The organism is Mesorhizobium sp. B2-3-15, assembly GCF_006442875.1.
Taxonomy (GTDB): Bacteria; Pseudomonadota; Alphaproteobacteria; order Rhizobiales; family Rhizobiaceae; genus Mesorhizobium; species Mesorhizobium australicum.
In genome coordinates, this window is the sequence record NZ_VFVO01000001.1 from 392,308 (window position 1) to 449,978 (window position 57,671).

Annotated in this window: 50 protein-coding genes (2 of these 50 only partly in view); 26 read left to right on the top strand and 24 right to left on the bottom strand. The window is 64.4% G+C overall.

The genetic code is table 11. The features are described from left to right. The 4 genes from FJ954_RS01970 to FJ954_RS01990 form a co-directional block, all read left to right on the top strand. A protein-coding gene (locus FJ954_RS01970; protein ID WP_140660235.1) for an acyl-CoA dehydrogenase crosses the window boundary here: on the top strand, positions 1–764 show its 3' portion. It extends 400 nt beyond the left edge of the window; the window shows 764 of its 1,164 coding nt (coding positions 401–1,164); the start codon falls outside the window, past its left edge; its stop codon occupies positions 762–764. A 3-nt stretch (positions 765–767) separates the two neighbouring features. Next, positions 768–2,846 carry an acetate--CoA ligase family protein gene (locus tag FJ954_RS01975; RefSeq protein WP_140660236.1) on the top strand — a complete coding sequence of 693 codons (2,079 nt, stop codon included), beginning with the start codon at positions 768–770 and terminating at the stop codon, positions 2,844–2,846. Next, on the top strand, positions 2,839–3,621 hold the full coding sequence (locus FJ954_RS01980; protein ID WP_015314607.1) for a carnitinyl-CoA dehydratase: 783 nt from the start codon (positions 2,839–2,841) through the stop codon (positions 3,619–3,621). The genes FJ954_RS01975 and FJ954_RS01980 overlap by 8 nt, the downstream gene beginning before the upstream one ends. Before the next feature lie 213 nt (positions 3,622–3,834). Further along, the gene (locus tag FJ954_RS01990; protein WP_140660238.1) at positions 3,835–4,776 is read left to right on the top strand and encodes an alpha/beta hydrolase; all 942 of its coding nucleotides are present in this window, start codon (positions 3,835–3,837) and stop codon (positions 4,774–4,776) included. 17 nt (positions 4,777–4,793) lie between these two features. Here FJ954_RS01990 and FJ954_RS01995 read toward each other — a convergent pair whose 3' ends face one another. Then, the gene (locus FJ954_RS01995; protein WP_181166528.1) at positions 4,794–5,495 is read right to left on the bottom strand and encodes a GntR family transcriptional regulator; all 702 of its coding nucleotides are present in this window, start codon (positions 5,493–5,495) and stop codon (positions 4,794–4,796) included. A 216-nt stretch (positions 5,496–5,711) separates the two neighbouring features. Here FJ954_RS01995 and FJ954_RS02000 point away from each other — a divergent pair, with 216 nt between their 5' ends. From FJ954_RS02000 to FJ954_RS02050, 10 genes are all read left to right on the top strand, one after another. Beyond that, positions 5,712–6,752 carry an ABC transporter substrate-binding protein gene (locus FJ954_RS02000; RefSeq protein ID WP_140660240.1) on the top strand — a complete coding sequence of 347 codons (1,041 nt, stop codon included), beginning with the start codon at positions 5,712–5,714 and terminating at the stop codon, positions 6,750–6,752. 73 nt (positions 6,753–6,825) lie between these two features. Then, positions 6,826–7,911 carry an ABC transporter ATP-binding protein gene (locus FJ954_RS02005; RefSeq protein WP_140660241.1) on the top strand — a complete coding sequence of 362 codons (1,086 nt, stop codon included), beginning with the start codon at positions 6,826–6,828 and terminating at the stop codon, positions 7,909–7,911. Beyond that, entirely contained in the window at positions 7,908–8,834 is a 927-nt protein-coding gene (locus FJ954_RS02010; RefSeq protein ID WP_140660242.1) for an ABC transporter permease, read from the top strand. Before FJ954_RS02005 ends, FJ954_RS02010 begins: the two co-directional genes overlap by 4 nt. After that, positions 8,831–9,631, top strand: a complete 801-nt coding sequence (locus FJ954_RS02015) for an ABC transporter permease (RefSeq protein WP_140660243.1) — start codon at positions 8,831–8,833, stop codon at positions 9,629–9,631. Before FJ954_RS02010 ends, FJ954_RS02015 begins: the two co-directional genes overlap by 4 nt. 65 nt (positions 9,632–9,696) lie before the next feature. Then, positions 9,697–11,283 carry a gamma-glutamyltransferase gene (gene ggt, locus FJ954_RS02020; protein ID WP_140660244.1) on the top strand — a complete coding sequence of 529 codons (1,587 nt, stop codon included), beginning with the start codon at positions 9,697–9,699 and terminating at the stop codon, positions 11,281–11,283. A gap of 247 nt (positions 11,284–11,530) precedes the next feature. Beyond that, entirely contained in the window at positions 11,531–13,051 is a 1,521-nt protein-coding gene (locus tag FJ954_RS02030) for an acyl--CoA ligase (RefSeq protein WP_181177740.1), read from the top strand. A gap of 2 nt (positions 13,052–13,053) precedes the next feature. After that, a complete protein-coding gene (locus FJ954_RS02035; protein WP_140660246.1) occupies positions 13,054–14,034 on the top strand; it encodes a 2-dehydropantoate 2-reductase in 981 nt (326 codons plus the stop codon). 754 nt (positions 14,035–14,788) lie between these two features. Beyond that, on the top strand, positions 14,789–15,427 hold the full coding sequence (locus tag FJ954_RS02040; RefSeq protein WP_246681017.1) for a hypothetical protein: 639 nt from the start codon (positions 14,789–14,791) through the stop codon (positions 15,425–15,427). Next, complete coding sequence (locus FJ954_RS02045) at positions 15,424–16,122, top strand: hypothetical protein (protein WP_140660248.1); 699 nt, start codon at positions 15,424–15,426, stop codon at positions 16,120–16,122. Before FJ954_RS02040 ends, FJ954_RS02045 begins: the two co-directional genes overlap by 4 nt. Positions 16,123–16,269: 147 nt before the next feature. Beyond that, complete coding sequence (locus FJ954_RS02050) at positions 16,270–17,403, top strand: glycosyltransferase family 9 protein (protein WP_224584225.1); 1,134 nt, start codon at positions 16,270–16,272, stop codon at positions 17,401–17,403. Between the two features lie 130 nt (positions 17,404–17,533). Here FJ954_RS02050 and FJ954_RS02055 read toward each other — a convergent pair whose 3' ends face one another. The 13 genes from FJ954_RS02055 to FJ954_RS02120 form a co-directional block, all read right to left on the bottom strand. Beyond that, positions 17,534–18,526, bottom strand: a complete 993-nt coding sequence (locus tag FJ954_RS02055; protein ID WP_140660249.1) for a branched-chain amino acid ABC transporter permease — start codon at positions 18,524–18,526, stop codon at positions 17,534–17,536. Between the two features lies 1 nt (position 18,527). Continuing rightward, positions 18,528–19,415 carry a branched-chain amino acid ABC transporter permease gene (locus tag FJ954_RS02060; protein ID WP_140660250.1) on the bottom strand — a complete coding sequence of 296 codons (888 nt, stop codon included), beginning with the start codon at positions 19,413–19,415 and terminating at the stop codon, positions 18,528–18,530. 7 nt (positions 19,416–19,422) lie between these two features. Beyond that, positions 19,423–20,133, bottom strand: coding sequence for an ABC transporter ATP-binding protein (locus tag FJ954_RS02065; RefSeq protein WP_140660251.1), 711 nt, complete (start codon positions 20,131–20,133; stop codon positions 19,423–19,425). Then, complete coding sequence (locus tag FJ954_RS02070; protein ID WP_181177729.1) at positions 20,126–20,920, bottom strand: ABC transporter ATP-binding protein; 795 nt, start codon at positions 20,918–20,920, stop codon at positions 20,126–20,128. Before FJ954_RS02070 ends, FJ954_RS02065 begins: the two co-directional genes overlap by 8 nt. Further along, the gene (locus FJ954_RS02075; protein ID WP_140660252.1) at positions 20,917–22,125 is read right to left on the bottom strand and encodes an ABC transporter substrate-binding protein; all 1,209 of its coding nucleotides are present in this window, start codon (positions 22,123–22,125) and stop codon (positions 20,917–20,919) included. The genes FJ954_RS02070 and FJ954_RS02075 overlap by 4 nt, the downstream gene beginning before the upstream one ends. Before the next feature lie 197 nt (positions 22,126–22,322). Beyond that, positions 22,323–24,206, bottom strand: coding sequence for an ABC transporter ATP-binding protein (locus FJ954_RS02080; RefSeq protein ID WP_140660253.1), 1,884 nt, complete (start codon positions 24,204–24,206; stop codon positions 22,323–22,325). A gap of 202 nt (positions 24,207–24,408) precedes the next feature. Beyond that, positions 24,409–25,353, bottom strand: coding sequence for an acetamidase/formamidase family protein (locus tag FJ954_RS02090; RefSeq protein WP_140660255.1), 945 nt, complete (start codon positions 25,351–25,353; stop codon positions 24,409–24,411). Then, the gene (locus FJ954_RS02095) at positions 25,343–26,986 is read right to left on the bottom strand and encodes an ABC transporter substrate-binding protein (RefSeq protein ID WP_140660256.1); all 1,644 of its coding nucleotides are present in this window, start codon (positions 26,984–26,986) and stop codon (positions 25,343–25,345) included. The genes FJ954_RS02090 and FJ954_RS02095 overlap by 11 nt, the downstream gene beginning before the upstream one ends. Before the next feature lie 34 nt (positions 26,987–27,020). After that, on the bottom strand, positions 27,021–27,941 hold the full coding sequence (locus FJ954_RS02100) for an ABC transporter permease (RefSeq protein WP_140660257.1): 921 nt from the start codon (positions 27,939–27,941) through the stop codon (positions 27,021–27,023). After that, positions 27,938–28,843, bottom strand: coding sequence for an ABC transporter permease (locus FJ954_RS02105; RefSeq protein WP_140660258.1), 906 nt, complete (start codon positions 28,841–28,843; stop codon positions 27,938–27,940). Before FJ954_RS02105 ends, FJ954_RS02100 begins: the two co-directional genes overlap by 4 nt. After that, on the bottom strand, positions 28,821–29,468 hold the full coding sequence (locus tag FJ954_RS02110) for an ANTAR domain-containing protein (protein ID WP_140660259.1): 648 nt from the start codon (positions 29,466–29,468) through the stop codon (positions 28,821–28,823). The genes FJ954_RS02105 and FJ954_RS02110 overlap by 23 nt, the downstream gene beginning before the upstream one ends. After that, positions 29,465–30,559: a transporter substrate-binding protein gene (locus FJ954_RS02115; protein WP_140660260.1), complete on the bottom strand. Its 1,095-nt coding sequence runs from the start codon at positions 30,557–30,559 to the stop codon at positions 29,465–29,467. The genes FJ954_RS02110 and FJ954_RS02115 overlap by 4 nt, the downstream gene beginning before the upstream one ends. A gap of 195 nt (positions 30,560–30,754) precedes the next feature. Further along, positions 30,755–31,237 (bottom strand): hypothetical protein, encoded by a 483-nt coding sequence (locus FJ954_RS02120; protein WP_140660261.1) that lies wholly within the window; start codon positions 31,235–31,237, stop codon positions 30,755–30,757. Between the two features lie 464 nt (positions 31,238–31,701). On the opposite strand from FJ954_RS02120, the gene FJ954_RS02125 reads away from it, so the two are divergent. The 3 genes from FJ954_RS02125 (at position 31,702) to FJ954_RS02135 (ending at position 34,358) form a co-directional block, all read left to right on the top strand. Continuing rightward, entirely contained in the window at positions 31,702–32,556 is an 855-nt protein-coding gene (locus FJ954_RS02125) for a MetQ/NlpA family lipoprotein (RefSeq protein ID WP_015314633.1), read from the top strand. Between the two features lie 82 nt (positions 32,557–32,638). Beyond that, positions 32,639–33,721: a methionine ABC transporter ATP-binding protein gene (locus FJ954_RS02130; RefSeq protein ID WP_140660262.1), complete on the top strand. Its 1,083-nt coding sequence runs from the start codon at positions 32,639–32,641 to the stop codon at positions 33,719–33,721. After that, positions 33,702–34,358, top strand: coding sequence for a methionine ABC transporter permease (locus FJ954_RS02135; protein ID WP_140660263.1), 657 nt, complete (start codon positions 33,702–33,704; stop codon positions 34,356–34,358). The genes FJ954_RS02130 and FJ954_RS02135 overlap by 20 nt, the downstream gene beginning before the upstream one ends. Positions 34,359–34,878: 520 nt before the next feature. On the opposite strand, the gene FJ954_RS02145 is transcribed toward FJ954_RS02135, so the two are convergent. The 4 genes from FJ954_RS02145 to FJ954_RS02160 form a co-directional block, all read right to left on the bottom strand. After that, the gene (locus tag FJ954_RS02145; RefSeq protein ID WP_140660264.1) at positions 34,879–36,009 is read right to left on the bottom strand and encodes an aminomethyltransferase family protein; all 1,131 of its coding nucleotides are present in this window, start codon (positions 36,007–36,009) and stop codon (positions 34,879–34,881) included. Between the two features lie 54 nt (positions 36,010–36,063). Further along, positions 36,064–36,840: an ABC transporter substrate-binding protein gene (locus FJ954_RS02150; protein WP_140660265.1), complete on the bottom strand. Its 777-nt coding sequence runs from the start codon at positions 36,838–36,840 to the stop codon at positions 36,064–36,066. 107 nt (positions 36,841–36,947) lie between these two features. Beyond that, a complete protein-coding gene (locus FJ954_RS02155) occupies positions 36,948–38,657 on the bottom strand; it encodes a hydantoinase B/oxoprolinase family protein (RefSeq protein WP_140660266.1) in 1,710 nt (569 codons plus the stop codon). Between the two features lies 1 nt (position 38,658). Continuing rightward, the gene (locus tag FJ954_RS02160; protein ID WP_140660267.1) at positions 38,659–40,743 is read right to left on the bottom strand and encodes a hydantoinase/oxoprolinase family protein; all 2,085 of its coding nucleotides are present in this window, start codon (positions 40,741–40,743) and stop codon (positions 38,659–38,661) included. Between the two features lie 219 nt (positions 40,744–40,962). Here FJ954_RS02160 and FJ954_RS02165 point away from each other — a divergent pair, with 219 nt between their 5' ends. The 5 genes from FJ954_RS02165 (at position 40,963) to FJ954_RS02185 (ending at position 47,522) form a co-directional block, all read left to right on the top strand. Further along, complete coding sequence (locus FJ954_RS02165; protein WP_140660268.1) at positions 40,963–41,790, top strand: ferredoxin--NADP reductase; 828 nt, start codon at positions 40,963–40,965, stop codon at positions 41,788–41,790. Positions 41,791–42,001: 211 nt separating this feature from the next. Next, entirely contained in the window at positions 42,002–43,048 is a 1,047-nt protein-coding gene (deoC, locus tag FJ954_RS02170; protein ID WP_140660269.1) for a deoxyribose-phosphate aldolase, read from the top strand. 68 nt (positions 43,049–43,116) lie between these two features. After that, positions 43,117–45,489 carry an aldehyde dehydrogenase family protein gene (locus FJ954_RS02175; protein ID WP_140660270.1) on the top strand — a complete coding sequence of 791 codons (2,373 nt, stop codon included), beginning with the start codon at positions 43,117–43,119 and terminating at the stop codon, positions 45,487–45,489. Positions 45,490–45,780: 291 nt separating this feature from the next. After that, entirely contained in the window at positions 45,781–46,512 is a 732-nt protein-coding gene (locus FJ954_RS02180) for an SDR family oxidoreductase (RefSeq protein ID WP_140660271.1), read from the top strand. Between the two features lie 164 nt (positions 46,513–46,676). Next, complete coding sequence (locus FJ954_RS02185) at positions 46,677–47,522, top strand: fumarylacetoacetate hydrolase family protein (protein ID WP_140660272.1); 846 nt, start codon at positions 46,677–46,679, stop codon at positions 47,520–47,522. A gap of 158 nt (positions 47,523–47,680) precedes the next feature. Here FJ954_RS02185 and FJ954_RS02190 read toward each other — a convergent pair whose 3' ends face one another. The 6 genes from FJ954_RS02190 to FJ954_RS02215 all read right to left on the bottom strand — a co-directional run bounded on the left by FJ954_RS02190 (position 47,681) and on the right by FJ954_RS02215 (position 54,143). Beyond that, complete coding sequence (locus FJ954_RS02190; RefSeq protein ID WP_140660273.1) at positions 47,681–48,679, bottom strand: ABC transporter ATP-binding protein; 999 nt, start codon at positions 48,677–48,679, stop codon at positions 47,681–47,683. Positions 48,680–48,746: 67 nt separating this feature from the next. Continuing rightward, positions 48,747–49,808 (bottom strand): Gfo/Idh/MocA family oxidoreductase, encoded by a 1,062-nt coding sequence (locus FJ954_RS02195; protein ID WP_140660274.1) that lies wholly within the window; start codon positions 49,806–49,808, stop codon positions 48,747–48,749. Further along, entirely contained in the window at positions 49,805–50,644 is an 840-nt protein-coding gene (locus FJ954_RS02200; RefSeq protein ID WP_140660275.1) for a carbohydrate ABC transporter permease, read from the bottom strand. Before FJ954_RS02200 ends, FJ954_RS02195 begins: the two co-directional genes overlap by 4 nt. Positions 50,645–50,654: 10 nt before the next feature. Continuing rightward, positions 50,655–51,584, bottom strand: coding sequence for a sugar ABC transporter permease (locus FJ954_RS02205; RefSeq protein ID WP_015314651.1), 930 nt, complete (start codon positions 51,582–51,584; stop codon positions 50,655–50,657). Positions 51,585–51,816: 232 nt separating this feature from the next. Continuing rightward, positions 51,817–53,076: an ABC transporter substrate-binding protein gene (locus FJ954_RS02210; protein WP_015314652.1), complete on the bottom strand. Its 1,260-nt coding sequence runs from the start codon at positions 53,074–53,076 to the stop codon at positions 51,817–51,819. Between the two features lie 116 nt (positions 53,077–53,192). After that, positions 53,193–54,143 (bottom strand): N-acetylmuramic acid 6-phosphate etherase, encoded by a 951-nt coding sequence (locus FJ954_RS02215; protein ID WP_140660276.1) that lies wholly within the window; start codon positions 54,141–54,143, stop codon positions 53,193–53,195. A 200-nt stretch (positions 54,144–54,343) separates the two neighbouring features. Here FJ954_RS02215 and FJ954_RS02220 point away from each other — a divergent pair, with 200 nt between their 5' ends. The 4 genes in view from FJ954_RS02220 to nagA are tightly spaced (each overlapping or abutting the next) and all read left to right on the top strand, a layout consistent with a single transcriptional unit that may run on beyond the window. Then, complete coding sequence (locus FJ954_RS02220) at positions 54,344–55,225, top strand: N-acetylglucosamine kinase (RefSeq protein WP_140660277.1); 882 nt, start codon at positions 54,344–54,346, stop codon at positions 55,223–55,225. Then, positions 55,222–56,004: a GntR family transcriptional regulator gene (locus FJ954_RS02225; protein ID WP_140619779.1), complete on the top strand. Its 783-nt coding sequence runs from the start codon at positions 55,222–55,224 to the stop codon at positions 56,002–56,004. Before FJ954_RS02220 ends, FJ954_RS02225 begins: the two co-directional genes overlap by 4 nt. Further along, positions 56,001–57,035 (top strand): SIS domain-containing protein, encoded by a 1,035-nt coding sequence (locus tag FJ954_RS02230; RefSeq protein WP_140660278.1) that lies wholly within the window; start codon positions 56,001–56,003, stop codon positions 57,033–57,035. The genes FJ954_RS02225 and FJ954_RS02230 overlap by 4 nt, the downstream gene beginning before the upstream one ends. After that, positions 57,032–57,671: the 5' portion of an N-acetylglucosamine-6-phosphate deacetylase gene (gene nagA / locus FJ954_RS02235; RefSeq protein WP_015314657.1), read on the top strand. 533 nt of this gene lie beyond the right edge of the window; only the first 640 of its 1,173 coding nucleotides appear in the window; the start codon lies at positions 57,032–57,034; its stop codon lies off the right edge, out of view. The genes FJ954_RS02230 and nagA overlap by 4 nt, the downstream gene beginning before the upstream one ends.

The following is a 57,671-nucleotide window of genomic DNA, read 5'->3' on the forward strand; positions in this document are numbered from 1 at the left end:
TGCGCGGCATGAAGGCGACCGCCGTGCAGGATGGCGACTACTGGGTGCTGAACGGCACCAAGCATTTTATCTCCCACGCCGATCTCGCCGATTTCGCCATCGTCTTCATGGCCTCGGGCGAAGAGGATTCACCGCGCGGAAAGCGCAAGAAGATCACCGCCTTCTTCGTCGACAAGGGCACCAAGGGATTCACGGTGCGCGACGGCTATCGCAATGTCTCGCATCGCGGCTACACCAACGCCATCCTCGAATTCGACGATTGCCGCCTGCCGGCATCCCAGGTTCTGGGCGAGGTGCACAAGGGCTTCGACGTCGCCAATTCCTGGCTCGGCGCCACGCGGCTGCAGGTCGGCGCCACCTGCCTCGGCCGTGCCGAGCGAGCGCTCGGCCATGCGGTCGAATATGCCGCGCAGCGCCAGCAGTTCGGCCAGCAGATCGGCAAGTTCCAGGGCGTGTCGTTCAAGCTCGCCGACATGGCGACGGAACTGAAAGCCGCCGACCTGATGGTGTTCGAAGCGGGCTGGAAGTACGATCAGGGCACCGTCACCGACCAGGACATGGCCATGGCCAAGCTGAAGGCCACCGAAATGCTCGCCTTCGTTGCCGACGAGGCCATCCAGATCCATGGCGGCATGGGGCTGATGGATGACCTGCCGCTGGAGCGCATCTGGCGCGACGCCCGCGTCGAGCGCATCTGGGAAGGCACGTCGGAGATTCAGCGACATATTATTTCGCGGGCGCTGCTGCGCCCGTTCGGGGCTTGATCGATGCATAAACTTGAACGCCTCCTGCGCCCCAAGTCGATCGCCGTGTTCGGCGGCGTGCAGGCCGCCGCCGTCGTGGCGCAATCGATCAAGATGGGCTTTGCCGGCGAGATCTGGCCGGTGCACCCAACCAAGGACGAAGTGGCCGGACGCAAGGCCTACCGATCCGTCGCCGATCTGCCCGGCGCGCCGGACGCCGCCTTTGTCGGCGTCAACCGGCACCTCACCATCGAGGTGGTCAAGGCGCTGGCCGAACGCGGCGCCGGCGGCGCCGTCTGCTTTGCCGCCGGCTTCCTCGAGACCGAGGCCTATGACGAGGACGGCGAGCGGCTGCAGGCCGAACTGGTGGCCGCCGCCGGCCAGATGCCGATCATCGGACCGAACTGCTACGGCCTGATCAACTATGCCGACGGCGCGCTTTTGTGGCCAGACCAGCATGGCGGCATCAGGTTGGAAGAGGGCGGCAAGGGTGTCGCCATCATCACCCAGTCGTCCAACATCGCCATCAACATGACGATGCAGAAGCGCGGCCTACCGATCGCCTTCCTGATGACCGCAGGCAACCAGGCGCAGACCGGCCTGTCCGAAATGGCGCTCGGCCTGATCGAGGACGAGCGCGTCACCGCGCTTGGCCTGCACATCGAGGCGTTCGATTCGGTAGCCGGCTTCGAGCGCCTGGCGGCAAGGGCACGTGAGCTCAAGAAGCCGATCATCGCCATGAAGGTCGGTCGCTCCGAACAAGCGCGGCAGGCAACCGTCTCGCACACCGCTTCGCTTGCCGGCTCGGACGCTGCTTCCGGCGCCTTCCTGAAGCGGCTTGGCATCGCTCGCGTCGATTCCATCCCCTCCTTCATCGAGGCGCTGAAGCTGCTGCACATCACCGGCCCGCTGCCTGGCTATACCTTGTCGTCGATGAGTTGTTCGGGCGGCGAGGCATCGGTCATGGCCGACAGCGCCGAAGGCCGATGGGTCAACTTCCCGGTCCTGAACGACACCCATCGCGCCCATGTCAAATCGACGCTCGGGCCGCTGGTCGCGGTGGCCAATCCCCTGGACTATCACACCTTCATCTGGAACAACGAGCCGGCGATGACCGCCACCTTCACCGCCATGGTGTCGGGCGGCTTCGATCTCAACATGCTGGTGCTCGACTTCCCGCGTCCCGATCGCTGCTCGGTGACCGACTGGTGGGCGACGCTGCGCGCTTTCGAATCGGCGCTGAAGACCAACAAGGCGCGTGGCGCCATCGTCTCCTCGCTGCCGGAGAACCTGCCGGAGGAATACACCGCCGAGCTGATGGCGCGCGGCATGGTGCCGCTTTTCGGCATTTCCGAAGCGATGGACGCCGCCCAGGCGGCGGCCTTCATCGGCTGGGCCTGGCGCGAGCCGCAGGCGCAGCCGGTGGATACATCGGCGTCGGGCGCGGCCGGTGGCGATCATGTTACGCCCGACGAGGCGCAAGCCAAGGCGCGGCTGATCAAGGCCGGGCTTCCGGTGCCAAAAGGCGAACGAGCCGGCAATGCGGTCGAAGCGGTGATCTCGTCCATGGCGCTCGGCTTCCCCGTCGCCCTGAAGGCGCTTGGCGTCACCCACAAGTCCGAGGTGGGCGCCGTCAGGCTGAACCTCAAGGATGCCGAATCGGTCAGCACGGCGGCGCATGACCTGTTGCCGCTCGGCACCGGGCTCTATGTCGAGCGCATGGTGCGCGACGGCGTCGCCGAACTGATCGTCGGCTTCACCCGCGATCCGATGTTCGGCGCCGTGATGACGCTGGGCACTGGCGGCGTGCTGGTCGAATTGCTGCGCGACAGCGTCACGCTGATGCTGCCGGCAACGCGCGACGACATCGAGGCCGCACTGCGCGGCCTGAAACTGTTCCCGCTGCTCGAAGGCTATCGCGGTCGGCCGAAGGCCGATCTCGCGGCCGCCATCGACGCCATCGCGGGCATTGCCGGCTTCGTGCAGGAGAATGCCGGCGAGATCGAGGAACTCGACATCAATCCACTGATCGTCTGCTCCGAGGGCAAGGGTGCCTGGATCGCCGATGCGCTGCTGGTGCTGGGAGAAAACAAGAATGCCTGACGTCATTTCGACCCGCCGCGAAGGCTTGATCCTCGAGGTCACGCTCGACCGCCCCAAGGCCAATGCCATCGATCTGAAAACATCGCGGCTGATGGGCGAAACCTTCAAGGCGTTCCGCGACGATCCCGATCTGCGCGTCGCCATCGTCAAGACCGCCGGCGACAAGTTCTTCAGCGCCGGCTGGGACCTCAAGGCCGCCGCGAGCGGCGACGCGGTCGACGGCGACTATGGCGTCGGCGGTTTCGCCGGTCTGCAGGAACTGCGCGACCTGAACAAGCCGGTCATCGCCTGCGTCAACGGCATGGCGGTGGGCGGCGGCTTCGAGCTGGCGCTGTCCTGCGATCTCATCTACGCCTCCGATCATTCCTCCTTCGCGCTGCCCGAAATCCGCGCCGGCACGCTGGCCGACGCGGCGACGATCAAGCTGCCGAAGCGCATCCCCTATCATGTCGCCATGGACCTTTTGCTCACCGGCCGCTGGATGGATGTCGCCGAGGCGCATCGCTGGGGCCTGGTCAACGAGGTGCTGCCCAAGGAAAAGCTTGAGGACCGCGTCTGGGAGATCGCCCGTCTGCTCGCCAGCGGCCCGCCGCTGGTGTTCGCAGCGATCAAGGAGACCGCGCGGGTGGCGGAATCGCTCACCTTCCAGGAGGCGATGAACAAGGTGACGCGCCGGCAGTTGCCGACGGTCGATGCGCTCTACGGGTCGGAGGACAATATGGAAGGTTTCCGCGCGTTTGCGGAGAAGCGGGAGCCGGTTTGGAAGGGGAAATAATTCAGAGATGACGGCGCCTGCCACCCCCCTCTGGCCTGCCGGGCATCTCCCCCGCAAGGGGGGAGATCGGATGACGTTTCCGCCTTCGCCAATCGCCAGCGCTGCGACAAAAGCACCGCAGGCGAAGCTGCCAATCTCCCCCCTTGCGGGGGAGATGGCCGGCAGGCCAGAGGGGGGTGCCTGGGCTCGACCTTCGAAGTCGGTTGAGCCGGCATGACCGACTACAAAACCCTGATCGACGCCGAGACCTGGGCTTTCATCGAGCGGACGAATTCCTATTATCCGCCCGACACGATCGATTACACCATCGCGCAGCAGCGCGAGATCTACCATCGCATGTGCCGCGAGTTCTTTGCCGGCTACCCCGAAGGGGTGACTGCGGAGACCACCGCTATTGCCGGGCCGGCATGCGATATCCCGATCCGCATCTACCGCAACGCAAAGCCGGACCGTGCCGCCATGGTGCTCTACCTCCATGGCGGGGGCTTCATCCTCGGCGGGCTGGACAGCCATGACGACGTCTGCGCCGAGCTTTGCGGCCGCACCGGTTATGAGGTGGTCTCGGTCGACTACCGGCTGGCGCCGGAGCATCTGCATCCGGCCGCTTTCGACGATGCGATGAGCGCCATCGAATGGGCCGCCGGGACCTACGACCGCCCGGTCTTGCTGTGCGGCGACAGCGCCGGCGGCAATCTTTGCGCCGCCGTTGCGCACGCGACACGTGGCCACGCGAAAAAGCCGATCGGCCAGGTGCTGATCTATCCCGGTCTCGGCGGCGATCGCGCGCGCGGCTCCTATGTGACGCATGCCGAAGCGCCGATGCTGACGGTGCGCGACCTTGAATTCTACAAACACGTCCGTACCGGAGGCGTGGACCAGACCGGTGACATCACGCTTTATCCACTGGCCGATGCCGATTTCGCCAATCTGCCGCCGACCGTGCTGATTACCGCCCAGTGCGACCCGCTGTCATCCGATGGCGAGGCTTATCGCGACCGCATCGTCGCGGCGGGCGGGCGCGCCGCCTGGTTCGAGGAGCCCGGCCTGGTGCACGGCTATCTCAGGGCCCGGCATGCCGTTGGCCGCGCCCGCGCGAGCTTCACCCGGATCGTCGACGCGGTGGCCACGCTCGGAAAGGGCGCCTGGACCTGGTAGGATGAATGGCTGTCCGCTCAGGACGCCTTGGCCAGGAAGCTCTGATAATCCGATTTCGCCTGCAGCAGGCGCAGCACGTTCTCGCGCGAACCGCGCACATGCGCGCGGGCCAGCGCGCCGGCGCGGCTGATATCATTTGCGCAGATCGCCTCGACGATCTCGGCGTGTTCGTCGCGGGCGATCTTCCATTCATCGAGCCACAAGAGTTCGGTCCAGACATAATGCTGGCACTTGTCGAGGATGCCGCACAGCATGCCATGCAGCATGACATTGCCGCTGATCTCGGCAATGACGCGGTGGAGATCGATGCCGACCTCCAGTTCCTGGAATTTTTCGCGCGTCGTGCGATCGGGAATGGCGGCCAACCGCTCGCACTCGGCCAGCATGGCGCGCAGTCGCGCCTTGTCCTTCTCGGTCGCGGCGGCCGCCGCCAATTCCGTCGCATGGCCGTCGAGCAATTCGCGGATTGCGAAGGCCTCGCGGAACATGTTGATGTCGAACTCGGTGACGGCATAGCCCTGGCGCGGCCGGCCGGTGACCAGCCCGTCGCGCTCAAGGCGATTGAAGGCTTCGCGCACGGGGGTGCGGCTGACATTGAGTTTCGCCGCGATGTCGCTTTCGGTGACGCGCGCGCCCGGCGGAATCTGGCCGGTCACGATCATCGCCTTGAGCGCGGAATAGACCGAGTCGCGCAGCGTGTTTTTTGGTTCCTTGGCCAAGTTCCATTTCCAGTTCTCCGGCCGCTTTAGCCGGACATCGCCTCGTTTGTAGTCGCAGTCGGCGTAATTTGCCACGCCCCGCGGCGCCGTTCCCACCATCCAATCGATCGCGCCCGCCGCAGTTGACAACACCGATCTCTCGGTTACATTCTAAATTGTATACAAAATCGCATGCCAAATAAAAAAACAAATGGGAACACCGGTCGGAGAACCGAAATGAACAGGACCATCAGCTTTAGAAGTCTAGCGATAGCCGGGCTCATTGCCTCCGTGGCAGTGCCCGCCGTCGCCGCCGACACGATCACCGTCGCCTCATGGGGCGGCACCTATCAGGAGGCACAGACCAAGGCCTTCTTCAAGCCGACCGCCGATGCGCTCGGCATCACCATCAAGGAAGACACGACCAACGGCCTCGATGACGTACGCCTGCAGGTCACCGGCAATGCGGTGAAATGGGACATCACCGAACTCGGCGCCGACGAATGCGCGCGCGGCTCGAAGGAAGGGCTGTTCGAAAAGCTGGATTACGGCATCATCGACAAGAGCGGCATCAACCCCAAGCTGGTGCATGACGACTGGGTCGGCATTTCCTATACGTCCGTCGTGCTGATCTATCGGACCGATGTCTTCGGCGACAAGGGCCCGAAGACATGGGCCGACTTCTGGAACGTGGAAAAGTTTCCGGGACGGCGCGCGCTGAGCAGCAGCCAGGCGACGGAGACGCTGAGCGTCGCAGCGCTCGCCTCCGGCCTGCCGATCGACAAGGTCTATCCCGTCGACATCGACGGCGCGCTGAAATCGGTCGACAAGATCCGCGGCCATGTCGATGCCTGGTGGACCTCCGGCGCCCAGGCCATGCAACTGGTGAAGGATGGCGAAGTCGACATGGCGAGCATCTGGAACGGCCGCGCCGGCACTTTGAAGAAGGAAGGCGCGCCGGTCAGCTTCTCCTTCGACCAGGGCGTGCTCACCGCCGATTGCATGGTCATCCCCAAGGGCGCCAAGAACAAGGACGCGGCGATGAAGGCGCTGGCCATGTTCGTCAGCCCGCAACTGCAGGCCAACCTGCCGCTCTATGTCGACAATGGGCCGGTGAACGAGAAGGCCTTCGAGACCGGCAAGATCCCGCCGGAGCGGATCAAGGACATCAACTCGGCGCCCGAAAACGTCAAGAAGCAGGTGTTGCAGGATGCCGAGTTCTGGCGCGACAACCTCGTCGAGGCGACGGAAAAGTTCAATAACCTGATCCAGCAATAGCCGGAATCCTGACATTGCGGGACGGCACCAGCGCCGCCCCGCTGCTTCAGTCTCTGCCTCGGAGATAACGATCTTGTCCATTGCACCATCCGCGCTGCCGATCGGCATGCGCGCGATCGAGAAACGATTTGGCAGCGTGCCGGTGCTGCGCGACCTGAACCTCGATGTCGAGGCCGGCGAGTTCCTGACGCTGCTTGGGCCTTCGGGCTCGGGGAAGACGACGCTGCTGATGATCCTGGCCGGTTTCGTGCGAGCCAATGGCGGATCGATCAAGGTCGGCGGCGACGAGATCATCACCACGCCGCCGCACCGGCGCAATATCGGCATGGTGTTCCAGAACTATGCGCTGTTTCCGCATATGAACGTCTTCCACAACATCGCCTTTCCGCTGAAGCAGCGCGGCGTCGGTGTGACAGAGACAGCGCAGCGGGTGGAGAAGGCGCTGGAGCTGGTGAAGCTGCATGGCCTGGGCGAGCGCCGGGTGGACCAGCTTTCCGGCGGCCAGCGCCAGCGCGTGGCCCTGGCGCGCGCCATCGTCTTCGAGCCGCGCATCGTCTTGATGGACGAACCGCTGTCGGCGCTCGACAAGGGCCTGCGCGAGCATATGCAGATCGAATTGCGTGCGCTTCATCGCCGTCTCGGCATGACCACGGTCTATGTCACGCACGACCAGCGCGAAGCCATCACCATGTCGGACCGTATCGCGGTGATGAACGGTGGCCGCATCGAACAGCTCGACAGGCCCGAAACGCTTTATGCCGCGCCGAAGACGCAATTCGTAGCCGGCTTCATCGGCGAATCGAACTTCATCCCGGTCGAAAGCCGCAATGGCTCGGTCTGGTATGAGGACAGGCTGATCCAGACCGGCGCACCGACGCCGCCGGCCGGTCCGCATCTGATGGTGGTGCGGCCGGAGAAGCTGCGGCTGGTCACGGCATCCGACCCGTCGACCGGCGTCAATGTGCTCGATGCGACGGTCAGCGACATCATCTACCAGGGCGACAGTTTCGTCTGCTATGCCAGCCTGCGCGACGGCCGCCAGCTGACGCTGCGCGACTGTTGCCGCAGCGATGTGCTGGCAAGGCTGCCGGCGCCCGGCCAGCCGATCACGCTCGGCCTCGATGCCAAGGACACGATCCTGGTGGCGGCCGAGGGATGAGCGCGCAGTCCGCCTTCCTGACGGAGACCGCCAGTCCGGCGGGGCAGGACCTGAACGCGCAGGCCCTGCGCGCCGACGCGCGGCGCGAGTCATTGCGGCTGCTGGCGCTGCTGGCGCCGAGCCTGTTCCTTGTCTGCGCGATCATCATCGTGCCGATCGGCTGGCTGTTCTGGCTGTCGCTGTTCGACGAGACCGGCGCCTTGAGCGCCGCCAACTATGCGCGTTTCTTCGAGCAGGCCTCCTACATCAGGACCTTCATCACCACCTTCGAGGTCGCCTTCATCGTCACCGGCGCCTGCGTGCTAACAGGCTATCCCCTGGCCTACATGTTGTCGCAGCTGCCGCGCCGGGCCGCATCGATCTGCCTGATCTTCGTCATCCTGCCGTTCTGGACGTCGGTGCTGGTGCGCACCTATGCCTGGCTGGTGATCCTGCAGCGCAAGGGCCTGATCAACAGCTGGCTGATCGATCTCGGCGTGATCGGCCAGCCGCTGTCGCTGGCCAACAATTTTTCGGGCGTCGTCATCGGCATGACGCATATATTGCTGCCGTTTCTGGTTTTGCCGCTCTATGCCTCGATGAAGACGATCGACACCGACTGCCTGCGCGCCGGCATGAACCTCGGCGCCGGCCCGGCCGCCACCTTCCGGCAGATCTTCTTTCCGCTGTCGGTGCCGGGCCTCGCCTCCGGCGTGGTCATCGTCTTCGTGCTGTGCCTCGGTTTCTTCGTGACGCCGGCGCTGATGGGTGGCGGCAAGGTGGTGATGTGGGCGATGCGCATGGAACAGACCACCAGCCTCTATTCCAACTGGGGCGCCGGTGCGGCACTCGGCGTGGTGCTGCTGGTGGTCACGCTGGCGCTTCTCGGCCTGTTCCAGTGGCTGCTCGGCGCGCGCGCCACCGGCGTATGGAGTTCGCGATGAGTGAAGATATCGGATTGCCGATCTCGCACCGGCAACGCCTGTGGCTCTACGCCTTCGGCGGCCTCGTGCTGCTGTTCCTGATCGCGCCGTCGGTCATCATCGTCATCATGTCGTTTTCGGATTCGACGCTGCTGCAGTTCCCGCCGCGGCAATGGTCGCTGCGCTGGTATGAAAGCTATTTCCAGTCGCTGGAATGGCGCGATGCCACCATCGTGTCGGTGAAGGTCGCGGTCATGACCGCGCTGGTGGCGACGCCGCTCGGCACTGCCGCCGCCTATGCGATCAACCGGGGCACGCTGCGCTTCAACGGCACCATCAACGCGCTGCTCACGGCGTCGCTGATCATCCCGGTGATCCTGGTCGGCATCGGCACCTTCTTCCTCTATGCGCGCATCGGCCTCAACAACACGCTGACCGGCCTGGTCATCGCGCATACGGTGCAGGCGCTGCCGCTGGTGGTGCTGACGGTGCTGTCGGGCCTGCGCTCCTACGACATGAACCAGGAGCGGGTGGCGCGCAGCCTGGGTGCGGGGCGCATCGCCGCCTTCTGGCAAGTGACGATGCCGCAGATCCGCTTCTCGATCGTCTCGGGTGCGCTGTTTGCCTTCATCACCTCCTTCGACGAAGTTGTCGTCTCGCTGTTCATCTCGGGCGGGGAGACCACGACACTGACACGCCGCATGTTCAACGCGCTGCGCGACCAGATCGACCCGACCATCGCCGCCATCTCGACCTGCCTGATCGCGCTGTCTGTCCTGCTGTTATCGCTGGCGCAGATCTTCGGCCGCCGGCATTGATTTCATCGGACCCATTCGCTTCAAGTGCCCATTTTCTTCAAGACACCGGGGGATACCCAGACCAGATGCGTGATTTCCAGTTTCCCGGCCGCTCGCCGGTTCGTGCCACGGAAGCGATTGCCGCGACATCGCATCCGCTCTCGACGCTTGCGGCCATCGAGATACTGCGCGCCGGCGGCAATGCCATGGATGCCGCCATCTGCGCCGCCGCCGTGCAGGGCGTGGTCGAGCCGCAATCGACGGGGATAGGCGGCGATTGCTTTGTCCTCTACTGCCCCAAGGGGCAAAGCGAAGTGCTGGCTTTCAACGGCTCGGGGCGTGCGCCGGCGGCCGCGACCGTCGACTGGTATCGCGACAAGGGTTTTAGCGAGCTTCCCAAACAGGGGCCGCATGCGGTGACCGTGCCGGGCGCCATCGACGCCTGGTGCCGGCTGCTGGAGGACCATGGCAGCAAGAGCCTGGCCGAGGTGCTGGCGCCGGCGATCCACTACGCCGAGAACGGCTATGTCGTGCACGACCGCGTCGCCTTCGACTGGGCCGAACCCGAAACCGATCTTTCCGCCGACGAGCATGCCGCGCGCATCTTCCTGCCGGGCGGCATGGCGCCGAAGGCCGGCGACGTGCACAAGCAGCCCGCGTTGGCCGCCACTCTCCGGGTGATCGCCAAACAGGGCCGCGCCGGGTTCTACGAAGGCGCGGTCGCCGACGACATGGTGCGCCGGCTCAAGGAGCTGGGCGGGCTGCACACGGCGGACGATTTCGCCGCGACCAGGGGCGACTATGTGGCGCCGGTGAGCGTCAGCTATGGCGGCCACGAGATCCACCAGATGCCGCCGAACAACCAGGGGCTGACGGCGCTTTTGATGCTGAACGTGCTATCGGGCTTCAAGCTCGATGGGCTCGACCCTAACGGCGCCGAGCGCCTGCACCTGGAGATCGAGGCCGGGCGGCTGGCCTATCGCGACCGCGACCGTTTCGTCGGCGACCAGGACCATGTCCCGGTGCCGGTGAGGCAGCTTCTCTCGGCCGCCTATGCCGACCGGCTGCGCGCCGAGATCGACCGCGAGCGCGCCATGACCCATTTGCCCGACGTGCAGCTGCCGGGCAGCGACACGGTCTATATCTCGATCGTCGACCGCGACCGCAACGCGGTCTCCTTCATCAACTCGACCTATTATTCGTTCGGCAGCGGCGTCGTCGGTCCCAAGACCGGCGTCGTGCTGCAGAACCGCGGCTCGAGCTTCCGCCTCGATCCGGCCCACCCCAACGCCATCGCGCCCAGCAAGCGGCCGATGCACACGATCATGCCCGGCATGGCGACCAAAAACGGCCGCGTGGTGATGCCGTTCGGCGTCATGGGCGGCGGCTACCAGCCCTTCGGCCATGTCCATCTTCTGACCAACATGATCGATTTCGGCATGGACCCGCAGCAAGCGCTCGACGCGCCGCGCGTGTTCTACAATGACGGTATGGTGGAGGCGGAGCGCAACGTGCCCGCCGAGGCGGTCGAAGGCCTGCGGCGGCGCGGCCACGCCATCACCGAGCCGCACCATCCGCTCGGCGGCGGCCAGGCGGTGCTGATCGACTGGGAAAAGGGAACGCTGACGGGGGCATCCGATCCGCGCAAGGACGGGATGGCGCTGGGGTATTGAGGAACTACCGGGCGCGGGCGCTGCCCCTCACCTGCCTGCCGGCATCCTCTCCCCGTATAGTGACGGGGAGAGGGGACACTGTCATCGACAGTTTCGCCAATCGCCCACGCTGAACAGGCGCCGAGACCGAAACTGCCCCTTTCTCCCCGTCCCTATACGGGGAGAAATGCCCGGCAGGGCAATGAGGGGCGGCGCTGACATCAGATGGACTTTCGCAAGCCATAGTCTTGAAACATAGCTGGTGACCATGACCCAAATCCACACAGACCTTTCCCACCGCCTCGTCGCCGGCGCCGACGACGCGCCGGCGATCCTGGCGCCCGACAGGCCGACGCTGACCCATGGCAGGCTGCGCGCGCTGATCGCCACCACCGCCACGCAGCTCCATGCACGCGGCATCGGCCGAGGCGACCGGGTGGCGATCGTGCTGCCCAACGGGCCGGAGATGGCGACGGCCTTCATCGCTGTCGCCGCCACAGCCTCGACGGCGCCGCTCAACCCCGCCTACCGGGCGGACGAGCTCGATTTCTACCTGACCGACATCGGCGCCAAGGCGATCCTGGTCGCCGAGACCGAGACTGGCCCTGCCGTGACTGTGGCCGAGCGCCTTGGCATCGGCGTGCTGCGGCTCATCGCGCCGCCGGACGCGCCGGCCGGCAGCTTCACCATCGAAGGCGCGGCGGTCGGACCGCAAGCGGCTCCCGCCATGGCTGGAGATGATGACATCGCGCTTTTGCTGCACACCTCCGGCACGACGTCGCGGCCCAAGCTGGTGCCGCTCAGCCATGCCAATGTCGCGGCCTCCGCCCGCCATATCGGCGCGACGCTCGGCCTGACGGCTAGCGATCGCTGCCTCAACATCATGCCGCTGTTCCATATCCATGGGCTGATCGCGGCGGTGCTGTCGTCGCTGGCATCGGGCGGCAGCATCTACTGCACGCCAGGCTTCAACGCGCTGCGCTTCTTCCAGTGGCTGAGTGACGCGAAGCCGAGCTGGTACACGGCCGTGCCGACCATGCACCAGGCGATCCTGGCGCGCGCGGCGCGTAACCCGGAAGCATTGGCGGCGGCGCGCCTGCGTTTCATCCGCTCGTCCTCGGCCTCGCTGCCGGCGCAGGTGATGGCCGAGCTCGAGGCGACTTTCGGCTGCCCGGTCATCGAAGCCTATGGGATGACCGAGGCCGCGCACCAGATGGCGTCGAACCGGCTGCCGCCCGGCCTGCGCAAGCCGGGCAGCGTCGGTGCGGCCGGCGGACCCGAAGTCGCCGTGATGGCGCCGGACGGCCGGCTGATGCAGGCCGGCGAGACGGGCGAGATCGTCATTCGCGGCCCCAATGTCACCTCAGGCTACGAGAAGAACCCGGACGCCAACGCCACGGCCTTCGCGCATGGCTGGTTCCACACCGGCGACCAGGGCGTGCTCGACGATGACGGCTACCTCAGGGTAACCGGCCGGCTGAAGGAAATCATCAACCGCGGCGGCGAGAAGATCTCGCCGCTCGAAGTCGACAATGTGCTGATGGACCATCCGGCGGTGGCGCAGGTCGTCACCTTCGCCATGCCGCATGACAAGCTCGGCGAGGAGGTGGCCGCGGCCGTGGTGCTGCGCGAAGGCATGAGCGCCAGCGAGGGCGATATCCGCGCCCATGCCGCGATGCGGCTCGCCGACTTCAAGGTGCCGCGCAAGGTGCTGATCCTGGAGGAGATCCCCAAAGGCGCGACCGGCAAGCTGCAGCGCATCGGGCTCGCCGCCAAGCTCGGGCTCTGATGATGAAGATCACCATCTTAGGCGCCGGCGCCATCGGCGGCTACCTCGCGGCCAAGCTGGCGATTGCCGGCCGCACCGAGCTGTCGATCGTCGCCCGCGGCGCGCATCTCGACGCGATCAAGGCCAATGGCCTGCGCCTGATAGAGGAAGGACAGGAAACGACCGCCCCAGTCAGGACCGCCGCAAAGGCGGAAGAGCTTGGCGAACAGGACTATGTCGTATTGGCGCTGAAGGCGCATTCCGTCGCGCCCGCGCTCGACCAGATTGCCCCGCTGCTTGGGGACCACACAGCGGTCGTCGCCATGCAGAACGGCGTTCCCTGGTGGTATTTCCACAAAAACGGCGGCGCGCTCGAAGGCACCAGACTGCAGCAGGTCGACCCCGGCGGCACGATCTGGGACCGGCTCGGCCCGCGGCGTGTCATCGGCTCGGTGGTCTACCCCGCCGTCGAGGTCGATGCGCCCGGCCTGATCCGCCATGTCGAAGGAAAACGCTTCTCGCTCGGCGAACCCTCGGGCGAGAAGAGCGAAAGGGTCACGCTCCTGGCCGGGGAGATGGTCAAGGCCGGGCTGCAGGCGCCGGTGCGCGACGACATACGCGCAGAGATCTGGATAAAATTGTGGGGCAATCTCTCCTTCAACCCGATCTCCGCGCTGACCGGCTCGACGCTGGCCGCCATCGTAGCCGACGAAGGCACCCGCGCGCTCGCCCGCGTCATGATGCTGGAAGCGCAAGCGATCGGCGAAAGCCTCGGCGTGCGCTTCCCCATAGACGTCGACCGCCGCATCAAGGGCGCCGGCGATGTCGGCGAACACAAGACCTCGATGCTGCAGGACCTGGAACGCGGCAGGCCCATGGAGATCGACGCGCTGGTAGGCGCCGTGCAGGAGCTTGGGCGACTGACGGGCAAGCCGACGCCGGCGATCGATGGGGTGCTGGCGTTGGTGAAGAGGCTGGCGGTGGAGCGGGGGTGTTATGGGTGAATAGGAAACCGACATCAGTTAGTGCCTGCCGTCCCGAATGACCGGAGAGAGACGTCCATAACTCTACCGGTTGGACGGCCGCTTTGCGCCTCATCTCGATTATCGAAGTCAGCTGTGCCGCCGCCAAAAAGCGGGCGTTGGTGACGACGCATCAGACGTGACGGGTGCGCCAGGACCGTACCTAGCCGTGACCCATATGTGATGTCGACTTGTCCTTAGTTCCCGCTTGTAAAGCGTTGCAGGGCCAAGGTTCCACAGCCGGTAGACACGATCGGGCTCGGCCAAGCCGCGGCCGGGTTCTGTCAAGATATTTGCGCTCCGACGCGGAGTGGATAGCTGCTTCTGCCGACTTTTTTCCGCAAGGTGGAGAAAAACAGTTGGCGACCTACTTCAGAAGGTAGGAACGAACGCTGACTTCAGATTGAAAGGAACGCGCAATGCCGAGACTACGATTTACCCTTGGTACGCCAAGGACGGGGAAGAGGCCGTGGGCCGCTTCTCCCGAGATCTTTTCCAATAGCGCATTTGGTGCCGATCACCGTGCACGCTCGCCATCGTGACCAAGTGATCCGCTGTACTTCGGTCTTCCGCTTGCAGTGCTTCCCTGCTTAATTCGAGGAAATTTGCACAATTATAGGGTTGCGGCATGATACCAATCTACATCGGCTATGATCCACGGGAATCCCGCGTTCTAGACGTAGCGCGATGGAGCGCTTATCGGCGGACAAGCAGGCCGTTGCAGATACTACCATTGGTGCTCAAAGACCTTGAAGCCCAAGGAATTATGAAGCGACCGATGGTGGTACGGGATGGTAAGCTCTGGTGCCCGATTTCCGAGGCGCCGATGGCGACAGAGTTTGCCATATCGCGCTTTGCCGTTCCGTTTATAAGGCAAGGCGGCTGGGCCATGTTCTGCGATTGTGATGTCCTGTTTCTGAAGGATCCAGCCAAGCTGCTCGATCTAGTTGATCCTTCCTACGCGATTATGGCGGTTAAGCACCAGCAACGCGAATCCGAAGCGGTCAAGATGGACGGACAAATGCAGACGTTCTATCGCCGCAAAAACTGGTCGTCGGTCGTTTTGTGGAATCTAGATCATCCCTCCAACAAACGGCTGACCAGCGAAATGCTCAATACGTGGCCTGGACGTGACCTCCACGCCTTCAAATGGCTTGAGGACCACGAGATCGGGGAATTGCCTCTGGCATGGAACTACCTCGTAGGAGCTTCGGCTTCCGAACTCCATCCCGCCGATGTCTCGCTGGCGCACTACACGCTCGGCGGCCCTTGGTTTGCGGGCTGGTCCGGCACCACGCAATGGGACGAATTGTGGAGGCGAGAAGAGAGAATTCTGCGCGCGTTTGAGGAACATGCCGTTCAGGTTCCCGCATGAAAACTCCGCTTTTGGATTTCTTGCCAATCTTCTCAAAGCCAACTCTTCGGTTGCCCAGGGCCACTGGTCCCGCCTTGGTGATGGGGTCGGCGCCGAATTTTCGCCTCCCGGAGGGACATGGTGTCGATTGGGCACTTGTGACCGTCAATGCTTCCCAGCTTTTGGCGGAAACGTTCGGCCTCCGCCTTCCTGATATCGCAGTCATCCGCCGCGGCATTTTGGTCGGCGCGAGCGAACAGGACTTCTACAAGCGCGATTTGTTAAAGGGACGGCAGGCGAAACATCTGATCGTACCGGTTTGGCCGGACGTTGAAGGCAAGCTGAAAGCTGGTTGTCGCACCTTCAATTATGGTTTTGATACCTTGCAGGCGCTCACCAAATGGCAACTTGCCAACATCGTCTGGCGGCTTAGCGGCAAATATCATGTGTCCCGCGGCTGGCACCGGAAAATCTCCACCGGAGCCTTCGCGATCATGTTGACGCGTTTCGCCGGTTTCGCCCCTGTTGTAGTCAGCGGGTTTTCCCTGTCCCAGGCTGGGCATGGATACGACACCCGAAATGCCTTTCGATATCATGCCGACGAAGATGCGGATTTGCTTCGCCTGGTAGTGAGTAGAGGCGAGCCAATCTACGCAGAGGATAGGGACTTCGCTGCGGAAACTGGATTGCCCTTGTGGCGGGGACAGATGCCATGACGAGTGCTTCTTAGGGAAGCTTGCAACATGGGCTGTCCCGAACGCTATAGCAAAGATGATCTAGCTCCGGTGGTGAAAAGAGATATCCATTTCTCGGAGATGCGAACCGACCAATGACCAACATTACCCGCCCTTCAGGAGGTTGGTGTGCTGAATATCTCGATGGTTGATCGGCAGACTGTCAAGTCCATTCTCGTTATTCAGACGAAGTACATCGGGGACATCATTCTAACTTCGGTGCTCGTGCGAAATCTGCGCCTCGCTTACCCAAACGCTGCGATAGCCATGCTCTGCGCTCCTGGCCTGCGAGACTTCGTAATCAGCCAGAATATCGCGGACCTGGCCATCGGGTTCGACGGTAGAAGTGCTGGTAGAAGTCTGCTTCAGCGGGTGAAGGAATATTCAAGCTTGGTAGCTGACCTCCGTCGCCGAAAATTCGATCTCACCATTGATGTAACTGACTCGAAGACGTCAAGGATATTGCACAGGTCAATCGGCGCTCCGCTGCGCGTTGGGTACAACCCCCCGGAAAAGCCCCTGAAGTTTTGGGAAGGTCAGCCTGCTAATATATTTGCTAAACCCTTTGGTCATGGAGGCGCGCACTATTTGTACCGGTATTTGTCCCCGCTTGAAGCCCTTGGGATAGAATTACGCGAAGTGACGCCGAGGCTTGAACCCACACCGGTTGGGCGAAGCGCGTCTACCCAGGTTCTGGCGCAAAGCAAGCTGGCTGTAAAAGCTTTCGTCGCTGTGCACGCTGGAGCAAGGTTCGAAGGGCGGTGTTGGCAACCTGAACGGTTCGCTGCAATAATCGACGAGGTTTATGCCGCGACGGGCCTGCGGTCACTACTGGTTGGTGGACCTAATGAAGGCTCAACCGCGCAGACAATCTTGGACATGGCAGCGTCACCATTGGCGAGCGTTGTTGGTAAGATCTCGCTTGAGACATTAACTGCTTTGCTTGCGGATGCATTTATCTTTCTGGGAAACGAGAGCGGCCCAATGCACCTGGCTGCGTCAGTCGGAACCCCGGTTGTGGGCCTTTATGGCCTCACGCCACCCGACATCTGGGGACCTCTTGGGGTGCTTCACCGCACCGTTGAGCCGCCGTTGCCTTGCCAGTGCATTGCGCCCGATTTGTGCAAGCCCGGCAATCCGGGCGGCGTGTACTGCGTTCATCGACTACCCGTTGCCAAGGTCGCCCAGGCGACACGAGACCTGATGGATGCAGTGAGGCAACAGGCGAACGAGACGGCCAATCAAACAGACTCACTCCGGTAGAAACAGCGATGACCGGCCCGCGTGAAACCGTGAAGAAGGCACTGCAGACCTATGTCGACGAGATCGTGCGATCATCAATTCGGTGATAGGCAGGCGGTAAAGGATCGCCAGTAGCGATGCAAACCCTAAGTCACCCCTTCCCCGCCCGCCCCAGCACCCGCGCATAAACCTCCCCGACGATCCCGCGCCGAAACACCAGCACGCAGACCATGAAGATCAGCCCGGTGGCGATGGTCACGGGGAAACCTGACGTGGCGAGCGTGTTTTCCAGGCCGACGACGAGGCTGGCGCCGATGATGGGGCCGACCATGGTGCCGATGCCGCCGAGCAGGGTCATCAGGATGACCTCGCCCGACATCTGCCAGGTGACGTCGGTGAGGGTGGCGAACTGGAAGACGATCGCCTTCAGCGAACCGGCGAGCCCGGCCAGCGCCGCCGACATAACGAAGGCGGCGAGCTTGTAGCCGGCTACGGAATAGCCCAGCGAAATGGCGCGGTTCTCGTTTTCGCGGATCGAGCGCAGGATCATGCCGAAGGGCGAATTGACGATGCGCCAGATGGCGAAGATGCCGAGAAGGACCACGACAAGCACGAAATAATAGATGTTCATCGGGGCGTTGAGGTCGAGGACACCGAACAGGACGCCCCGCGGCACGCCCTGGATGCCGTCCTCGCCTTGCGTGAACGGCGCCTGCACGCAAAAGAAGAAGAACATCTGCGACAGCGCCAGCGTGATCATGGCGAAATAGATGCCTTGCCGGCGAATGGCGAAGAAACCCATGACGAGGCCGAGCAGTGCGGCGCCCGCCATGCCGAGCAGGATGCCGGCTTCCGGCGGCCAGCCCCAGACCTTGACGGCGTGCGCGGTGAAATAGGCGGCGCCACCGAAGAAGGTGGCGTGGCCGAAGGACAACAGGCCGGTGTAGCCGAGCAGGAGATTGAAGGCGCAAGCAAACAGCGCGAAGCACAGCATCTTCATCAGGAAGATCGGGTAGACGAAGAACGGGGCCGCCAGCAGCGCCGCTATGCCGAGCCCGACCAGCACCCATTCGAGCCTTGGCGAGGGTTTGGCCGATGCCTCGCGCAGCGAAAGCCCGGCCGTGTCGGATGTCTCCTCCGCCATCTCAGGCGTCCTTTCCGAACAGGCCGGCCGGCCGGACCAAAAGCACGATCGCCATGATGACGAAGACCACCAGGTTGGAGGCCTCGGGGTAAAAAACCTTGGTCAGGCCCTCGGCGAGGCCAAGCATGTAGCCGGTGACGATGGCGCCGAGGATCGAGCCCATGCCGCCGACCACGACGACCGCGAAGACGACGATGATGAGATCCGATCCCATCAGCGGGCTGACCTGGTAGATCGGCGCGGCCAAGATGCCGGCGAGCCCGGCCAGCGCCGAGCCGAGGCCGTAGGTGAGGGTCAAAAGCAACGGCACGTTGACGCCGAAGGCCTGGACGAGGCGGGGATTCTCGGTCGCGGCGCGCAGATAGGAACCGAGCCTGGTCTTCTCGATCAGCGCCCAGGTGCCGAAGCAGACGATCAGCGAGGCGACCACGACCCAGCCGCGATAAATGGGCAGGAACATGAAGCCGAGATTGGTGCCGCCGGCCAGCAGCGGCGGCACGGCGTAGGGGTTTCCCGACACGCCGTAATAGTAGCGGAAGATGCCTTCGAGCACGAGCGCGAGGCCGAAAGTGAAGAGCAGGCCGTAGAGCGGATCGGTGTCGTAGAGCCGCGACAGCGCCAGGCGCTCGACCACGACGCCGAAGATGCCGACAATCAGCGGCGCCAGGACCAGCGCCGGCCAATAGCCGATGCCGAGATGGGTGAGCAGGAGATAGCCAATGAAGGCGCCCAGCATATACTGGGCGCCATGGGCGAAGTTGATGACGCGCAGCAGGCCGAAAATCACGGCCAGACCAAGGCTCAGCGTGGCGTAGAAGGAGCCGTTGATCAGCCCGACCAGCAATTGGCCGAGCAATGCCTGGACGGGGATGCCGAAGATCATCGTCATGGCGCCATCATACACCCAGGATTTCGTGGAGCAGCGTCATGCGGTCCGCCAGTTCGCCGGTGGGAAACCCGGCCACGACCTTGCCGTGCTCCATCAGGTAGAAACGGTCGGCGACACGGCTGGCGAAGCGGAAATTCTGCTCGACCAGCAGGATGGTCATGCCGCGCTGCTTCAGCGTCGCCAGCAGCTCGCCGATGCGCTGGACGATGACAGGCGCGAGGCCCTCGGTCGGTTCGTCCAAGAGCAGCATCTTGACGCCGGTCCGCAGCATGCGCGCGATCGCCAGCATCTGCTGTTCGCCGCCCGACAGCCGCGTGCCGGGACTGTTGCGCCGCTCCTTCAGATTGGGGAACAGATCGAAGATTTCCTCGACGCTCATGCCGCCCGGGGCGACGACCGGCGGCAGCACCAGGTTCTCGTCGACGGTCAGCGTCGAGAAGATGCCGCGCTCCTCCGGCACGAAGCCGATGCCCTGGTGCGCGGTGCGGTGCAGCGGCAGCCGCATCAGGTCGGCGCCGTCGAAAACGACCTTGCCGGTGCGCCGGCGGATCAGGCCCATGATGGCGCGCAGCGTCGTCGTCTTGCCGACGCCGTTGCGGCCGAGCAATGTGACCGTCTCGCCGGCAAACACTTCGAGGTCGACGCCGTGCAGCGCATGGCCCTCGCCATACCAGGCGTTGAGGCCGCGGACCGCGAGCAGAGGCGCAGCACTAGTCATCGGCGGTGCCCATATAGGCCACCTTGACGCGCTCGTCGCGGCTGACGGTGGCGTAGTCGCCGGCCGCGAGCACCTCGCCGCGCTGCATCACGGTTATCCAGTCGCAGAGATCGGCCACCACGGTGAGATTGTGCTCGACCATCAGAACCGCGCGGTCACTCGCCACCGAGCGGATAAGGGCGGACACCGTGGCCACGTCCTCGTGGCCCATGCCGGCCATCGGCTCGTCCAGCAGCAGCACTTTGGGATCCAGCGCCAGCGTCGTGGCGATCTCGAGCACGCGTTTCCTACCATAGGAAAGATCGCCGGCCAGCCTGTTCGCGGCATCGTCGAGGCCGACGGACCGCAGCAGTTCCATGGCACGCGGCGTCAACCGGTCGAGCGCCGCCAGCGAGCGCCAGAACTGGATGCCGAGCCCGGCCGGCCGCTGCAGTGCGACGCGCACATTGTCGAGCACGCTGAGATGCGGAAAGATCGCCGATATCTGGAACGAGCGCACCAGCCCCATCCGCGCCACCCTGGCCGGCGAGGTGCGGGTGATGTCGTGGCCGAGCAGGTCGATCCTGCCGCTGGTCGGCGCCAGGAATTTGGTCAGCAGGTTGAAAACGGTCGTCTTGCCGGCGCCGTTGGGGCCGATCAGCGCATGGATGTTGCCATGGCGGACATCGAGGTCGACATTCCTGACGGCGACGAAGCCGGCAAAGTCGCGCCGCAGGCCGCGGGCGGAAAGCACCACCCGCGGCTCTTCCGCGTTCAGATCAGGCGGCACCGTGGCCGCGCCGGTCACTGGGCGGCCGTCGCGCAGCCGCTGTCCTTCTCGCTCAGGAACGCCTCCTTGCCGGGAATGGTGGCGAGGTATTTGTAATAGTCCCAATCCTTGCTGCTCTCGCTGGGCGCCTTGACCTGGTAGAGATACATGTCGTGGATCATGTTGCCGTCGGCCTGGACCTTGCCGCCGGTGATGACGGCATCATCCACCGGCAGCGAATGGAGTTGCTTGGCGACCGCTTCGGTCTCATCCGTGCCGGCCTTGTCGATCGCCTTCAAATACTGCGTCACCGCCGAATAGGTCGCGGCCTGGATCATGTTCGGCATGCGGTTGGTGCGCTTGAAGAAGCGCTGCCCGAATTCGCGGCTTTTGTCGTCGCGGTCCCAGTAATAGCCCTCGGTCAGCACCACGCCCTGCGCCGCCTGCAGCCCGAGCCCATGCACCTCGGCCAGCGTGAACAGGAGCGCCGCCAGGCGCTGGCCGCCCTGGACGATGCCGAATTCGGCCGCCTGCTTGATGGAATTGGAGGTGTCGAGGCCGGCATTGGCCAGCCCGATGACCTTGGCGCCCGACGATTGCGCCTGCAGCAGGAAGGACGAATAGTCGGTCGCGCCGAGCGGATAACGCACCTCGCCCAGCACCTTGCCGCCATGGCTCTCGACGAACTTGGCGGTCTGCTCCTTCAGCGAATAGCCGAACGCATAGTCGACGGTGACGAAGAACCAGCTGTCGCCGCCCTGCTGGACGAGGGAGCCGCCGGTGCCCACCGCCTGCGAGTGGGTGTCATAGGCCCAGTGGAAGCCGTAGGGCGAGCACTGCTTGCCGGTGAGGTCGGTGGTCGCCGCACCGGTGACGATGTCGATCTTCTTCTTTTCCTTGGAAATCCCCTGCACGGCGAGCGCGACCGAAGAGGTCGTCAGCTCCATGATTACATCGACCTGTTCGGTGTCATACCACTGGCGTGCGATGTTGGAGGCGATGTCGGGCTTGTTCTGGTGGTCGGCGCTGATGATCTCGACCGGCGCTCCCTGCACCTTGCCGCCGAAATCCTCGACCGCCATCTTGGCCGCCTCGACCGACCATTTGCCGCCGAAATCGGCGTAGACGCCGGATTGGTCGTTGAGGATGCCGATCTTGACCTTGCCATCGGAAATCTCGGCGGCCGAGGCCGGGATAGTGGTGGCCGCGAGAAGCGCGGCGGAAACGACATGGCGTAGCTTCATGAGTTTACTTCCTCCCAATGTGGATGAATCCGCCCCCTACGATCGTCATCCGCAAGCACTATGCAACATTAGGAAAATGAGGCGGAAGGGCAAGGGGCGGCCCCGGATTTCATGACGGCGAGGCCGGCCCATGGCGTGTGACACGACTATGTGAAGCTCGACCTGCGCACGCCGAGCTTGTCTGGGCCCGGACGGCTTCAGCCCTCGGCGGCGACGAGATGGCCGTTGCCGACATCGCTGAGCGCCAATTTCGGCGGCGCCTCGCCGATCCGGCGGGTGGCGCTGGGGATTTCCTGGTCGAGACGGGCAAAACGGCTTCGGCGCCGCGCCGGATCCGGCACCGGCACGGCTTCGATCAGGCGCCTGGTGTAGGGATGGCGGGGGTTGGAAAAAACCTGGTCGCGTGTGCCCATCTCGACGATCTGGCCGAGATACATGACGGCGACACGGTCGGAGATATTCTCGACCACCGCCATGTCGTGCGAGATGAAGAGATAGGCGACGCCGAATTCGCGCTGCAATTCCTTCAGGAGGTCCAGCACGCGCGCCTGCACCGAGACGTCGAGCGCCGAGACGCTTTCGTCGGCGATGATCAGCTTTGGCCTCAGCGCCAGCGCACGCGCGATGCAGACGCGCTGGCGCTGGCCGCCGGAGAATTCGTGGGGGTAGAGTTCCATCTGGTCCGATGACAGGCCGACGCGGTCGAACAGCGCGGCGACGCGCTCGCGGCGCTCTTCCTTCGAGGCGATGCCGTGGATCAGCAGCGGCTCGGCGACGAGGTCGCTGACGCGCATGCGCGGGTCGAGCGAGGCGTAGGGATCCTGGAAGATCATCTGCACGTCGCGGCGCACCGCCTTGCGCTCGTCGCGGCCGAGGCCGGACAAATTGCGGCCGCCGACGACGATGTCGCCGCTATACGGCACCAGCCCGGCCAGCGCCTTGGCGGTGGTCGACTTGCCGCAGCCGGATTCGCCGACCAGCGCCAGCGTCTCGTTGGGTGCGATCGAAAAGCTGACGCCCTCGACGGCGTGAACGCGGCGGGTGACCCGGCCGAAGACGCCGCCGCGCAGATCGAAGCGTACGTGCAGATCGGTGACGTGGGCGACGGCGTTTGAATCCTCGGTGGAAGGCCCCCTCATCCGGCCCTGCGGGCCTTCTCCGCGCGGGGGAGAAGAGACTGGCGCGGACTCCGAAGGTCTCCTCTCCCCTGGGGGAGAGGTCAGCCGAGCGGAGCGGAGGTTGGGTGAGGGGGCCAGCGCCGAGTCCGGATCCCGTCGCTTGCCGATGCGCGGCACGGCGGCGAGCAGCTCGCGCGTGTAATCGGCTTGCGGACGGGCGAAAATGTCCGACGTCTTGCCTTCCTCGACCATGCGTCCATGCCGCATGATGATGACGCGATCGGCCATTTCGGCGACAACGCCCATGTCGTGGGTGATCAGGATGACGCTGGTGCCGTGCTTTTGCTGCAGGTCGCGCAGCAGCTCCAGCACCTCGCCCTGCACGGTGACGTCAAGCGCCGTGGTCGGCTCGTCGGCGATCAGCACGTCGGGTTCCAGCGCCAGCGCCATGGCGATCATCACCCGCTGGCGCATGCCGCCGGAGAGCTCGTGCGGAAATTGCCTTAGCCGGCTTTCGGCCTCCGAAATGCGCACCGCCTTCAACGCCTCGATGGCGCGCTGGCGGGCCTCGTCCCGCGACAGGCTGGTGTGCGCCTCGATGGATTCGGTCAATTGCCGGCCGATCGACAGCACCGGGTTGAGCGAGGTCATCGGCTCCTGGAAGATCATGGCGATGCGGTCGCCGCGGATATGGCGCATCCGGCGTTCGTCGAGGGCGGTCAGCTCGGTGGCGCCAAGGTGGATGGTGCCGGCCGAGATACGCGCGGCGGGCCGCGGCAGGAGCTGCATGATGGCCAGCGCGGTCATGGATTTACCGGAGCCGGATTCGCCGGCGATGCAGAGCGTCTCTCCGCGGGAGAGCGTCAGGGATAGGTTGGAGACGACCTCGCGGGAGCCCTCCTCGCCGCGTACCGAGACGCAGAGGTTGGCGATGGTGAGGATGGTTTCGGGAGTTGAGGTCATTGGGAAGGCAGCCCGGAAAGGGATTTAGTCCGGCCCCTCTGCCCTGCCGGGCATCTCCCCCGCAAGGGGGGAGATTGGCAGTTCCCACGCCCCGCCTCTCTTCCAGCGGTGACGATTGGCGAAAGCCCAAGCGCGATCCGATCTCCCCCCTTGCGGGGGAGATGGCCGGCAGGCCAGAGGGGGGTGCCTAGACGCTGACCTGTCATTCAAACACGCAGCGCGGGAAGTAGAACGACACCACCCAGTTGGGCATGTCGACGATCTCGCTGATGCGGAGATCGCCGCAGACCGAGGCCAGCATGTAGGCTTCGACCGGGTCGATCTGGTAGCGGCCGGCGAGCAGGTCGACCATCTGCGCCACGGCCTCCTTCGCGCCCGACATCAGGTCCGGCCCGATGCCGGTCGTCACCTCGTAGCCCTTGGCGTCGAGATGGCGTGTCACCGGACCTGGCGTGGTGAAGCGCGGCGTTTTCAGCCGCGCATCTTTCACCAGGTCGAGTTTCAGCACCACGTTCATCGGGCTTTCGATCGCCGTGCCGCAGACCTCGCCGTCGCCTTGCGCGGCGTGCGTGTCGCCGACCGAGAACAGCGCGCCCGCCACCTCGACCGGCAGGTAGAGCGTGGTGCCGGCGGCAAGGTCGCGGATGTCGAGATTGCCGCCGACGCGGCGCGGCGGCACCACCGAGTGATGGCCCATTTCGGCCGGCGCGTTGCCGATGGTGCCGGCGAACGGTTTTAGCGGCACGCGGGCGTTTTTGCCGAACAATGCCGGCTCGAGCGAGGCGGCATCGTATTTCCAGATGTTGAGCGCCGGCTCCTGGAATTCGTCGGCGAGCAGGCCGAAACCGGGAATGTTCGCCGTCCAGCCGAAGCCGGACGGTTTGAACATCTCGATCGTCACCTTCAGCGCGTCACCCGGCTCGGCGCCCTCGACGAAGATCGGTCCGGTGACCGGATTGATCCGGTCGAAATCGAGCTTGGCGATGTCGGCGACGGTGCTGCCGGGCTGCAACTGGCCGCCCGAGGAATCCAGGCACTGGAACTCGATGGTCGAGCCGGGCGCCACCCGCTCAGCCGGGACAAACGAATTGTCCCAGCCGAAATGGTGATGGCGCCCGTGGATGGTGTAGTCGCAGTTATTGCACATCTTTTACGTACACATTGTCATAGTTGATCGGGATATGGACCGGGTCGACATAGAGGTTGTCGGCGCCGCCCATGCGCGCCGATTTCATGGTGAAGCGCTGTTCGTTGAAGACCGGCGCCCAGGGGGCGTCCTCCATCACCTTGTCGTAGATGGCGCTCCACATCTTGTCGCGCTCGGCGGCCTTGGCCGGGTCGACCACCGAATCGGCCTCGGCCGCCTTGGCGTCGAGATCCTTGTTGCAATACCACGACCAGTTCCAGCCGCCCGGTACCGCACCGGCGCAGCCGAGGATCGGGCCGTAGAAGTTGGACGGATCCGGGAAGTCGGCGATCCAGGCCATGCCGCCCGACCAGATCATCGGCGCGCCGGCCTTGTCGCCGCCGGCGGCGATGACGTTGGCCTGGGCCAGCGACTGGATGCTGGCCTTGATGCCGATAGCCGCCAGGTCCTGCTGGATCGCCTGGGCGATGCGCGGGTTGGGGTCGGTGTTCATGGCGAACAATTGCGTGTCGAAACCGTCGGGATGACCGGCCTCGGCCAGCAGCGCCTTGGCCTTGGCGACGTCATAGTGGTAGCCCTTGTACGCCTTGTCGTAGCCGGGCATCGACGGCGGCAGCGGCTGGTTGGCCGGCACGGCGCGGCCGTTGATGATCTGGATGATGCGCGCCTTGTTGAGCGCCATGTTGACGGCCTGTCGCACCTTCACATTGTCGAACGGCGCCATGGTTGTGTTCATGGTCACATAGCCGGTGTGCAGTTGGCCTCCTTCGACGACACGCGCCTTCTGCTCGGGATCGGCCATCACCTCCTGGAATTTGGCCGGCGGAATGCCGTCGCCAGGCACGTCGATCTCGCCCTTCTGCAGGCGCAGAAGCGCCACGATCGGCTCCTGGCCGATCTCGAAGGTGATCTTGTCGAGATGCGGCAGGCCCTTGTGCCAATAGTCCGCGTTGCGTTCGAAGACGATGCGCTGGCCAAGGGTCCATTCCGCGAGCTTGAAGGCGCCGGTCCCGACCGGATGCTTGCCGAAATCGGCACCGTATTTCTCGACCTCTTCCTTCGGCACGACATGGGAAAAGTTGATGGCCATGACATGCAGGAAGGTGGCGTCCGGGCGGGTCAGCTCGAACTTGACAGTGTAGGGGTCGACGACGGTGACGCCGGAAAGCGTCTCGGCCTTGCCGGCGGCGACATCGTCATAGCCCTTGATCGAGCCGAAGAAGCCGGCGCCGGGGCTCTGCGTCTTCGGATTGGTGACGCGGTCGAGCGAATATTTCACGTCTTCGGCGGTCATCTCGCGGCCATTGTGGAACTTCACGCCATGGCGCAGCTTGAAGGTGAAGGTCTTACCGTCGGGCGAAATCTCGTAGCTCTCGGCGAGGTCGGGCTTGAGGTTGGTGGTGCCGGGCTCGTAGTCCATCAAGCCGTCGAACAGGCTCTTGATCATCGACCAGTTCTGCCAGTCATAGCCGATGGCCGGGTCGAGGGTCGCGACGTCGTCCTTGTAGGTGATGGTGATGGCGCCGCCCTGTTTGGCGTTCGGGTCGACGGTGTCCTCGGCGCGGGCGCTTGTCATGCCGAGCATCAGCGCCAGCGCCGATGCCGCGACGGTCGATGCGAGAAATTTCTTCATTGTCCTGTTCCCTTTCTCTGTTTGTTTTCTGGTTTCATCTGAGCTTGATGCGGGGATCTATGAAGGGCGCGATGATGTCGGCCAGGAGATTGCCGAGCACGATGGCGAAGGCCGAGACCAGCGTGACGCCCATGATGATCGGGATGTCGACGCGCTGGATGGCTTGCCAGGCGAGCTGGCCGATGCCGGGCCAGCCGAACACGCTTTCGACCACGACGATGCCGCCCATGAAGATGCCGATGTCGATGCCGATCATGGCGACGACCGGCAGGATGGCGTTGGGCAGCGCATGGCGGAAAATGATGGCGCCCCGAGCCAGGCCCTTGGCACGCGCGGTGCGGACATAATCCTGGCGCAGCACGTCGATCATCGACGAGCGCATCATGCGCGCGTACCAGCCGGCGCCGAGGATGCCCATGGTGAGCGACGGCAGCACGAGATGGCGCCATGTGCCATAGCCGCCGATCGGGAACCAGCTCAGCCTGACCGCGAAGACATAGAGCAGCAGCAGGCCGACGACGAATTGCGGCGCCGAGACGCCGATGAAGGAGGCGACCATCAGGGTCTGGTCGGTGGCGGTGCCGCGCTTGACGGCGGCGATCAGGCCCATCGAGAGGCCGATCAGCAGCTCGCACAGGATGGCGCCGACCATCAGCAGCAGGCTCGCCGGCAGCCGCGAGACGATGAGTTCGGTCACCTCCGAGCGCTGGATGTAGGAGCGGCCGAGATCGCCGCTGACGAGCCTCGTCAGATAATGCCAGTACTGGACGACGAAGGGCTGGTCGAGGCCGAGCTGCTGGCGGATGTTCTCGACCGTCTGCGGCGTGGCGCTGCGGCCGGCGATCTGGCGCACCGGGTCGGCGGGCAGGAGATAGAGCAGCGCGAAGGTGATCAGCGAGACGCCGAGCAGGATGAGCAGCGACTGGATCAGCCGGCGGCCGAGATAGGCGATCATGCCCGGCCCCTTTGCGTCGGATCGAGAATGTCGCGCAGCGCGTCGCCGATCAGGTTGAAGGCCAGCGCCAGGGCTAGGATCGCGGCGCCGGGGAAGAACACCAGCCAGGGTGCCGCCTGGAAATAGGTCTGGTTCTCGAAGATGATATTGCCCCATGACGCCGTCGGCGGCTGCACGCCGATGCCGAGGAAGGAGAGCGTGGCCTCGAGCAGCACCGTGGTCGAGATGCCGAGCGTGCCCCAGACGATGGTGGTCGGCAGGAGATGCGGCAGGATGTGGCGAAACAGGATGCGCGGCGCGCCGGCCCCGATGGTGCGTTCGGCATCGATGAACTCGCGTTCGGCGAGTGACGAGGTCTCGGTGTAGACGACGCGGGCGGTCTGCACCCAGTTGACCAGCGCGATGACCATGGCGACGATCCACAGGCTCGGCTGGAACACCGCCGCCAGGCAGATGGCGAGCAGCAGCGCCGGAAACGCCATCATCAAATCGGTGAAGCGCATCAGCGCGCCGCCGATCCAGCCGCGGAAATAGCCGGCGGTGACGCCGACCAGCGTGCCGATCAAAAGCGCGACGCCGTTGGCGACGATGCCGATGATCAGCGAGGTGCGCGCGCCGTAGAGGATGCGGGTCAACAGGTCACGCCCGAGCAGGTCGGTGCCCAGCCAGAATTTCGCGCTCGGCGGCAGAGGCGAGCCCTCGATGGTGAGACCGTCGAACATCTGTTCGTTGGGGTCGTAGCCGGTCAGCCATGGCGCCAGGATCGCACCGGCAACGACGATGGCGACGATGACCAGGCCGAGCAGCGCCAGGCGGCGCTTGACCAGCCGGCGCCAGACACCGGCGCGCGGCTTGGCCGGCATGCGCCCTGCCGTGAGATCAGGCGCGATGGGGCTGGTCATCGCCGCTCTCTTCCCCGATCTGGGCTTCCCCGATCCTGGCTTCCCCGCTGTTGGCCTCCTCCATCATCGCCACGATCCGGCGCGCGGCGTCCTCGACGCTGATCTGCCAGCTCATGGCCAGCGAGCGCAGCTGCGCATAGGCACGGTCGTCGTCGCCGCCCTTCGACAAAGCCGAGACAGCCCGCACGACGGTCTGGCGTTCGGCGACCCGCTGGCGCAATGCGGCAATTTCGCCGGCTAAATGTTTTCTCGCCTCGAAACTCTGGCGCGCGATCAGCAGCGCGCTGTAGACGCCGGCATTGCCGACCGGCTTCAGGAGCTGGGCGTCGGCCTTGTGCGACAGCGCCCATTCGATGCGGCCCGGCGCTTCGGAACCGATCAGCGCCACAAGCGGCATCGGCGCCTCGCCCGGCTTCCAGGGGAATTGCTCGTCAAAGCCGAGGTCGGCGTCGAAGAAGACGAAGTCGGCGGCCAGCGCCTCAGGTGCCAGTTCCGGCCAGCAATCCACGGTGACAAGGCCGATGGCCGACAATTGCCTGGTGATCGCCTGCACCGTCGGGTGCGGGCGATGCAGGACAAAGGCCCTGGCGCCGCCGAGATTGGGGATGCGCGGGGTTCTGGTCACGACACCACCCGCAAGCGTGGCCGGCCGAATGTCTTTGCGGGGTCGTAGCGCGACAGGTACGGGTCCGGCGCGACCTCGTGCTGCCGGCTGACGACTTCGAAATAGCCATCCGCGATCCGGCCGATGATGACAGGCAGCGTGGCGTGCTGGGAATGGGCGTCGATGGCGATCGGGCCAAGCCGCGTGGAGAAGCGCCGCTCGGCGAAGGCCTTGGAAAATTCCGCCGGGCCGGCATCTGGATCGCGCGACAGCACGTCGGCCATTACCTGCACCGAGGCATAAGCGGAGGCTTCGAAGGACGAGGCGAAGGCGGCCGGCCGCGGCGCGAAATACGGTCCGACCGACAGGTGACCCTTGCCTGTTTCGCCGATCGCCGGCAGTTCGCCTTCGGTCAGGTTGCAGGAGATCACTGGGCAAGATTCAGGACTGAAAGCCGCATCCTCGCCCGCCAGATCGCGATAGGCCGCCAGGAAGGCATAGGACGAGGTGCCGATCAGGTTGTTGAGGATGAAGTTCGGCCGCGTCGCGCGGATCTCGGCGATCAGCCGCGACACGTCGGTCTCGCCGATGCGCAGATAGCGCTCGCCCAGCACCTTGCCGCCGGCATCGGCGATCAGGTCGCGCGCAACGCGGTTCATCTCCCAGCCCCAGATGTAGTTCGACCCGAGCAGGAAACCGTTGGCGCCGAAGCGCGGCACGACATGGGCCATAAGCGGCACCAGATGCTGGTTGGGGCAAGCATGCATATAGACGACATGCTCATTGGCCTCGAAGCCCTCATAGGGGCAGGCATACCAGAGCATGCCGCCCGCCTTCTCCAACACAGGGATGGTCTCCTTGCGGCTCCAGGAAGTGACGCAGCCGACGACATGGCGTGCACCGCTGGTCCTGAAGATGTCTTCGCACAGCGTTGCGTAACGGTCGGCATTGCTTTGCGGGTCGCGCTCGACCGGCACCAGTTCGATGCCTGAGCTCCTGTCGGCGTTGATGTCGGCGATCGCGCGCATGGCGCCCATCCGGCACGCGTCGGAGACGAGCTGATAGCTTCCCGAGCGGGAATAGAGGATGCCGATCTCGATGCGCCGTTTCAAACCGATCCCCAAAATGACAATGCCCCGCAGCCAGCGCCGCAAGGGCGAGGCATACGAGGCATATTTGCCGCCCGGCGATCAGAGCCGGTATTTTGCCCTAGCGTATTCGGTCCGGCGGGTCAGTCAAGCCCTCAACGCCATCCGCGTCAAACACCGAGTGTCCGGCCATCGCCGGTCCCGCGAAATCCGCTGCCGCTATTTGGCCGCCGGCCTGTGTTGGCGGGCATAGGTCACGCAGGCATCCACGGTGCTGACACAAAGCGCGTCGCGCTTGTTCGGCAGGTTGTTGTCGCCGGCGTAGGCGACTTCGGCGACACGGCCGCCGACCATGCGGACCTGCGTGTCGCAGTAACTGCCGGGAGCGACATTGACGGAACCGCCGACCGTCGGGATCGCCCCCACGGCCAAGGCAGGAACGACGACGCTGAGATTGCCGCGCTGGACGACGCGCTTATAGGTCCAGATCTGCCCGGACTGGCCGACATCCGCTGTGGCGGTCGGAAATCCCGCGCACATTCGAACATCGGCTTCGCTGAGGCCGACCATCTCCTTGCGTGCCGCGGCCGCCGTGGGATCGACCTTGGCGATGCGCGACGTGTCGTCGGGAACGACGCAGGAGGACTGGATGACGACGAGGAGGCCAGAAAGGGCAAGCTTTCGAATGCAGGAAAATGTCATACCGATTATTGAGATCGCGTGGCGCCCGGCCGCCCTTTCTACCTAGGCAAGCCGACGGTCGGATCAACCCGCGCAGCTTCACGAAAAAGTGGCTGAGCAAGCCGCAAAGCTTTTTGACTTCGCCTGGATGAACCCGGCAGCCAACGAGGGCCGTCCATCATTTTCGGGCGACGTCCTCGAAGCTCAAATCGAAAGCATGAGATATTTGCACAGCCGGTCGGCAGAGGCGGGCTCGTTGAAAACTTGACTGCCTTCCCGACATCTCCGGATGGCGGCGCGGCGCCGTCATGGTCGACCCGGCGGCGTCCTGTGCTCACATCCCTGAGTTTTTTGAGAGAATATTCCCGGCTTTGCCGAGAACGGCGAAACACGTTCTTTGATAAAATCAGTAGAATTTCTGACGATGTGAACAAGCCTCGGCAATCCGCCTTGCTGCCATGACTTCACAACCGCAGAGATCAATCATGTCCGATCCCAACAACACTTTGCCCTTTTCCCCATGGTCACCCCTCACACGCCGCAGCGGCCTCGCTCTGCTGTTCGCGTCGGCCGTCGCGATCGGCAGCCTGATGGCGCCGCATGCGTCCTTGGCCGAGGACAAGAAGGCGATCAAGGTCGGCATCATCAGCGGCGAGGACGAGGATGTCTGGCGTGTCGTCGTCGCGCAAGCAGCCGAAAAGGGCCTCAGCATCGAGACCGTGGTGTTCAACGACTACACCCAGCCCAACGAGGCGCTGGAGCGCGGCGAGATCGACGCCAACGCCTTTCAGCACCAGCCCTATCTCGACAATCAGATCAAGACGCAGGGCTACCACATCGTGCGTGTCGGCTATACCGGCGTGTGGCCGATCGGCCTCTACTCCAAGAAGTACACCAAGGTTGCCGATCTGCCGGAGGGCGCGGTGATCGGCGTGCCGAACGACCCGTCCAACGAAGGCCGGGCGCTGCGCGTGCTGCAGAATGAGGGCGTGATCAAGCTCAGGGATGGCACCGGCATTCTCGCCACCACCGCCGACATCGCCGAAAATGCGAAAAAGGTCGAGATCAAGGAGTTGGATGCCGGCATCGTCGGCCGCTCGGTCGAGGATCTCGACGCCGCCGTGGTCAACACCGACTGGGCGCTGAAGAGCGGCCTGACGCCGGAGAACCGCATCGCTCAGGAGCCGATCGCGGACAATCCGTACCGCAACTTCATCGCGGTCAAGGTCGGCAATGAAAACGAGGCCTGGGTGAAGACGCTGGTCGCGTCCTACCAGAACGAGGCTGTGAAGGCCGAGTTCGACAAGGTCTACAAGGGCACCGGCCTCAGCGCCTATTGAGTTATGCGGGCACCGACGTGCCTTTGACAGCTTAAGCGGTCCGCGCGATGCGCGGGCCGCGATCGCGTTTCGGGACCTGCCCATGAACCAGCATTTTATCGCAACCACCGAGGCCGCGGATCAGGCCGCCACGCAGGACGTGGTGCGCCTTGTCGACCTGAAGCGCCGCTTCGGCCAGACGGCGGCGCTCGACGGCATTTCCTTGACGGTGCGCAAGGGCGAGGTTCTCGGCATCATCGGCCGCAGCGGTGCCGGCAAGTCCACCCTGATCCGCTGCCTGAACGGATTGGAGCGGCCTGACACCGGCGAGGTGTTCATCGAAGGTCGCGAGATCAGCCGACTTGGCGAGCGCGAGTTGCAGCCGCTGCGACGGCGCATCGGCATGATCTTCCAGCATTTCAACCTGCTGTCGGCCAAGACCGTCGAGGACAATGTGGCGTTGCCGCTCAAAATCGAGGGCCGGCCGAAGGCGGAGCGGCTGAAGCGGGCGGCGGAGATGCTCGATCTCGTCGGCCTGTCGGAGAAGGCAAAAGCCTATCCGGCGTCGCTGTCCGGCGGGCAGAAACAGCGCGTTGGCATCGCCCGAGCGCTTGCCGCGCGGCCAGCGCTGCTTCTGTCGGACGAGGCGACCTCGGCACTCGACCCGGAGACGACGCGCTCCATTCTCGCCCTGCTGAAGGATATCAACCGCCAGCTTGGCCTGACCATCCTTTTGATCACCCACGAGATGGAGGTGATCCGCTCGATCGCCGACCGCGTGGCGGTGATCGACACCGGACGCATCGTCGAGGAAGGGCCGGTCTGGTCGGTGTTTGCCGATCCGCAATCGGACGTCACAAGACGCCTGCTCGGGACCATCCGGCCGCAACTTCCGCCGGAGCTGGCGGCGCGGCTGCTGCCGGGAGCTGGCACCGAAACGGTCCTGCGCGTCGACGTGGCGGGCGAGGCGGCGCGCGAGCCGCTGCTGTCCGACCTTGCGGCCGCCGTGCCCGGTCCCTTCCGCCTCGTCCATGGTGGCATCGACCACATCCAGCGGCAGCCGGTCGGAACGCTGTTCATTTCCGTTCCCGGCAGCGATGCGAACCATCTCGCAGAAATCATCACATTCCTGAAATCCCGCCAGGCGCGGGTGGAGGTGCTTGGCCATGTCGCCGGTCCTGTTTGAGCTTCTGTTGCGATCGATCTGGGAGACGGTGCTGATGACGGCCGCCTCCGGCCTGATCTCGCTGGTGTTCGGCCTGCCGCTCGGGCTGGCCCTGATTGCCACCGAACGCGGCGGCATCGCCGAAAACCCTTGGGTGAACCGCGTGCTCGGCGCCGTGATCAACGGCTTCCGCTCGGTGCCGTTCATCATCCTTCTGGTGGCGCTGATCCCGGTGACGCGGCTGATCGTCGGCACATCGATCGGCACATGGGCGGCCATCGTGCCGCTGTCGATCGCCGCCACGCCCTACTATGCGCGGATCGCCGAAGTGTCATTGCGCGAGGTCGACCACGGACTGATCGAGGCGGCGCGCGCCATGGGCGGCAATCGCTGGACGATCATCCGCGAAGTGCTGGTGCCCGAGGCGCTCCCCGGCATCGTTGCCGGCTTCACCGTGACGCTGGTGACGCTGGTCGGCGCCTCGGCGATGGCAGGCGCCATCGGTGCCGGCGGCCTCGGCGACCTTGCCATCCGTTACGGCTACCAGCGCTTCGAGACGTCGGTGATGGTCGCCGTGGTGATCGTGCTGATCATCCTGGTCTGCGGCATCCAGTGGGTGGGTGACCGGCTGGTGGCGAGGCTGGATCGGCGGGGATAGTGAGCCGGCTGAACATCCGGGTGGCCGTGACCTTCTCATCAAACGTCAGCGCTGCCCCTCACTGTCCTGCCGGACATCTCTCCCCGTGGAACGGGGAGAGAGGGGCTAGCCCTGGACGCCGGCATTCTCCAAGCAACGCTGATGATTGGCGAATTCGTCGATATGGAGCGCCCCTCTCCCCGTCACTATACGGGGAGAGGATGCCGGCAGGCAGGTGAGGGGCAGCGCCTATCGCTCGCCATCATCAGCAATTGCTATGACACTGTAGGCTGTTCCTATGGACTTCTTCCTTGACGAGCGAGCGGCGCTCGTCACCGTCAGTCCTTGCCTAACGCCATGGTTGAGTATCTTGGCCATGCGGGGCGACAGCTTCATGCCTTCGACAGCCCTGATTTTCTCGCCACGCGCGCTCGTCAGCACGAAATGACTAGCCTTCGCTGAACGACCGATTCTTGAACCAGGAGACTTCATCCGCGAGCCATATCATGGACCCCAAAGCGGAACCAAAATCATTTCCGCGCTAGCCCCTCAGCCTCGCCCCTTCCGGGTCGAAGAACGGCATCGGCACCACCACCGCGCGGGTCGGTTTGCCGTCGATAGCGATGCTGAGCTTTGTTCCAACGCCCGTGAACGGCAACCGCAAATGCGCTGTCGCCAGCACCTTGCCCAAGGAATAGCCGTGGTCGCTGTAGGTGACCACGCCGGCGTCCTCGCCGTCGGCCATCACCCGTGCATCCGTCGCGGACGGCTTGTCGCCGTCGAGGATCAGCCCGGTCCAGCGCTCGTCGAGGCTCTCGTCGCGCACCTTGAGCAACGCGTCCCGGCCGATGAAATCGCCCTTATCGAACTTGATCCAGCGGTCGAGGCCGACATGGAACGGCGTGCGCGTCTCGTCCATGTCGATGCCGTGCGCCGGATAGGCCTTTTCCAGGCCGAGCGTGAACATGGCCAGCACGCCATAGGGTTTCAAGCCGAAAGCTTGGCCAGTGCGCATCAGCGCGTCCCAAACCGAGGTCGCCTCGTCGGCCGGCACGAACAGCTCGAAGCCGAGTTCGCCGGTCACGCCTGTACGGGAGATCAGGACCCGCGTTCCGTTGATATGGCCTGATGTGAAGGCCCAGCGCTTCAATCCGTCGAGATCAGCGTCCGAAATCATCGCCTTCAAGAGATCGCGCGAGCGTGGGCCCTGGATGGTCGGGAAGGCGACGGCGGCCGTGATGTCGGTGACATAGGCCCTGCGCCCTTGCGCATGATGCTGGAGCCAGGGCAGCATCTTGAGGCGGTTGACCGAACCGGTGACCAGCATGAAATGCTCCGCGCCCAGCCGGAACACGGTGAGGTCGTCCATGATGCCGCCGTCCTCCCGACAGACGGTGGAATAGCGTACTTGGCCCGGCTTCATCGCCGCGGCGTCATTGACAATGACATGGTTGACCAGCGCCTCGGCGTCGGCACCCTTGATGTCCATCTTGCCCATGGTGCTGAGGTCCTGCACGCCGGCATTTTTACGCGTATTCAAATGTTCGTCGGCGATGCCGGAGTAATATTTGGCCGAGATGAAATCGCCGCCGACCCGACCCATGGCCGCACCCAGCCCGACGATGCTGCTGTAGAAAGGGGAGCGCCGCTCAGCCACGAAAATCTCCATCATTCATAAAAAATCGGCAGCGCCGGGTGGCGCCGCCGAGCTCGATTGGTACCGGGATCAACTCCCGTAGACGTCGAATGAAAAATACTTGTCGTTGATTTCCTTGTACTTTCCGTTGGCGCGCAGCGCGTCGATTGCCGCGTTGAACTTGTCGGCCAGTTCCTTGTTGCCCTTCTGCAGCGCAATGCCGACCCCCGGGCCGTGAATGGCCGGATCGGCCGTCAGCGTGCCGAGCAGCTTGCAGCAGGCGCCGTCGGGCTTCTTCAGCCATTCGGTGAGGATGATCGAGCCGTCCATCATCGCGTCGAGGCGGCCATTGGCCATGTCGGTGCGGGCGTCGTCGCCGGTCGGGTAGGCCTTGACGGTCGAGCCCGAATATTTCTGCTCGGCGAAATTCTGGTGGATGGTGGCGCTCTGCACGCCCAGCACCTTGCCTTTCAGATCGTCCGGCGAGGTGCCCGCGATGGTCGAGTCCTTCGGCACCGCGATCGCCGGCGGCGTCTGGTAGTATTTGTGGGTGAACTCGACCTTTTCAGCCCGCTCGGGCGTGATGGTGATGTTGATGATGGCATCGAACTTGCCGGCCTGCAGCGCCGGAATGGAGCCGTCGAAATCCTGTACGGTGAACTCGCATTCAACTTTCATCTGCGCGCACAGCGCCTTGCCGAGATCGATGTCGAAACCGCCCAGCGTGCCGTCGGCATTGGCGTGGTTGAAGGGCGGGTAGGCACCCTCGGTACCGAGCCTCAGCTTTTTCTCCTGGGCGGAAGCAGCACCGGTTGCGAGCGCAAAAGCTACGGAAGCGGCAAGCACGAAACGACCGAAAAGACGCATGGTCCAGATCTCCGTTGACCGGCGAAGTCTACGGGCTTTCATGCTCCCGGCGGAGACGGAAACGACATGTGCCGCGGCGATCGCGGCGCGGGGCAGTCCGCGTCCGGTCAGGTTCCTTGTGCGTCGGCCCCGAACAGATCCCTGGCTTGCTCCGTCGTATAATAACCAAGCTGGACGTCCCGTGCGACCAGTTCCGGATCGCGCTCACGCGGATCGCCATAGCCGCCGCCACCCGGAGTGCCGACGCGCACGCGGTCGCCGGCCTTCAGTGGGATGTCCTGCTCCTTGGAGAGGTGCGGCGGCACATGCTCCTCGCCGTTGCGGAACACGGTCACGCTGTTGGGCTCGCCATCCCGACCGCCAAGGGCGCCCTGCGGACCGAAACGGCCATGGTCCATGACAAAGGAGGCGCGCGCCTCGCCGCGCAGGATCTCGACCTCATAGGCGAGGCCAAAACCACCACGATGCTTGCCGGCGCCGCCCGAGCCTTCGCGCAAGGCATAGTGGCGATAGAGCACCGGAAAGGCCTGCTCCATGATCTCGACCGGCGGCGACTTCGAAATGCCGATGGTCGAGCAGCCATTGGTCAGGCCGTCATGCCCCGAATTGCCGCCATAGCCGCCGCCGGATATCTGGTACATGACGTAGTCGCGGCCGCGCGCCGGATCGTTGCCGCCGAGCGCGAAATTGCCGCTGGAGCCGGCTGGCGCCGCGGTCACCTTGTCGGGCAGCGCCTGCACCATCGCCGCGAACACCGCCTCGGCGATGCGCTGCGAGACCTCAGCGGCGCACCCGGAGACCGGGCGCGGATACTTTGCGTCGAGGAAAGTGCCTTCCGGCCGCTTGACCTCGAGCGGCTCGAAGGCACCAGCGCTGATCGGCACGTCCGGGAAGATATGGCGCATGGCGAGATAGACCGAGGACAGGGTCGTCGCCAGCACGCTGTTCATCGGTCCCGCACAAGGCTTTGACGAACCTGAAAAATCGAAGGTCAGCGTGTCGCCCTTCTTTTCGACTGCGAGCGCTATGGTCAGCGGTTCGTTGACCACCCCGTCGGAATCGACAAAAGCCTTGGAGCGGTAGGTGCCATCGGGAATGGCCGCTATATTGGCGCGCATCTGCTCGGCGGCGCGGCGGCGCAATTCGGCGATCGCCTCGACGACGGTTTCGTCTCCGTAACGATCCAGGATTCCATTGAGCCTGTCCTGGCCGATCAGCAGCGCGGCGGCCTGCGCCCGGATGTCGCCGATGCGCTGGTCGGCGACCCTGATGTTGGAGCAGATGATGGCGTAGATTTCAGGGTCGAGCACGCCCTTCTTGAACAGTTTTACCGGCGGCAGCCGCAGACCCTCCTGCTCGACAGCGGTCGCGGACGCGGAGAAGCCGCCGGGCACGGAGCCGCCAATGTCGGGCCAATGGCCGGTGTTCGACAGCCAGCAGAAGATCTTTCCGCCGCGGTAGACCGGCATGGCGAAGCGCACGTCCATCAGATGCGTGCCGCCGAGATAGGGATCGTTGACGATGTAGATGTCGCCCGGCTCCGGGGCCAGGCAGCGGCCGTCGGCAATCATCTCGATCACCGTCCTGGTCGAATATTGCATGACGCCGACAAACACCGGCAGGCCCTCACTGCCCTGCGCGATCAGCGAGCCGTCGACGGCGGAATAGATGCCGTCCGAGCGGTCGTTGGCCTCGGCGATCACAGGCGAGAAGGCGGCGCGGGAAAAGGTCAGGTCCATCTCGTCGCAGACCTGCTGCAAAGCGGCCTGGAGCACCGAAAGCGTGATGGCGTCGAGCTTTGCGCTATCCACTGACATGTCAGGCCTCGCCAATGTCGATGATGATGTTGCCGTCTGCATCCGAGCGCGCGCGGTCGCCGGGTTCGAGCACGGTGGTCGCATCCATCTGTTCGAGGATCGCCGGCCCTTCGATGACCGCATCGAGTGGCAGCTTTTCCCTGCTGTAAACCGACGTGTCGTGCCAGCGCCCGGCGTACCAGACCGGTCGGATCTCGCGCCGCGCCCCGTCGAGCGTCCTTGCCCGCCCGGACGGGTCGATCAGCCGCGACAGGTCGATCGCCGGCCGCACGCCGGTGACCGAGGTGTTGAGGTTGACGAGGTTGGCGCGGATTTCCGGCAGCTCGACCTTGAAGCGGGCGAAATAGGCTTTCTCGAACAACGCCTGCAATTGGCTTCGGGTCACCGACGCGGACGGCAGCGGCACGTTGATGATGTGGGTCTGGCCGACGAACTGCATGTCGGCGGAGTGGGTGACGCGGATCGTTTCCGGCTTCACCGCTTCCTTGGCGATCAGCTCTTCGCCTTCGTTCCGGTGCCGTTCCAGTACTTGGTGAAGCTGGCTTTCGTCCAGCACGGCCACGGGCTGGTTGATGGTGTTGACGAAGTCATGGCGCAGATCGGCGACGACGCAGCCGAGCGCGTTGGTGATGCCGGGCCGCGCCGGCACCAGCACTTTGGGCAGGCCGAGTTCGCGGGCGAGCGCCGTCGCATGCAGCGGCCCGGCGCCGCCGAAGGCGAACAGCGCGAAATCGCGGGGATCATGGCCGCGCGACACCGACACCATGCGGATGGCGCCGGCCATCTTCATGTTGCCGAGCCTGAGCACAGCGCCCGCCGCCTCGACACCCGACAGGCCGGTTGCCTTGCCGATCCTGTCCTCGAAAATCCTGGTGACGCGCTCCGATGTGACCGGGTTTTCGACGGCGAGCAACTTCTTCGGCGCCAGCCGGCCGAGCACCAGGTTGGCGTCGGTGATCGTCGGCTCGGTGCCGCCGCGCCCATAGCAGATCGGGCCGGGATTGGCGCCGGCACTTTCCGGGCCGATCTGGATCAGGCCGGCCGCATCGACGCGGGCGATCGAGCCGCCGCCGGCGCCCACCGTGTGCACCGCCACCATCGGCACATGGATGGGCATGGCATATTCGATCTCGATCTCGTTCGAGACCGCCGGTTCGGCGTTGCGGATCAGCGCCACGTCGGTCGAGGTGCCGCCCATGTCGTAGGTGACAAGGTTTTCGAAGCCTGCGCGCTTGCCCGTATAGGCGGCGGCGATAACGCCGGAGGCGGGGCCCGACATGACCGTCTTGGCCGATTCACGTGTGACGAAGCGGGCCGAGATCATGCCGCCATTGCCGTTCATGATCAGGAAGTCGCGGGCATAGCCCTTGTCGGCCAATTCCTTGCGCAGCCGCTCGACGTAGCGCTCCAGGATCGGCTGCACCGAGGCGTTGACCGAGGCCGTCACCCCGCGCTCGAATTCGCGCGCCTCCGACAGCAGCGCATGACCTGACGTGATGTAGCCGTTCGGCCAGGATTCGGCGGCGATCTCGGCGGCGCGCCGCTCATGCGTGGGGTTGGCGTAAGAGTGGAGGAAATGGATGACGAGGGATTCGCAGCCGGCCGCGATGAGCGCCTGTACCGCCTCGCGCATCTCGGCTTCATCGAGCGGCGTGCGCACCGCACCCGACGCCTCGACGCGCTCCGACACTTCGAGGCGCAGGTTGCGCGGAATGATTGGGACGAAGGTTCCGGTCATGCCATAGGGTTGCGGCCGCGTTCGCCGGCCGAGTTCGATCACGTCGCGAAAGCCGCGCGTGGTGATCATGCCGGTCTTGGCCAGCCGGCGCTCCAGCACCGCATTGGTGGTGGTGGTCGTGCCATGCACGATGAGGTCGATTCCCTCGATCGGAAAGCCGGTGGCGCCAAGCGCCGAAACCACGCCAAAGGCCTGGTTGTCGACAGTGGTCGGGGTCTTGGCCAGATACACCTTGCCACCGTCCTTGCCGTCGATCAGGAGCAGGTCGGTGAAGGTTCCGCCGACATCGATGCCGGCGACGACGCTGCCCAGGGAATCCGGCGGCTGCACCGAAAAATTCTCTTTCATTGTCGAAACCCGAAATGCTGGGACTACGGATATGCCGCAGTTTGGAAAGGTGTTTTACGGCGGCATCTTGACGCAAATATCGTTTGTATACTAATAAATTCCGGACACAAGAGCTTACCGCTTCGGTAGCGTGCATGGCATGCCGGAACCTGAATGGTTCGGGCGCGCACGGGAAGGTTTGGCGCCCGCGTCTCTCATTGGGCGAGAAGGTTGGAATCGATGAACACCACGCCCGCGTTCAACACCGCTGAAGCCCGTCCGCTACAGTTTCCGATTCCGGCCAATGTCTATGCCGAGACCGTCGTCTCGGTGAAACACTATACCGACCGGCTGTTCTCGTTCCGCATCACCCGGCCGCAGTCGCTGCGCTTCCGCTCGGGCGAATTCGTCATGATCGGCCTGCCCAATGCCGAGAAGCCGGTGTATCGCGCCTACTCCGTCGCCAGCCCGGCCTGGGACGAAGAGCTGGAATTCTTCTCGATCAAGGTGCCGGATGGCCCGCTGACCTCGGAACTGCAGAAGATCCAGGTCGGCGATACCGTCATCATGCGCCAGAAATCGACCGGCACGCTGGTCGTCGACGCGCTGACCCCCGCCAAGCGCCTGTTCATGATCTCGACCGGCACCGGCATCGCGCCCTTTGCCAGCCTGCTGCGCGATCCCGACACTTACGAGAAGTTCGACCAGCTGATCCTGACCCACACCTGCCGCGACAATGCCGAGCTGATCTACGGCCAGGAGCTGGTGGCGGCGCTCGAAAGCGACCCGCTGATCGGCGAGCTGACCACTGGGCGCGTGACGCTGTACAATTCGACGACCCGCGAAGAGTCGGCACGCATGGGCCGCATCACCGCGCTGATCGGCTCCGGCAAGTTCTACAGCGACCTCGGCATCGAAAAGCTCAATCCCGAAACCGACCGCATCATGATCTGCGGCTCGATGCACATGCTGAAGGACGTCAAGGAGCTGGCCGAAAGCCTCGGCTTCCAGGAAGGTTCGCTCAGCCATCCCTCGAGCTTCGTCGTCGAACGCGCCTTCGTCGGCTGAGGCCATCGCGTCTCCCAGAAAGCTGGGTTTTGACCTTCCGGTCAAAAATCAGCTGCTTTCGCGGCCTTTTTCAGCTATCCCTCGCTTGAGGACTCGTGAAGCGTGACTTCGCGGGCTATCTTCGTCGTGTCGCCCAAAACTGTCGACGGCTTTGGGAGAAGGGTGCGCGCGTGAGATATCAAGCGCACGCCGCTGAAGGAAAGGGCAGGAGATGAGCAGCACAATCCGCGAAGCCGATCTTGGCACCAAGGTGACGCCGCTGCCCGCGCGCGCCGCCGCCAACACGCCGGTGCCGCTGGACCATCACATCGCCCGCAATCCCGGCCTGAAACTCGACCTCGGTTTTCTGGAATCGGTACGCAGCGTCAACCGCTCCGCGCTGGAACGCCGCGTCGCCAGCCTGACCAAGCGGCGCTCGATCAAGGCCGACCACCAGGCAGCCTGGCTGCTGCGGGCGATCGCCTGCATGGACCTGACGACGCTCAACTCCAACGACACCGAGGAGCGCGTGCGCCGGCTCTGCGCCAAGGCGATCAACCCGCTGCGCCGCGACATCATGGAAGGCCTCGGCATTGCGGGCGAGACCATCCGGCCCGCCGCCGTCTGCGTCTACCATCCCTTCGTCGCCACGGCCGTGGACGCGGTGCGCGGCACCGGCATCCATGTCGCCGCGGTCTCCACCGCCTTTCCGCATGGGCTGGCGCCGCTGTCGACCCGGTTGCAGGAGATCGAGGCCTCGGTGAAGGACGGCGCCGACGAGATCGATGTCGTCATCCCGCGCGGCCTGGTGTTCGGCGCCAAGTGGCGCGAGCTTTATAATGAAATCGTCTCGATGCGGGCCGCCTGCGGCGACGCGCATCTCAAGGTCATCTTGGGCACCGGCGACCTCGCCACGCTGCGCAACGTCATGCTGGCCTCGATGGTGGCGATGATGGCGGGCGCCGATTTCATCAAGACGTCGACCGGCAAGGAAAGCGTCAATGCCACACTGCCTGTCGGCCTCGCCATGGTGCGCGCCATCAGGGCCTATTTCGAGGAGACAGGCTATCTCATCGGCTTCAAGCCGGCCGGCGGCATTTCGACCGCGAAAGTCTCGCTCGACTGGCTGGTGCTGATGAAGGAAGAGCTCGGCCGTCCATGGCTGGAGCCGGAGCTGTTCCGCTTTGGCGCATCGAGCCTGCTGACCGATATCGAACGTCAGCTCGAGCATCATCTGACCGGGCATTATTCGGCCAATCACCGCCACGCGATGGCTTGAGCACCCCCACCCCGATCGGCTTTGCCGATCGACCCTCCCCACAAGGGGGAGGGTGAAGGAGGAACCTGATGAACGTCCTTGAACGCTATCACGCCATGGAATACGGCCCGGCGCCGGAGGCTCGCAACCAGGCCGATGCATGGCTGGCCGGGCGCGATTTCTCCAAAGCGCTGTTCATCGGTGGCGACTGGAAAGCGGCCGGCGGCGGCAAGACCTTCGACACCAGCGAGCCGTCTTCCGGCAAGCTGCTGGCCAAGGTGTCCGATGCCAATGCCGCCGACATCGACGCGGCGGTTGCGGCCGCCGCAAAGGCGCTGCCGAAATGGAGCGCCAGTTCCGGATACCAGCGCGCGAAAGTGCTCTACGCCATCGGCCGCGCCATGCAGCGCCACCAGCGGCTGTTCGCGGTGCTTGAGACGATCGACAACGGCAAGCCGATCCGCGAAAGCCGCGACATCGACGTGCCGCTGGCGATCCGCCATTTCATTCACCACGCCGGCTGGGCGCAGGCGCTGGACAGGGATTTTCCCGGCCAAAAGGGGGTCGGCGTCGTCGGCCAGATCATCCCGTGGAATTTTCCCCTGCTGATGCTGGCCTGGAAGATCGCGCCGGCGCTCGCGGCGGGCTGTACCGTGGTGCTGAAGCCGGCCGAGTTCACGCCGCTCACCGCCATTCTGTTCGCCGAGATCTGCGAACGCGCCGGCGTGCCGAAAGGCGTCGTCAACATCGTGCAGGGCGGCCCGGATGCGGGCGCGGCGATCGTCAACCACCCCGGCATCCAGAAGATCGCCTTCACCGGCTCTTCCGAAGTCGGCAAGATCATCCGCAAGGCCACCGCCGGGTCAGGGAAAAAACTGTCGCTGGAGCTTGGCGGCAAGTCGGCTTTCATCGTCTTCGAGGACGCCGATCTCGACAGCGCCGTCGAGGGCCTGGTCGACGGCATCTGGTTCAACCAGGGCCAGGTCTGCTGCGCCGGGTCGCGGCTTCTGGTGCAGGAAGGCATCGCGGACGCCTTGATCGCCAAGGTCAAGACGCGCATGAGCCGGCTGCGTGTCGGCAGCCCGCTCGACAAGAACACCGATATCGGCCCGCTGGTCGATCTGACCCAGCTCGACCGGGTCAAGGGACTGATCGCCGAAGGTGCCCGGCAGGGCGCCGTCTGCTGGCAGCCGGATGCAACGCTGCCGTCTTCCGGCTACTATCACCTGCCGACGCTCGCTACCGGTGTTTCGCCGGCTAATGTTCTGGCGCAGGAAGAGGTGTTCGGGCCGGTGCTCGCCACCATGACCTTCCGCAACACCGAGGAAGCGATCGAACTCGCCAACAACACGCGCTATGGCCTCGCAGCCTCGGTGTGGAGCGAGAACGTCAACCTGGCGCTCCATGTCGCGCCGCAATTGAAGGCTGGCGTGGTCTGGGTCAACGGCACCAACATGTTCGACGCCGCCTGCGGCTTCGGCGGCTATCGCGAGAGCGGTTTCGGCCGCGAGGGCGGGCGCGAGGGCATGTTCGAATATCTCTCGGCAAAACTGCCGCTCGGCCCGGTCATCAAGCCGGCGCCATCTTCGGCGCAGCCCGTGGAACAGGCGGACGGCGTCGCTATCGACCGCACGGCGAAGCTGTTCATCGGCGGCAAGCAGGTGCGGCCGGACGGCAATTACTCGCTTGCCGTCGGCACCGCCAAGGGCAAGCTCGCCGGCGAAGTCGGGCTCGGCAGCCGCAAGGATATCCGTGATGCGGTTTCGGCTGCCCGCGCCTGCAAAAGCTGGCCGGAGGCGACCGCTTATAACAGGTCGCAGGTGCTTTATTACCTGGCCGAGAACCTTTCCGGCCGCGCGGAAGAATTTGCCGCCCGGCTCACCGAACTGACCGGAGCCAACGGCAAGGCCGCACGGGACGAGGTGGAGCTCTCGATCGAACGGCTGTTCCTCTATGCCGGCCTCGCCGACAAGTTCGAGGGGCGCGTGCACCAGCCGCCGGCGCGTGCCGTGACGCTGGCGCTGCACGAGCCGGTCGGCGTCGTCGGCATTGTCGCGCCGGACAATCAGCCCCTGCTCGGCTTCATATCGCTGGTCGCGCCGGCGCTGGCCATGGGCAACACGGTGGTCGCCGTGCCATCGGAACGGTATCCGTTGCTGGCCACCGATCTCTATCAGGTCATCGAATATTCTGATGTGCCGGCCGGCGCGATCAACATCGTCACCGGACGCACCGCAGAGCTTGCCGGCGTGCTGGCCAAGCATGACGACGTCGACGGGCTCTGGCTGTTCGCCGACGCGGATACCTGCGCCAAGGCGGAAGCCGAGTCCATCGGCAACCTCAAACGCGTCTGGAGCGGCAACGGCCGCAGCCTCGACTGGGCCTCGGAAGAAGCCGCCGGCGACGTTTTTCTGCGCCGTGCCACCGAGGTGAAGAATGTCTGGGTGCCTTACGGCGACTAGAGCATGATGCCGAAAAGTGTGAAGCGGTTTTCGGACGACATCATGCTCTATCTCTTTGATTTAGAGACGGATCCAGATTTCAGGTCGACTTGACCTGAAATCATCCGGCTCTAGGGCATGTCACCACAGGGATCGCGATCGGGCTTGACGCCTGGCCATATGTTCTTTAACCAGAAAAAACATCTTTATCTGTGAACTGGCACAGGCCGCACAATCGCGCCTGACTGGCACATGACGCTTTCGCCAGCCGCCGATAAAAGCTTTTTGACCCAAGCAGGCGAGGAACAAAGCATGGCGGAACTGGCGGGCAAGGTCGTTGTCATAACGGCAGCGGCGCAAGGCATCGGCAAGGCGAGCGCGCTGGCCTTCGCCAAGGCAGGCGCTACCGTCCATGCCACCGACATCAACGAGACGCTGCTGGCGGAACTCGCCAAGACATCAGGGATCAAGACCCGCAAGGTCGACGTTCTCAACGACGACGCGGTCAATGCCGCCTTTGCAGAGATCGGCGCCGTCGACGTGCTGTTCAATTGCGCCGGTTTCGTCCATTCGGGCTCGATCCTGGAGATGAAGGACAGTGATCTCGATTTCGCTTTCAATCTCAACGTGCGCGCCATGATCCGAACCATCCGGGCGGTGCTGCCCGGCATGCTGGAGCGTGGCGACGGGTCGATCATCAACATGGCTTCGCTGGCCAGTTCGACCAAGGGCGTGCCGAACCGCTTCGCCTATGGCGTCACCAAGGCCGCCGTCATCGGGCTGACCAAGGCGGTCGCGGCCGACTATGTCGGCAAGGGCATACGCTGCAACGCCATCTGCCCCGGCACGGTCGAGAGCCCGTCGCTGCAGGACCGCATGCACGCCCAGGGCGATTATGACGCCGCCCGCGCCGCCTTCATCGCCCGCCAGCCGATGGGCCGGCTCGGCACGCCCGAGGAGATCGCCGATCTCGCCGTCTACCTGGCCGGTGCCACCTACACGTCCGGGCAGGCCTATAATATCGACGGCGGCTGGTCGATCTGAGCGCTGCCTTGAGACAACCGGACATCGGGTCGCCGGCCGCCAATACAGGCTGTTCGCGCTTGTCGTGAAGCAGGCCGATGGCTAGGGTCCGCCCGGTTCCAGAGACGGCCGCCCCGGCGGAGAGTTTGTAGAACGGCCACGAGGCCGCAATCAGGAGAAGATGCATGAAACTGCTGCGCTATGGCGAGGTGGGAAGCGAACGGCCCGGCCTGCTCGATGCGGATGGAACGATCCGCGATCTCTCCGCCCATGTTGCCGATATTGCCGGCACGACACTTCATCCGGCCTCGCTGGACATGCTTTCGAAGCTCGATGCGAAGTCGCTGCCGGCGGTTTCCGGCAAGCCGCGCCTCGGCGCCTGCGTCGCCGGCACCGGCAAGTTCATTTGCATCGGCCTCAACTATTCCGACCATGCCGCCGAGACCGGGGCCACCGTGCCGCCGGAGCCGATCATCTTCATGAAGGCAAGCTCGGCCATCGTCGGCCCGGACGACGACGTGCTGATCCCGCGCGGCTCCGAGAAGACCGACTGGGAAGTCGAGCTCGGCGTGGTTATCGGCAAAACCGCCAAATATGTCAGCGAAGCCGACGCGCTCGACCATGTCGCCGGCTATTGCGTCTCCCATGACGTGTCCGAACGCGCCTTCCAGGCCGAGCGCCAGGGCCAGTGGACCAAGGGCAAGAGCTGCGACACGTTCGGCCCGACCGGACCGTGGCTGGTGACCAAGGACGAAGTATCAGACCCGCAGAACCTGAAGATGTGGCTGACGGTCAACGGCAAGACGATGCAGGACGGCTCGACCAAGACCATGGTCTATGGCGTTGCCTATCTCGTTTCCTACCTCAGCCAGTTCATGTCGCTGCACCCCGGCGACATTATTTCGACCGGCACCCCGCCCGGCGTCGGCCTCGGCATGAAGCCGCCGGTGTTCTTGAAGGCCGGCGATGTCGTGGAGCTGGGGATCGAGGGATTGGGGCAGCAGAAGCAGACGTTCAAGGCTGACGTGTAAGCCTGATAGGTTAGCGCCGCCCCTCACCCTAACCCTCTCCCCGTGACGAACGGGGAGAGAGAGAGCGCCAGCGTTGCGGCCATTCCTTCTCCCCGTCACTATACGGGGAGAAGGTGCCGGCAGGCGGATGAGGGGCAGCGCCGGCCCCTCTCCAGCTATTACTTTATCGTCTTCCCATCAGCGCCAAACCTATAGGTCTTGGCCGCATCGGGCGTCGCGTAAAGCGTGGCGCCGGGCTCCGCGTCGTACACGCCGAAAATCCGCACGGTGATCAGGCCGGCCTTCTCGCAATCCAGATAGAGATTGGTGTCGGCACCGAGATGTTCGGCGTGGACGACCGTGCCCTTCCAGGCGCCGGATTTCGGATCGACGGTCAGGTGCTCCGGCCGCACGCCGATGGTCCTGGCTGTCTCGCCGAGCCGGGCGCCGTCGACGAAATTCATCTTCGGCGAGCCGATGAAGCCGGCGACGAACTCGTTTGCCGGCGAATTGTAGAGCTCCATCGGGCCGCCGATCTGCTCGATTTTTCCGGCATTGAGCACCACGATCTTGTCGGCCAGCGTCATCGCCTCGACCTGGTCGTGGGTGACGTAGATCATCGTCGCCTTCAGCCGGCGATGCAGCTGCGCGATCTCCAGCCGCGTGTTGACGCGCAGCGCCGCGTCGAGGTTCGACAGCGGCTCGTCGAACAGGAACAGTTTCGGCTCGCGCACCACGGCGCGGCCGATGGCGACGCGCTGGCGCTGGCCGCCGGAAAGTTCCGCAGGTCGTCTTTCGAGATAGGGCTCCAGCGACAGCATGGACGAGGCGATGCCGATGCGGCGATCGATTTCCGGCGCCGGCGTGTTCGCCTGCTTGAGGCCGAGGCCCATATTGTTCTTCACCGTCAGATGCGGATAGAGCGCATAGGTCTGGAACACCATGGCAATGCCGCGTTTCGCCGGCGGGGTGACCGAGACATCCTCGCCATCGATCAGCACCCGGCCCGAGGTCGAATCCTCCAGACCGGCGATGACCCGGAGCAATGTCGACTTGCCGCAGCCCGAAGGGCCGACAAAGACGACGAACTCGCCATCCGTCACTTCGAGGTCGATGCCCTTCAGCACCTCGACCGGCCCAAAGGCCTTTTTCACGTTCTCGATTTTCAGCGAGCCCACGGCAGTCCTCCAAATTGATGGGTGGGCGCCAAGCGGCCCCTGTACGGCGCGGACGACGGCAGCCTGATCACAGTCGCACCGCCTTTCCGCCGCGCACGCTCTCGTCGGCGGCAAGGCAGACGGCGAGCGACCGCACCGCGTCGTCCATATGTCTGGTGAGATCGATATCCTCGCGGATCGCCTTGAGGACAAATGCCTGTTCGAGATCGCAGAGATCCTGATGGCCGGGTTCGCCTTCCATCGACAACATCTCGTCCGTCTTTAGGAACTTGCCGTCCGTGCCGGTCGCGGCGCTGTGCAGGCGGATGGTCGAGGTCCTGGTGTGGGTGTCGATGTCGTCGGACTTCACGCCCTCCTTCATGACGATCGACACGCAGCCCTTGGGCGAAATCACGTCCTTCACGAAGAAGGCGGTTTCCGAAATCATCGGGCCCCAGCCGGCCTCGTACCAGCCGACCGAACCGTCATCGAACAGCACCTGCAGATGGCCATAATTGTACATGGAGGGCGCGACTTCCTCGGTCAGCCGCACGCCCATCCCGCGCACCTCGACCGGCTTGGCATCGGTGATCTGCAGCATGACGTCGAGATAATGTACGCCGCAATCGACGATCGGCGATGTCGTCTGCATCAGCTGCTTGTGCGTCTCCCAGGTATGGCCCGAGGATTGCTGGTTGAGGTTCATGCGGAACACGTAGGGACCGCCGAGCTTGCGCGCTTCGGCGATCAACCGGATCCAGGACGGGTGGTGGCGCAGGATATAGCCGATCACCAGCTTTCGGCCGTTGGCCTTGGCTGCCGCGACGACACGCCTGGCGTCGGCCACCGTCGTTGCCAGCGGCTTTTCGACGAAGACATGGCAGCCGGCCTCGAACGCTTTCACCGCATAATCGGCATGGCTGTCGGAATAGGTGGCGACGCAGGCGACGTCGGGCTTTTCGTCGCGCAGGGCGTCATCGAACGAACGCCTGATGCCATAGCCGGACAGCCCCCCAGGCAAAGGCACGTCGGAGCGGTTGACCAGCGCGGCGATCTGAAAACCTGGATTGGTGTGATAGGCCAGCGCATGGCTGCGGCCCATATTGCCTAGGCCGGCGACGACAACGCGAAGGGGTCTTTCTGAACTCACTTGACGGCTCCGGAAGTAATGCCGCGGATCAGTTGCCGCGAGAAGATGACGTAGAGGATCAGCACCGGCAGGATCGCCAGCGACAGTGCCGCCAGGATGGCGTTCCAGTTGGTGACGAACTGGCCGAGGAAAAGCTGGGCGCCGAGCGTCACCGTCTTGGTCTCTTCCGACGGCGCCAGGATCAGCGGGAACCACAGATCGTTCCAGATCGGGATCATGGTGAAGACGGCGACGGTTGCCATCGACGGCCGCACCAGCGGCACGACCAGGCGGAAGAAGATGGTGTATTCCGACAGGCCGTCGATGCGGCCGGCGTTCTTCAGATCGTCGGACACCTGCTTCATGAATTCGGACAGGATGAAGACGGCGAGCGGCAGGCCTTGCGCGGTGTAGACCAGGATCAGCGCCGTCAGCGTGTTGACCAGCCCGCTCGCCACCATCAACTGCAGAATGGCGACGGTGGCGAGCCGGATCGGGATCATGATGCCGAGCGCCAAATACAGCCCCATCATCGTGTTGCCGCGAAAGCGATATTCCGACAGCGCGAACGCAGCCATGGCGCCGAACAGAAGCACGAAGAACAGCGAGCCGACGGTGACGACGAGACTGTTCTGGAAATAGTGGATGAAGTCGCCCTGGCCGATCACCGTGGTGTAGCCGATCAGGTCGAAAGTCTTTGGCGTCGGCGGCGTCAGCGGCGCGCCGAAGATGCCGGCACGGGACTTGAACGAATTCATGATGACCAGGATCACCGGAAACAGTGCGATCGCCGTGTAGGTCAACAGGATCGCGTGGGCGCCGATGGTGCGGGGCAATGAACGGGTGGCGATGCTCATCTCCGTCCCCTCAGAACTGGTAGCGACGCAGGCGCGTCTGGATGAGGAAGAGGTAGACGCAGACACCGCCCAGGATGATCAGGAACATGATCGTGGCGATGGTCGCGCCCATGTTGGGATCGCCGACCTGCAGCTGGAAGCCGAAGAAGGCGCGGTAGAGGAAGGTGCCGAGAATATCGGTCGAATAGTTCGGCCCGGCGAGCGCGCCTTGCGCGGTGTAGATCAGGTCGAAGGCGTTGAAATTGCCGACGAAGGTGAGGATCGAGATGATGCCGATCGACGGCAGGATCAGCGGCAGCTTGATCTTCCAGAACTGCGACAGGCCGGTGATGCCATCGCATTCGGCCGCCTCGATCACCTCTTCGGGGATCGACAGCAGCGCGGCATAGATCAGCATCATCGGAATGCCGATGAATTGCCACACCGAGATCAGGCTGAGCGCGGTCAGCGCATATTGCTCCTTGCCGAGCCAGGGCGTGAACAGGCTTTTCAGGCCGACGAAGTCGAGCAGATGCGGCGCCACGCCCCATAGCGGCGACAGGATCAGCTTCCAGGCAAAGCCGACGATGACGAAGGACAGGATGGTCGGCACGAAGATCGCGGTGCGGTAGAAGGCGGCGAACCGCAGCCTGGGGCTGGAGAGAATTGCCGCCAACAGCACGCCGACCGGGTTCTGCACCAGCATGTGGATGATGAAGAACCAGACATTGTTGCGCAACGCATTCCAGAAATTGACCGACCAGTTGGGATCGCCGAACAGGGTGCGGAAATTGTCCAGGCCGACGAAGATCTGGGACTGGTCGACATTGCGGAACAGCGAGAGCTGCAGCGTGCCGGCGAGCGGCAGGATCATGATCGCCGTATAGACGAGCACCGCCGGCGCCAGGAAGACGGCGATATGCCAGCGGAATGGTCTTTTGGGTCGTGTTTGTGCGGCCATGAGTTCGGTCCCCGCCGTCTCTCGGTTCCAGACGATGTGATGCTAGATGATGCCTCGATGCATGGCCCAACCTTGCCCGGTGCGGCAAGACAAAGGCCTGCGACTGATCAGCCAGCCTTCCCCAACAACAGCAAGGGTAAGGCCGTGAGGCAGAGCCGACAATCGCAATATGAAGACAGGGTAATCCGGAACCGGCCGGGCATGCGCCCAGCCGGCTCCGCTGCCTGAGCTCTTACTTGGCCGGCTTATACCAGCTGTCGAGACCGGTCTGCAGCTTCTTGGCCGCGGCTTCGGGCGTATCGGTGCCGTTGATGACGTTGGCCGATTCAACCCAGGTCTCGTTTTCGAGGTTCGGCGTACCGCGCGACAGGATCTGGTAGGTCGAGCGGATCGTCGACTTGCACTTGCCGCGCCAGGAGACGAATTCCTGCGCCAGCGGGTCTTCCATCTTCACCGGCGAGGAGTTCAGGCTGAAGAAGCCCGGCAGCGCGTTGGCGTAGATGGTGGCGAAGTCAGGCGAAGCCACCCAGGACAGGAAGGTCTTGGCCGCGTCCGCGTGCTTGGAGGCTGCGTTCAGGCCCATGCCGATATCGGTATGGTCGGAGATGTAGCAGGTGTCGCCGGCCTTCTCGACCGGCGGCGGGAAGGCGCCCATCTTGAACTGGGCCTGGGTGTTGAACAGGCCGATTTCCCACGAGCCGGCCGGGTAGATGGCGGCGCGGCCGAGCGTGAACAGGTTCTGGCTGTCCGGATAGGTCTGGGCCTCGAAGCCGTCGCCCAGGTAAGGCTTCCACTTGGCCAGTTCCTCATACGGCGCGACCCAGTCCTTGTCGGTCAGCTTCTGATCGCCCTTGATCAGCGCCTTGCGGCCGTCCTCGCCCTTCCAGTAGTTGGGGCCGATGTTCTGGTAGCCCATGGTCGCGGCTTCCCAGAGGTCCTTGGTGCCCATCGCCATCGGGATATAGGTGCCGTCGGCCTTGATCTTGTCGAGCGCGGCGAAGAATTCGTCTCGGGTCTGAGGCACCTTGATGCCAAGCTTGTCGAAGGCGTCCTTGTTGTAGATGAAGCCATGGATGACGGATGCCATCGGCACGCAGAAGCTCGCCTTGCCGTCATCGGTCTGCCAGGCGGACTTTGCGACCGGCGAGAAGTTTTCCATGCCGGGCAGCGCCGAGAGGTCGGCAAGGTTGCCCTTCTTGAACAGTTCGAGCGACTTGTCGAACGGGCGGCAGGTGATCAGGTCGCCCGCCGAACCGGCGGCGAGCTTGGCGCCGAGGGCGGCGTCATATTCGGTCGGGGCCGATGGGGCGAACACCACCTTGATGCCGGGGTTCTTGGCTTCGAAGGCCGGGATCAGCTTATCCTTCCAGATGGCAAGGTCGTCGCCGCGCCAGCTTTCGATGTTGAGCGTTACGTCCTCGGCGTGAGCCAATCCGGCCGAGCCGAGAATGCTGGTGCCCAGAAGCAGTGCCGTCAGTAGTTTCGTTGTCATGCTCAGTCTCCCTGTTGACCTTTTTCAGGTTCGGTTTTGATGAGAACCCAGGCTTTGGAGCCCTTGTTCCCCTCGCAAGCCCATTTCACCCCGATGGGAATCGGGATGAAACTGGCCTATTTCTTTGTTCGAGCGTGATCTTTTCCGAAAAGCGGTTTCCACTTTTCGGGATCGTGCCCCAGCGCGGAAAGGGCTGGCCGCAGCTTCTGGCCTGTCCGTTCCAGTATCTTCCGCGCCGCATCGGCGCTGTCGGCGCCTGCGGCGAGCAGAATGGCTGTCTTGACCGCGCCGCCGCTCTTTTCGAGCAGGCTGGCGGCCTCTTCCTGGCCGCGGCCGCTGACGGCGGCGACGATGCGCGCCGCCCGGTCGCGCAGCTTCATATTGTCGGCCAGGAGGTTGACCATATAGCCGTCATGGACATGGCCAAGATGAACGGCGGTCAGCGTCGACAGCATGTTGAGCGCGATCTTCTGCGCCGTTCCGGCGCCCATGCGGGTCGAACCGGCGATCACTTCCGGCGGTGTCTCGAGCAGGATGGCGGTGTCGGCCTGCTGGAGCAGAGCCGAACCCCTGTTGTTGGCGATGCCGATGGTGGCGGCTCCCCGGCGCCGCGCCTCCTCGATGGCGCCCACCGCATAGGGCGTCGTGCCGCTGGCGGAGAGGGCGATCAGGCAATCGCCCACGCCGACACCCGCATTGGCAACCGCCGTCGTGGCCTCCTCGGCGTCGTCCTCGGGCCCGCCGGCCAGTGTCCTCAAGGCGTCGTCGCCGCCGGCGATCAGGATGGCGATGCGGTCGCGCTGGATGCCGAACGTGCCCGGCAATTCCAGCGCATCGGCCAGCGCCATCAGGCCGGAGCTGCCGGCTGCGGCATAGGCAAGCTTGCCGCCGCCGCTCAGGCGGCCGGCAATGATCTCGGCTGCCCTGGCGATGGAGGGAATGGCGTTGCGGACCGCTTTGGCGGCCTCGACCTGCGCATCGGCCAGCGAAGCAAGGATGACTTCGGGAGCCTGGATATCCAGCCCCTCGGCATTCCCATGCAGCGCTTCGGTGCGCGTTTCGGCCATCCCAGTTCCTCCGATCCACAAAACAATACCAAAAAAATACCACTTGTCCACATGCATTAACGAATTCGCAGTCAGGAAATCGCTAAGCCGACGAATTGCGGAAGCTTTTCAATAAAATACGGCTTAATCTTTTTGAAACGGAAATTAACTCTTGGCTATTGGTATTTTATTGGTATTATCCTGCCGGAGGAGAAAATCGCGTGAAATTCGTGCTCGGTATCGATGGCGGCGGCACCAGCTGCAGGGCCGCACTGGCAACGGCGGACGGCGCTGTTGTCGGCCGCGCCAAAAGCGGCGCCGCCAACATCCGCACCGACCTCACTGGCGCCCGCTCGAACATCGTCGATGCGGCGCGGCAAGCTTTCATCGCCGCCGGGCAAGATCCGGACCTGATCCCGCAAACACCCGCCATCCTCGGCCTTGCCGGCGCCAATGTCGGCACTTACCGGCAGCAGCTCGAGGCGATCCTGCCGTTCAGCACCAGCCGCGTGGAGACCGATGCGGAGATCGCGCTCGAAGGCGCGGTCGGTTCCGGTGACGGCGCGATGGCGATCCTGGGCACCGGCACCGCCTATATGGCGCGCAAGGATGGCAAATCGCGCGCCATCGGCGGCTGGGGATTCCAGGTCGGCGACCAGGGCAGCGGCGCCCGCATCGGCCGCGACCTGCTGGAGCAGACCCTGCTCGCGCATGATGGCGTGCGCCAGGCCTCGCCGCTGACCGACAGCATGATGGCCGTTTTCCGCAACAATCCCGAGGACGTCGTCGAGTTCACCACCAACGCCAAGCCCGGCGATTTCGGCGGCTTCGCGCCGAAAGTGTTCGAGCACGCGCAAAAAGGTGACATTGTCGCCAACTGGATCCTCGACAAGGCGGTCGCCGATGTCGAGGCCTCGCTCGGCGCGCTCGACCTCGCCGCCGGAGCACCGCTCTGCCTGCTCGGCGGGCTGGCGCCGCTCTATGCGCCGCGCCTGTCGGCGCGCTACCGCGCCCTGCTGAAGGAACCGCTCGACGATGCGCTAGGCGGTGCCGTGCAGATGGCGGCACGCCTTTTCGCTGGACGCGCGGAGGCCGCGCGATGAGCGATGCCGCCGACCAGATCTTCGCCACGCTCAAACAATCCTCGCAAAGCGGCGCGCCGCTTTACCTGCAGCTCAGGAAAAGCATCGAGGACGCCGTCAATCGCGGCCTGATCGGCCCGGGCGACGCGCTGCCTTCCGAGCGCGACATCGCCACCAAGGCCGACATTTCGCGCGTCACCGTGCGCAAGGCGGTGCAAGATCTGGTCAAGGGTGGCATATTGGTGCAGCGCCATGGCTCGGGCACCTTCGTGGCGCCGCGCATGGAGCGCGTCGAGCAGTCGCTGTCGCGGCTGACCTCCTTCACCGAAGACATGGCGCGGCGCGGCATGGCGGTGCGCTCGGCCTGGCTCGACCGTGGCCTTTACGCGCCCTCGCCCGACGAGATGATGGTGCTTGGCCTGTCGTCGAGCGAACTGGTGGCGCGCGTGGCGCGCCTGCGCATCGCCAACGACACGCCGCTGGCGATCGAACGCGCTTCGCTGTCGGCCAGCGTGCTGCCGGACCCGGCTGGAATTGGCTCCTCGCTCTACGCGGCGCTGGAATTGACCGGCAACAGGCCGGTGCGTGCGGTGCAGCGCATCTCCGCCGCCAATCTCGGCGAGGGCGATGCGCGCCTGCTCGAAGTGCCGCCGGGCATTGCCGGCCTGCATATCGAGCGTATTTCCTACCTGGCGAGCGGCAAGGTGATCGAGTTCACCCGCTCCATCTACCGGGGCGACGCCTATGATTTCGTCGCCGAACTGCGGCTGACAGGGCCGAGCGAAGAGGGCCGATCATGATTGCCAACACCACGCATATGCAGCGCGAGATCGAGGAGATCCCGCAAGCCGTCGCCCGCCTGCTCGACGGCTCCGGTGCCGTGCTGGCCGAAGCAGGGCGCGGCATCAAGGAGCGCGACCCGCATTTCGTCGTCACCGTGGCGCGAGGCTCGTCCGATCATGCCGCCACCTTCATGAAATATGCCGTCGAATTGACCGCGGGCCTTGCCGTCGCCTCGGTCGGACCGTCGATCGCCTCGATCTATGGTCGCAAGCTCCGGCTTGACGGCTCGGCCTGCCTGGCGATCTCGCAGTCGGGCAAGAGCCCCGACATCGTCGCGATGGCCGAAACCGCACGGGCCGGCGGCGCGCTGACCATTGCCGTCACCAACACCGCCGATTCGCCGCTCGCGCGCGCCTCGGACTATGCGATAGACATACTCGCCGGGCCGGAGCGCAGCGTCGCGGCAACCAAGACCTTCATCAATTCCGCCGTTGCCGGTCTTGCCCTCATGGCGCATTCGACCGGGGACGACGCGCTTCTCGCGGCCCTGGCCCGCCTGCCCGAGCATTTCGGCAAGGCGATCGCCTGCGACTGGATGAGCGTGCTGGCCGAGACGATCGAGAAGCAGAAGTCGCTGTTCATTCTCGGCCGCGGTCCGTCGGCGGCGATGGCAAACGAGGCGGCGCTGAAGTTCAAGGAGACCTGCGGCATGCATGCCGAGGCTTATAGCGCGGCCGAAGTCATGCATGGCCCGCTGGCGCTGATCGGCCCCGACTTTCCGGTGCTGGCGCTGGCCGCTCGCGACGCGTCGGAGCCCTCGGTCGCCGACGCCGCCGACAGCCTGGCGGCCAAGGGCGCGCCGGTTTTCGTCACCTCGGCGCTCGCCAACCGCGCCACGCGCCTGCCGCATGTCGCCACCGGTCACCCGCTGACCGATCCGCTGACGCTGATCGTCTCCTTCTACATGTTCGTCGAGGCCTTTGCCCGCCATCGCGGCCTCGATCCGGACGCGCCGCGCAACCTTCGCAAGGTGACGGAGACCGTATGAGCGACCGTTTTGCCCTGACCGGCGCCCGCATCTTCGACGGCGACGACTGGCACGAAGGCGCGGCCCTTGTCGTGCGCGACGGCCTCGTCGAGGCCATGCTGCCGCAAGGCGCGCTGCCCGGGGATATCCGTGCCGTCGACACCGGCGGTGGCATGCTGGTGCCGGGCTTCGTCGACATCCAGGTCAATGGCGGCGGCGGTGTGATGCTCAACGATCATCCCGATGTCGCCTCGATCGAAACCATCTGCCGCGCGCACGCGCCATTCGGCACGACGGCGCTGCTGCCGACGCTGATCACCGACACGCCCGCAATCACCGCCGCCGCGATCGCCGCCGGCGAAGCGGCAGCGCTGCAAAAAGTGCCGGGTTTCCTCGGCCTGCACCTGGAAGGTCCGCATCTGTCGATTGCCCGCAAGGGTGCGCATGATCCGGCGCTGATCCGGCCGATGACGGACGCCGACCAGGCCATGCTGATCGCGGCGCGCCAGAAGCTGCCGGTGCTGCTCACCACGATCGCGCCGGAATCCGTCGATCCTGCCCGCGTCAAGGCCTTGGCCAAGGCCGGGATCATCGTCAGCCTCGGCCATTCCGACACTGGCCATGCCACGGCTAAAGCCTTTGCCGAGGCCGGCGCCA

Coding starts and splice junctions, on each gene's coding strand:
- FJ954_RS02155 (WP_140660266.1), bottom strand. CDS start 38,657: ATGTCAGTGGATAGCGCAAAGCTCGACGCCATCACGCTTTCGGTGCTC.
- FJ954_RS02105 (WP_140660258.1), bottom strand. CDS start 28,843: ATGACCAGCCCCATCGCGCCTGATCTCACGGCAGGGCGCATGCCGGCC.
- FJ954_RS02175 (WP_140660270.1), top strand. CDS start 43,117: ATGAACGTCCTTGAACGCTATCACGCCATGGAATACGGCCCGGCGCCG.
- FJ954_RS02060 (WP_140660250.1), bottom strand. CDS start 19,415: ATGACGATGATCTTCGGCATCCCCGTCCAGGCATTGCTCGGCCAATTG.
- FJ954_RS02130 (WP_140660262.1), top strand. CDS start 32,639: ATGAACCAGCATTTTATCGCAACCACCGAGGCCGCGGATCAGGCCGCC.
- FJ954_RS02200 (WP_140660275.1), bottom strand. CDS start 50,644: ATGAGCATCGCCACCCGTTCATTGCCCCGCACCATCGGCGCCCACGCG.
- FJ954_RS02150 (WP_140660265.1), bottom strand. CDS start 36,840: ATGCGTCTTTTCGGTCGTTTCGTGCTTGCCGCTTCCGTAGCTTTTGCG.
- FJ954_RS02210 (WP_015314652.1), bottom strand. CDS start 53,076: ATGACAACGAAACTACTGACGGCACTGCTTCTGGGCACCAGCATTCTC.
- FJ954_RS02045 (WP_140660248.1), top strand. CDS start 15,424: ATGAAAACTCCGCTTTTGGATTTCTTGCCAATCTTCTCAAAGCCAACT.
- FJ954_RS02225 (WP_140619779.1), top strand. CDS start 55,222: ATGAGCGATGCCGCCGACCAGATCTTCGCCACGCTCAAACAATCCTCG.
- FJ954_RS02215 (WP_140660276.1), bottom strand. CDS start 54,143: ATGGCCGAAACGCGCACCGAAGCGCTGCATGGGAATGCCGAGGGGCTG.
- FJ954_RS02180 (WP_140660271.1), top strand. CDS start 45,781: ATGGCGGAACTGGCGGGCAAGGTCGTTGTCATAACGGCAGCGGCGCAA.
- FJ954_RS02095 (WP_140660256.1), bottom strand. CDS start 26,986: ATGAAGAAATTTCTCGCATCGACCGTCGCGGCATCGGCGCTGGCGCTG.
- FJ954_RS02035 (WP_140660246.1), top strand. CDS start 13,054: ATGAAGATCACCATCTTAGGCGCCGGCGCCATCGGCGGCTACCTCGCG.
- FJ954_RS02165 (WP_140660268.1), top strand. CDS start 40,963: ATGAACACCACGCCCGCGTTCAACACCGCTGAAGCCCGTCCGCTACAG.
- FJ954_RS01975 (WP_140660236.1), top strand. CDS start 768: ATGCATAAACTTGAACGCCTCCTGCGCCCCAAGTCGATCGCCGTGTTC.
- FJ954_RS01990 (WP_140660238.1), top strand. CDS start 3,835: ATGACCGACTACAAAACCCTGATCGACGCCGAGACCTGGGCTTTCATC.
- FJ954_RS02065 (WP_140660251.1), bottom strand. CDS start 20,133: ATGACTAGTGCTGCGCCTCTGCTCGCGGTCCGCGGCCTCAACGCCTGG.
- FJ954_RS02000 (WP_140660240.1), top strand. CDS start 5,712: ATGAACAGGACCATCAGCTTTAGAAGTCTAGCGATAGCCGGGCTCATT.
- FJ954_RS02160 (WP_140660267.1), bottom strand. CDS start 40,743: ATGAAAGAGAATTTTTCGGTGCAGCCGCCGGATTCCCTGGGCAGCGTC.
- FJ954_RS02125 (WP_015314633.1), top strand. CDS start 31,702: ATGTCCGATCCCAACAACACTTTGCCCTTTTCCCCATGGTCACCCCTC.
- FJ954_RS02015 (WP_140660243.1), top strand. CDS start 8,831: ATGAGTGAAGATATCGGATTGCCGATCTCGCACCGGCAACGCCTGTGG.
- FJ954_RS02100 (WP_140660257.1), bottom strand. CDS start 27,941: ATGATCGCCTATCTCGGCCGCCGGCTGATCCAGTCGCTGCTCATCCTG.
- deoC (WP_140660269.1), top strand. CDS start 42,002: ATGAGCAGCACAATCCGCGAAGCCGATCTTGGCACCAAGGTGACGCCG.
- FJ954_RS02080 (WP_140660253.1), bottom strand. CDS start 24,206: ATGACCTCAACTCCCGAAACCATCCTCACCATCGCCAACCTCTGCGTC.
- FJ954_RS02030 (WP_181177740.1), top strand. CDS start 11,531: ATGACCCAAATCCACACAGACCTTTCCCACCGCCTCGTCGCCGGCGCC.
- FJ954_RS02205 (WP_015314651.1), bottom strand. CDS start 51,584: ATGGCCGCACAAACACGACCCAAAAGACCATTCCGCTGGCATATCGCC.
- FJ954_RS02135 (WP_140660263.1), top strand. CDS start 33,702: ATGTCGCCGGTCCTGTTTGAGCTTCTGTTGCGATCGATCTGGGAGACG.
- FJ954_RS02090 (WP_140660255.1), bottom strand. CDS start 25,353: ATGTGCAATAACTGCGACTACACCATCCACGGGCGCCATCACCATTTC.
- FJ954_RS02120 (WP_140660261.1), bottom strand. CDS start 31,237: ATGACATTTTCCTGCATTCGAAAGCTTGCCCTTTCTGGCCTCCTCGTC.
- ggt (WP_140660244.1), top strand. CDS start 9,697: ATGCGTGATTTCCAGTTTCCCGGCCGCTCGCCGGTTCGTGCCACGGAA.
- FJ954_RS02185 (WP_140660272.1), top strand. CDS start 46,677: ATGAAACTGCTGCGCTATGGCGAGGTGGGAAGCGAACGGCCCGGCCTG.
- FJ954_RS02230 (WP_140660278.1), top strand. CDS start 56,001: ATGATTGCCAACACCACGCATATGCAGCGCGAGATCGAGGAGATCCCG.
- FJ954_RS02145 (WP_140660264.1), bottom strand. CDS start 36,009: ATGATGGAGATTTTCGTGGCTGAGCGGCGCTCCCCTTTCTACAGCAGC.
- FJ954_RS02075 (WP_140660252.1), bottom strand. CDS start 22,125: ATGAAGCTACGCCATGTCGTTTCCGCCGCGCTTCTCGCGGCCACCACT.
- FJ954_RS01980 (WP_015314607.1), top strand. CDS start 2,839: ATGCCTGACGTCATTTCGACCCGCCGCGAAGGCTTGATCCTCGAGGTC.
- FJ954_RS02010 (WP_140660242.1), top strand. CDS start 7,908: ATGAGCGCGCAGTCCGCCTTCCTGACGGAGACCGCCAGTCCGGCGGGG.
- FJ954_RS02055 (WP_140660249.1), bottom strand. CDS start 18,526: ATGGCGGAGGAGACATCCGACACGGCCGGGCTTTCGCTGCGCGAGGCA.